This is a genomic window from Motilimonas thetidivivens, assembly GCF_046452435.1.
Taxonomy (GTDB): domain Bacteria; phylum Pseudomonadota; class Gammaproteobacteria; order Enterobacterales; family CBDFNC01; genus Motilimonas.
In genome coordinates, this window is sequence record NZ_JBKFDK010000011.1 from 57672 (window position 1) to 115033 (window position 57362).

Genomic DNA, 57362 nt, shown 5'->3' on the forward strand with positions numbered 1-57362 from the left:
AGCTTCTTGACCTAAACCTGAATTTCCCGATACCTGCATACTGCCTCCTGTATCTGTGCGTACTAAAATGTAAATGCTGTATACATATAATTGTAGCTTAATTTCCCAATCGAGCGCAGAAGTTGGCAATTGGGTAATCAAATGAACAGATGCTCATTCAGCTTGTCGTCACTTGATTATACCCAATCAACCTGAAGATGCTTGATTTCAGCAAGAATTTACAGGCGTTTAGGCAAGGCATTGATTGCGGGTAATGGCTTCCCCTTATCAAAATCAATAACGCTGTATAAACGCCTGTAAAACTTGCCCTCTGGGAGCGCCACCGTGTTCCCACTACGTTGTTACGCTAATTTAGAAGGTGCTTACATTCCTGCATTAGCGTGCCTAGTATCGAAAACACGGTGGCGCTCTGAAACATGCAACTTCAAGTTAATTGGGTATATACTACCGCCATTACTTAACGGCTTATTTTAGATTATGACACACGAACAAATTTTAAACAGTTTAAAAGAAAATATTCAGCTCATTTACCGCCAATCTGTCGATGCGGATCAAGCGATTGCTTCTCTTAAAGAACAAGATAAAGCCAAGTTCTCAGCAATATTTGGCGACAATACGCCATTTCGAACACGCTCACCGCTGTTTCTTGTTCACGTAGAAGAGCTCGCCGCAGACTTGTTAGCATTACAGCAAAGTAACGATGATGACGATTTTAAGCGCACCTTAGCCGAGCTAGTAAAAAAGATAGAAATGATGTTCAAAACTTTGCAAGCCTTTAAACAAGGACTTAAATAACACGTGATCAAGAGTGATAAGCTTTTTTACTGCTCTTGATCTAAACTGATCAGCATCTTTTCAAATATCTGCTCTACATTTTGACTGACGCTGTGATCAAGCTTGATACCAATAGACCAGAGTCCCGATTCTTCTTTTTGATTACAAACCACCCCCAATAATTTGAACAGCTCACTTTTATTGGCATTCTCAACCATAATCGTCATCTGCTGGCCTTTAAAAGCGCTATTTTTCACCGGATCAACCAAACGAACTCGACAGCCATGAGGTGAAATATCAATAACCTGACCCGATAGCATTTGCGTGCCATAACGCACCTTAGCCGCCAATTTAGTGGGTAAGCGTCGCTCCGTACGCAGCGGTTGACGCTGCACTAAGCGAGGATAGCTGATGACTAACATTTTCGTCGGTCTAGAAACCGTTGTGATAACTTGACACTTGAATGCCATCACCGAGCCAAGTTGATCTTCAATGAGCACCCTCACTATGATGTCATAGCCTTCTCGCAACATATCAAACTTATCCCCCCAACGCTTAGGATCAGGGTATTGCAGCAATAAAAAATCCTGCGCTTGATAACCGATCAGCGCTAACTTCATTTTCGACCTTACCCCCGCAGGCGTCACCGCTTCCACGTGTAACATCATCCCTGGGCGTAAAAAGTTAAGTTGATCTGTTGTAGCCATGCCATACATCCATTAGGGCGAATTAAAATTGGTTTAACGCATCACGAGAGTAAGCATTAACATCAAGCTTGGCCCCCTGAGCGGTAGCCTGCTCTTCGAGCGTATTCATCAAGGGTCGCAGCTCGTCGAGGGTGATCGTATTATCATCCAGTTGCCACAATTGGCGCGAGCCTTGATAAGAAAAATGTAGCACCTGCATGGCCATCACATTCCCTTGCTTAGCGGCTTGTTCAATTTGGCGGATCTTGCGATTAATTAGATTAAGCTCATGTTTAAGATCCCACACATACATGACTTCTTCCATATAAGGATGAGTACGATAATGACGCAATAACTGTAGTACCAGTGCACCACCTAATACGACACCCGCTAAGTTGTAAATGAAGTTAGAGCCCGTCTCATCGCCAAAAAAATAGATTAGCGTAGTAGAGATACTGAGGGAAACCACGGTTAATACCGCAATCGCGGCCACTATCACACGGTTAAGGCGCTGGCGATATTGTCGTTTATCTATCTCTCTTAGTTTCATGTGTAATCCTTGACCTTGGTAACCCATTCTCATGATTCAATGCCGGCTACTATACAACAAGCAAAGCAAAAGCCGTAAACTTGTCATCGGTTGACTTTGCGCAATCAAACCGGAAAAGGTATCCTAGCGCCAATTTCAATCTAGGCAAAACACCCCCATGGCAATGCTCGAATATCACCCTCCAACCGATCCTTGGTTAGACATCATTTATCAAGATCGTGACATCATCGTCGTCAATAAACCCAGTGGTTTACTATCCGTACCGGGGCGAGATCCTAAGCATAGCGATAGTACTTGGCGCCGCGTACAAGAGCAGTTTCCCGATGCACAAATTGTCCACCGCCTAGATATGGCGACCTCTGGCGTAATAGTGCTAGCCATGCATAAAGATGCCGAGCGCAACTTGAAAAAGCAATTTATGAATCGCGAAACCGAAAAAGTTTACTACGCCAGAGTGTGGGGACACTTAGCCGAAAAGTCCGGCCTCGTTGATTTGCCATTAATCTGTGATTGGCCTAACCGTCCCAAGCAGATTGTTTGTTATGAAAATGGAAAAGCTTCACAGACTTACTTTGATGTGGAGAGCGAAGATGAGCAAACTAGCTTAGTCAAACTCACTCCCATTACCGGACGCACGCACCAACTAAGGGTGCATATGCAAGCCATTGGGCATCCTATTTTGGGGGACTATTTCTATGCCACTCCCGAGGCGCAGGCGCTGTCTTCACGCTTATTACTGCACGCCACTTGGCTCAAAATAAAGCACCCCAGAACCCATCAAGCCATGGAGTTTTCTTGCCCCCACGGCTTTTAACTACTAGCGGCAGTCAAGCGACTCTCAGTCAGGAAGTTCAGGACTGAGAAACTTGTCTCTGCCGCGTTGCCAATGCAGCTTAAATCTGCCCTTATCCTTGTCATCACAAACCCCAAAATAAGGGCGACCTTGACGGCCTAGTTCATAAGGATCTTGCTCCTTACAATACACATTTACGCCCTGTTGATAAGCCGATAAGTATTGCTCGTAGTCTGCATCAACAACCTGATATTGATTAGCTAAATGAGCTAACTCATCCGCCGTTTTTGCGCTCTTTCCTTGATGACCATCGCGCTCACCCAATGCCCCCCATTGCGCTTGCTCAACCAGATGCTGCTGCGTTGGCATTTGCGAGCAACCCGCAAGCCCTGTCAATAACAGCCCAAATAACATAATCCTCATCATTATCTCCCCTTTGGTGAACCACTTATCAATCTCCAAGCATCCGCTAGCAGCTATACAGCCAGAGTAAGCTATAGCTATATCATAGCCATTGAAGCTCAACCTAAGCTGTACCAAAACATAGCCAAGATATTGTTGTTTCTTGTTTCTGATATGTACGCCTGAGATATTCAGTTATAATTTGCTCTGTTCTGGCCGAGTCCTAAGTTACAGGAGTAAGATGTGTTTTCTCATTGGCGTATTAAAGGTTTATTGCAAATCCACAAGGCAATACTAGCCGGGATGCTGGCTCTGCAGCTCACCCCTGCCATTGCCAACGCCGAACTCGCTTTACTCACCTCCCACGAGCCACCGATGAACTTTGAGCGCCATGGCAAGGTAGAAGGCGTGATCACTGACTATGTCAAACTACTTGCGAGTCATACCCAGCACCAACAAGAAATAGAAATCGCGCCTTGGGCACGCGTGTTAGAGCTAGGGCTACAGCGTCCCAATACCTTGATCTTTAGCGCCGAGCGTAACCCGCAGCGAGAAAGAAGCTTCTATTGGATAGGCCCTGTCATGGCCAAACATTGGTATTTTATTACCCGTGAAGACAGCGATAAAAAATATCACCAATTAGAGCAATACAAACAACTGGAATACATTGGCGTACTCCGTGCTGACAACCGCGAGACATGGCTGAAAGCTCAAGGCTTCACTAATCTCTATCCCCTCAACACATTAGAGCAAGCCTATAAAATGCTGCTGGCAAAACGCATTGATGCCGTGCTGACAGGTGATATTGAGCATGCCTACATGCTGGCTCAGCAGCCGGCATTTCAGCAATTGGTTAAAGTTCATTACGTGAATACCGCCTACAGCTATTTAGCGCTCTCCAAAAGCACTCCCGCCGACATCGCAAAGCAATGGCAAGAGGCTTTTCAACACTACAAAGAAAGCCAAGAGCTGATCGAAATACAACACAAGTGGCAACAAAAACTGACCCGAGATCTCACCTTGCATGAGGGGATGTTTGAGCTGAGTAAAGCTAAACATTAGTCGTTTGATCTCGGCTGGGAAATAAGGCCGCTTTAAGGCTGTTCAACGAAAAAACCGACGGCCTGAGAGGTATAAATTTTAGCCAATAAAAAAGCCAGCTAAAAAACTGGCTTTTTTATTAACTAGAAACCTTGTTCGTCACCTTCTGCATATTTCTTCTGACGCCGCTTATCACGCACAAGGTTGGCTTGAATTTTTTCTTTCTTCTTGCGCTTGTGATCTGCCACGTCATGGTAGTCTGGATCTTCGTAGTCGTCATCATAATCATCGTTGATGAATGTCTTACCCATAGCTTTAAAGCTCCAATGTTGATTACATTGCAATAAATAGCCTTAGCAGAGCACGAAATAAAGTGAAAGTTTTTCACCTTCATGAAAAGTTATTTTGCAGATAATTTAAACAATTGCCGCAATGATACCAAGGGGATATTTATTGTTATCAAAGCAACTATAGCCCCTCAGTATGACAACTTTATTGCACTAAAAACGCGCCCAAATTTCAGTTTGTTGTGGCTAATCTTGGGTCCATTGCTGCACCTTGTTGGCATCAAATTCGTATTCTTTATTGAGCCAACCAAGTACCTCTTGTGCCATGGGATGATCAAACTTGCTATATCGCGCTTGCAATCCTTTTACCTCTTCGGGCGTAAGCAACTTAAAACCGCGATCAGCAAAATCAGCCGTATCTTGCGCTAATTGAACGGCTAAGTCTTTGGGCGCTAATTCAGTGAGCGCTTGCTGCAGAGCGAGTTCAGGATCATATTGCTCACCCTGTTGATACACTAGCGGTAAGGTGTATAGCGATATTTTGGATAACTGAGCTTGATTCATAGGATTAACAAAATGGCCGCGAGTTAAACTTGGCATGCTTGCTAGCCGGTCTTTAAAAGCGCGTAAGAACAAATAGTGCCAATTTTTCATATCATTAACGGGGTAATTATCCCAAATCACAGGCTTGCGCCCCAACTGCTCTGCAACACGGATGAGATGCTCAGGAGGGTAAGCGACCGACCAGACGCTTGGTCCGGTCCAAAAAACGTCGAACTTCTTATCTAACTTTTGTCCTAAGAGCTCTAAGTACCCTTCGGGTTTGGCTCCAAAAATCCGCTCTAACACCGGATCATCCGAATAATAGGTAGGACACATAATTACTTCTTCGGCCTGACTGTGCTGCGCAATAAAGTCACAAATCTCGGCCTGATTCACCGCCAGATCAGGCACGTCACCTCGCATGTCATCAAATAAGATGCACAAAATGTCGGCCCCAATGGCATTTATTTCAGCCATTTTCTTGACCAAGGCATCACGGGTTTGACTATGCCAGTGTTGGTAAACTTCATAAGGGCTCAAGGCAATGCCAAACTTTAAACCTGCCTGTTGATAACAACGGGCTAATTGTTGTAAATGCTCCCGCTCTGCGTCACTCCAAGGTTGTTGCCAATGCTCACGTAGCTTGAGATCAAACTTCGGGCCATAGATATAAGCGCCATATCCTTGCTTCGCTAAAAAGTCGCAATATTCTAGGCGGGTTTGCCATGACCACGGCTTGCCATAAAACCCTTCAATCACACCTAGATTGAAACCTTCATTTTGCTCGAATACCTTAGCTTGCATGCAAATCCCCCACTTAATCATGTATTTCGCCAGCATAAAGAAAATATGGGAAAAAACTAGCGTTAGCCTCACAGCGTGAGTTCACAGTTTAAAAATACATAACGTGTTGAGCCAAAAAGGCGAATAAGTTTGCCTATCATAGTAACAAATAAATCAATAATGGATTTTTATGCGCAAACTGTACCTTAGTCTTATTCTTTTCACTTCCATCGTTGGCTGCCAAAGTGGCACTAGTTCGCTGCAACCCAACCAACAAGCCTCGTTCATTGCTTCAACTGACTGCGATCAAACATTAGTGGAGCACGATTCGGATCTCAGCTTATGCCGTGAAGGCTACCAGCTGGGCTTTAACCTAAGCCATAACACCGCCGATTGGGTCAGCTATCAATTAACCCCCGAACGGGTTATTGGTTATGGTCAAGATTATGATTTTATCCCCGACCCCGATTTACCCAGTTCGGCACAAATCGCCCCATCCACTTATTTGACGACAGGCTATGATCGTGGCCACCTTGCGCCCGCTGCGTCGATGGATTTCACCCCAAGCTCGGCGCAACAATCTTACTTGATGAGCAACATAGTGCCACAGCTGCCAGCGTTTAATCGCCAAGGCTGGGCTGAGCTGGAAGCATGGGAGAGACAATGCACACTTGAAATCGGCCATTTAATGGTAATAACGGGCCCCATTTATTACACCCGAGATCAGCAATGGTTAGCCCAGAAAATCCGCATTCCATCAGCCTATTTTAAAGCCTATGCCAGCCCAATAAACCAGCAAACCACCATGGCCTTTGTCATTCCCCATCAGGGTTTTAGCCTCTCTGACGTGAGCCAATACCAAGTCAGCATGGCACAGCTCGAGGGCTTAACTAAGCTGCGCTTGTTTCCTCAATTTGGTCTAAACAAACATGAACTAGGCGACCTTTGTGGCCTAAATACAAACAGCACCGCCACCAATTCCTCCTTTAGCTGTGAAGATAAGCGTTATTGCAGCCAAATGCAGAATTGCCAAGAAGCGCAATTTTACTTAAATACCTGTGGTGTCAGTCGATTGGATAATGATAACGATGGTATCGCTTGCGAAACCTTATGCTACTAAGTGAAGAATTTTGCAGCAGTTCACAGATGTATTAATTTTGTCATTAAGGCGAGGGATATTGGTTTTAGTTTAGCCATGATGTGCCAAACTAAAAATCAGCTAATTCCTTGAGATATATTAGATATGACAAATTTATCTTCGCCTTTATGGCTAGGCAAACAAGACCGTGAAGACAGCCCATTAGCAATACGCTGGCACAATAAAGTGACTCGTTTAGAGCACGGCGCGCAGCAAGGAACCTGCTTAGTCGGCTTTCCTTGTGATTTGGGTGTACGTAAAAGTAAAGGCCGCCACGGCGCCGCCAAAGGTCCCGAAGCGATTCGGCGCGCCCTCGCTAATCTAGCTTGGCATTTGGATAAGCCGGTATATGATGCTGGTAACCTAGATTGTGAATGGTTTGAACTATCCAAAGCACAAGCAGACTTAGGTAACATGGTGGCAGATATCTTAGAGCAAACTCACTTTCCGATTATCTTAGGCGGGGGGCAAGAGCTAGCATTTGGCTGTTATCAAGGATTAGATAAAAAACTCAGTTCCACAGCCAAAATTGGCGTGATCAATTTCGACACCCATTTTGATATCCGCAGCGATCACGACGGCGGTTCATCGGGCAGCCAATTTTATCAAATAATGAAACATGCCCAAGACAAAGGTCGTGAATTACAATATCTTTGCCTTGGTGTCAGCAAAATTAGTAACAGCCAAGCCTTGTTTCAAAGGGCAAAAGAATTTCAGGTAAAATACAAATTTGATACCGAGCTGCACTGGCACAACATTGACGTTGTAAAAGCGGGTATTAGGTCTTTTATTAACGAAGTCGATGCCATCTATATCAGCATTGACCTCGCTGTACTGCCTGCCTATATCGCGCCCGGAGTAAGCGCCCCAGCCGCTTATGGTATGCCCCTCGAGCTACTTGAGCACCTGATTTTGACGGTCAAAAAACACGGCCAAGATAAGCTAAAGCTTGCTGACATTAGTGAATATAACCCGAACTTTGATCAAGACAACCGCACCGCCAATGTTGCAGCGCGATTAATTAGTCAGTTAGCACTTTGACGGTTGTCAGATTTTTGTCATATATGACTCTTATACTAAGCAGGCTTTTAAGACTTAGCGAATTGGCTTATGTGGATTGGAAAACGCGTGGTATATCCCAGACGTAATCTCGACTTCAGTGAAGGTGTGGTTATCAGCCATCAGCAAGCAACAGGTATCGTCTCGGTAAGAGACTTCTCCGGTGAGCTGTGGCAAGGACATCTCCATCAAATCGCACTTTTGTAGTGATGCGATCCTAACAAGTACCGCCCTTGAATCATCAAGGGCTTTTTTTTGCCTCGAATTTAATCTTGGCACTGCACTTGCTTAATAAAACCTAACTGGCTCAACGCGATGCCCAACTTACATTTTGCATCATGCCTCAATGGAAATACGAAGGGGATTTCACATGAAACAAATTATTACGCAATTCTCGATGAATGTTCAATTTAGCTTACTAATGGCTTGGGTATTATTAAGCGGCATATTTATGCTGATCTTGCCCGGCGGATTAGCCGAAGCGCTCAACATTCAGTCGTTACAAGCTCAACTGAGCCCGTACCTAACGGTTGCTAGTATCATTAGCTGTGCTTACTTTATCGCTAAAGGCTTGCTATACACTCACTTTAGGCTAACCCATAAAACCGAGCAGCAACAGCAATACAAGCGCATGACAGATATGATCAAGCGCCTTGATTTTGAAGAAAAAGCGGTGTTACGTGAATATATTATTCAGCGTAAAAATGTGCTGTCTCTGCCATTAAATGAGCCCGCTGTTGCCAACTTATTGGACGCAGGCGTGCTGGTGCCCGCCTTATCGACTCAGGAAATTAATGGTGAACGCCGGATAGTGAAACTTTCGATAAACCTTGCAGCGCGACCACTACTTACCCACAAGTTACTTGGTTTGCCACAAGGGAAAATGACGGAAGAAGAAGTAGAGTTACTAAAATCGGCGCGTCCTGAATACGCTCGTCAAAATTTTGTTGGCTTGCGCAGTTAAGAGAACACAATCAGTGTCAAAAAGGCGGCGGATCACTCGTATTTTGACACTGATTAATAGAGCCTGAGTTAATTAGCAAACATTAGCACTGCGACACCACGAGATCCGTTTGCGGCACACAACTACAAGCCAAAACCACCCCACTCTCTCGTTCATCGGGAGTTAAAGCCGCATCACTTAGCATACGCACTTCACCCGAGTGTAATTGCACCTTACAGGCTCCGCACATGCCACCACGACAAGAAAAAGGTAAACTCAATCCAGCTTGTTCGGCTTGCTCTAATAATGTCAATTGGTTGTCGCCCTCAACATAAGTATCCCAGCTATCAAATAGAATATTCAGTTGCTTTTTATTGCCACCAAAACCCTCTTTTTGGCCAAAACTCTCATCATAATACTGACTTGATGGCAATCCCGCAGCCAATAACAGTTGTTTCATCTGCGTCATAAAGCCGGTTGGACCGCAGACAAACGCAGTGCGTTTCGTCAGGTCGGGTATCTGCTCCAAAAAGCGCTGGTTGATATGGCCAAAATACATTCCTGTTTTAGGAGCAAACTCATCACCTTGCTCGCGACTGATAAAATAGTGCAAGCTTAAATGAGGTAATAACGACTGCAAGAAGGCTAGCTCTTGCTGACACACCAGATCGGCTTGGGTTTTAGCAGCATGTAAAAACACCACATCACGCCTTTGCGCTAAATCGCTGATGTTTCGAAGCATTGACAGCATGGGGGTAATACCGACCCCAGCAGAAATAAACAATAAGGGAGCCTCACTGGGTGCTTTTTGTAAATGAAAGCTGCCCGCAGGTGCATAAGCAAATAAGTTATCGCCGACTTCTAAATGCTCATGCAACCAAGTAGAGACCTTACCTTGAGCTAACTTTTTCACCGTGATGCTGATGAGATCCGGTCTAGTTGGTGTCGATGACAAGGTATATGTGCGTTTGTATGGCTTGTTATCTATGGTCACTTCAATGTTGATGTACTGCCCCGCAAGGTAACTAAACTTAGTCACGTTGGCGCAACTAAAGCGAAACGTTTTTACATCATGGCTTTCTTCTATGACAGCAACACAAGTTAACGCCTGTGTTTGATGCTTACTCCACTGATTTGCCTGCGCTATCGGCGTGGCGCTGCGCACTTTCGGTGCATGATTGATATAAGCTTCCGGGGTTTGATATTCCAACACCTCAACTTTATCAAATACCGATATTTTACCTTCATTTAACGCGATCAAATTTTGGCCAAAGTAAACCTGACCATCACTGCCTTTACGGTACTTTTGCAGCGTATTCAATGGCTCGTTCAGTTCACTCTTTATCCCTGTCGTAGGATCTATAGTGGTAAAAATGCAGCGCGAACACGGCTTCACGACCGCAAAACGAACTTCACCTATTTGAATGGTTTTCCAACTATCCTCAGCAAACGCGAGACAGTCCTTAACAACTAGGTTGGGACGAAAATGATCCATAGTGACGCTTTCATCGGCGCGCTCATTTAAGTCATCAAGAGATGCTTGCGATATCAGCAACAAGGGGTAGCCATCGGCGAAAGCCACTTGGGTTTGCTGATCTTTAACCCAGCGTTCACTTTGTTCAGCAAAAAAGAGTAATCGACATGGCACTCCCAAGAAATCACTAAACCAGGTGTCATAGTTTTTATGACACCATTGCCCGCTCACCTGAGTTCCCCATATCTCCACATCAAGGTAAAGGTGGCCAAAATCCCTTTTGTCAATTTCTAACGCCGGCATATTTGGCGCACGAACATGCAAACCATACTCACTAAACGCGCTGTGAACTAAGGTTAATTTTGGCTGAGTACGCGCCGTAATGAATTTGCCTTGGTGATCCACTAAGACAAAACGACGATCAAACACTAACCCCAACTCTTCAACAAAAGAGTGGTTAAGGTGAATACCGGCCGTTGATTTTATCGGGAAAACCGTAATCTGGCTTAACTTCGCTTGCTTTATGGCGGGGCTAGGTGCTGACATCTAAGCTTCCTTATAGGCACACTAATCACATTGAGTGTGCAACTGTGATTATTGAGTCCGCTCAGCTAAGTAGCCGGCATAATCGGGAATTTCAATCTCATACTCATTGTTCATAAACTCTGAGTTCATTAAAAAATTGGCGCTGGATTTGTTGGTTGCACACGGAATGTTCCATACCGCGGCTAAGCGTAATAAAGCTTTAACATCCGGATCATGAGGCACTGCATTTAATGGATCCCAAAAAAAGATCATCACATCAATTTCGCCCTCGGCAATCAAGGCCCCCAGTTGCTGATCCCCACCCATAGGACCCGATAACAAACATTTCACCGGCAAGCCCACTTTTTTACTAAGCAAGGTGCCCGTTGTCCCCGTGGCAAAGAGATGATGTAACTTCAGCTGTTCTGCTTTTTCTTGCGCCCAAGCGAGTAAATCGGCTTTTTTATTATCGTGTGCCACCAATGCAATTCGTTTGTTCGCGGCCATTTTTCGTGTGGTATTTTTCACTCAACGCTCCAAGTTATTAGGTTACCGATTAGATAAATAATAGAGAAATAAAACCCAGTTTAACGGGGATCAAATTGCAGACACAGAGTAAGACAGTCACATCTTAACGATTTCATTAAAGTGTTGCATTTGCTTGATGTAAATCAATTTACCCGCGAATAGTTAAAACATCCAGAGCTTGTCACGCTAACTTAACTATTTTTATGATAAAACATATCTCTCCTAGATGAGCGGTATCTCGTGACCTACTATTGACCGCGTTAGAGTATGCAATGATAAAAAGTAATCAGCTATTAGTGCAAACCTTAGAAAAACTTCCCCAACTATTTATTGCGAATCCAGACATTAAATTAATGGGGCTGTGGATAGATAATCGAAATGAGCCCAATTTACTGTACGCCATCTATCTAGAAAAGGATGACGTTTCAGAAGAGCTGCCTTATCGAGCCCAATTAGCCATAGGTGAATGGGATAACACGGATAACAGCGAGGAGTTTTTTATCGAAGCCTTAACGGCTTCACGTTTAGTAGAAAAGCTACGTAGCTTTATCGATCCCGCTCCTTTTGTTTTTTTTGAAGTACCCAAAAGCATCACCATGGACGTGGTCAACATGTATCCCGATCCTATGATGTATAAACTATTTCCTGAATTGGGAGAATTTGATGCCAGCTTAAGCCAAACGGATCTGCTGGACGCACGAAAACAAGCAAACCAAATCCTCAATAATCTACACACAAGAACTGAAGTGACTAGTTAAGCTAAAAATCAGCATAAATAGTCTATATAATTATCAGTCAAATTTGCGCCAGCCCCGCTAAGGCTGGTACATTAAGGACACAAAGGGATAAGCATTGCCGAGCCATCTCGGCCATAATTAATGAGTGAGTAATATGCAGTACCAAACGGACGACCTTCGCATTCGCGAAACCAAAGAACTTTTACCCCCAATTGCTGTACTAGAAAAATACCCAGCCACAGAAAAATCTTCAGCGACTGTGTATCAAGGCCGCACCGCAATTCAAAATATCTTACACGACAAAGACGACCGCCTATTGGTTGTGATTGGCCCATGTTCAATTCATGACACCCAAGCTGCTGTCGAATATGGCCAAAAATTATTGGCGTTACGTGAAGAGTTAAAAGATAACCTAGAAATCGTAATGCGCGTGTACTTTGAAAAGCCACGTACAACCGTAGGCTGGAAAGGTTTAATTAACGACCCATACATGAACGATAGTTTTCAAATTAACGATGGTTTACGTATTGGCCGCAAATTACTATTGGATTTGAACGAACTAGGTATGCCTACCGCCAGTGAATTCCTTGATATGATTTCACCACAATATGTGGGAGATCTCATGTCTTGGGGCGCTATCGGTGCTCGTACAACCGAATCTCAAGTTCATCGCGAATTGTCTTCTGGCCTATCATGTCCAGTTGGTTTCAAAAATGGTACCGATGGCACGATTAAGGTTGCGATTGATGCGATTGGCTCAGCCAGTGCTCCGCACCACTTTTTATCGGTCACCAAGTTTGGCCATTCAGCGATCGTGTCGACCACAGGTAACCCTGATTGCCACATCATTTTACGTGGTGGTAAAGAGCCTAACTACAGCGCAGCTCATGTTGATGCAATTTGTAGTGATCTTGCCAAAGCAGATCTACCACAAAAAGTGATGATCGACTTTAGCCATGCTAACTCTAGCAAGCAATATAAAAAGCAACTTGACGTGTCTACCGATGTAGCCGGACAAATTGCCGCAGGTAACAAGTCAATTTTCGGTGTGATGATCGAAAGTCACTTAGTTGAAGGTCGTCAAGACCTCATCGATGGTAAAGCGGCCACTTACGGCCAAAGTATCACAGATGCTTGTATTGGCTGGCCAGATACAGAAACCGTGTTGCGCCAGCTTGCACAAGCAGTGGCTACAAGACGCCAAGCCTAAGCTTTACACAAACCGACTAGCAATAAAAAACCAGCTATCACAGCTGGTTTTTTTATTGCTTCAATCTGGTTATCAGCCTACCTCTATCGGGGAAATCCCACATAGATGAAACCAGCGCCTCCCTTCATAATGTGCTTACAAAATAGCCAATATGTAGAGGAGACGTCAGAATGCAAAGCTTGAACTTATTTTTTATCTGTCTGCAGCTGGCTTTTATTAGCGCAACGGCAATCAATATTTGGCTACTCTGGCGCTTTTTGAAACGCTTATAAGCCGATTAAGCTTCTTGCTCTAGTACGCTGTTTAATCGGGCAAACCCTTGCTCTAAATCAGCAACTAAATCATCTGGGTCTTCTAGACCAACGTGGACACGAATTAACGGCCCCGGCGCCTGCCATTGCGTCGCACTACGCAGCCCTTGTACGTTATTCACTGCTAAAATTAAGCTTTCATACCCGCCCCATGAGAAACCCATTTTAAAATGATGCATACCATCAAGTAATGCCGTCAATGCAGCCTGACTACCTCGGTTGAGAACAAAAGAGAATAAACCGTTACTGCCGCTAAAGTCGCGTTTGAAAAATTCATGGCCTGGGCAACTACTAAATGCAGGATGGCGAATATGATCCACTTCTTCACGGCTGGCTAGCCAGTTCGCTACTTTAATCGCATTTTCTTGGTGCTGGCGCATACGCACACCTATGGTACGTAAACCTCTCATCGCCATATAGATATCGTCAGGCGAGGTACATTGACCCATAAGATAACTGTTTTCTCTTAATTGAGGCCAGTGAGCTTCATTCGCTGTCGCCGTCCCCAGCATAACGTCGGAATGACCGACAATATATTTGGTCGCAGCTTGAATACTGATATCGACACCATGGGCAAAGGGATCAAAATTGATGGGAGAAGCCCAAGTATTATCTAGCATCACCGTAATGTCATGTTGATGAGCTATCTTTGCCAAGGTCGGAACATCTTGCACTTCCATGGTCAATGAGCCCGGCGATTCTAAAAATAAAATACGGGTGTTAGGTTGAATCAGCTCAGCAATACCGGCCCCGATCATGGGATCGTAATAGGTTGTAGAAATACCCAAATTCGCTAACATCTTGTCACAAAAGTCGCGGGTCGGCTCATAAGCCGTATCAACCATTAAAATATGGTCGCCGGTTTTAACAAACGACAAAATGGCGTTACTAATGGCTGCCGTACCTGACGGATATAAGGCACACCCCGCACCACCTTCAAGCTCAACCATGGCTTCTTGAAAAGCAAATGAAGTATCGGTGCCTCTGCGACCGTAAAACATGACTTTGTTAGTACGATTGCCGGTGGCATGTTTCATCTGCGCAACAGAATCAAACACCACGGTTGAAGCTCTCACTAAAGGTGGATTTACCACCCCTTTAGTCCATTTCTTTGCTCTTCCCGCCGAAACGATTTTAGTATCTTTTTTCATAAATCTGCCAATCCTTAGAACCAGGCGACTATTGTGGCATTTTTTGCTTTAGACCAACATAGCCGAACCAAAAATGAAATAAATCAATTGCAGGATATTAGAGAAGAAATTATAACGCTAGGCCGAGGACCGACCCAGCATAAGGGCAAACAGGTAAAATTACACCGAATAATTATCGCGGCTAGCTAGGTATTGAACACAAAAAGCATCAATAGCCGCTTGGTCAAATTCGCGTAGGCCACTCAGCATCATTTTTTTCGAGCCAGTACCGACCAATTCACCCGCTGATTTAACATCAAAAATGAGATAGGCCACGCCGCGCTTACCGCTTACTTCTAAACGGCTTTCAGCTAACTCTAACTTAGGAGGCTCACTAAAATTCACATGGGATAGATTAAATTCCATGCTGTCATAAATAACCAGTGGGCGCTCTGGGTTAAGCATGACATTGTGCTCAGCCATTAATGGCACCAAAATGTGTGGAAAGTTATGCCCAGAAAACTCAACATAATTGCGCGCCATGGCTTCAATCACAGCTTCGTCGTGACAAACATCACCATCACGCTCCACGCCTAAGTAAACCTTGCCGTTATCATCGGTCACGTCAAAACAGGGCGCATCCGTTACAGGGAAGTTTAGCGCGACATCTTTACCCACCATGCCAGCAAAATTAAATGACATTTTCTGACTTAAGCCATACTTGGCTAAAACCAAAGAGAACAAAAGATCACCAGGCACACAAAAACGTTTATTGCTGGGGTCATGCAAAGGGTTAAAATCCCCAGCAACACCTTTAGCAAAGTGACTTGCTTGCTCGGGCGTGATCAAAATTTGCTGGTTGGTTTGAGTAAAAAATTCGGCTAAAAACATCGAAAGTTCAGGCCCTGTAATGAATGAAAAATAAAAATAATAGTCTTACTATCATGGAGGCGGTTTTATACCAATAAAGCTCTCTGGTGTTAAGTAAAAATACCTAAAACCAAGTATAACTAATGATAAAGCGCAAACTTCAGAGTAAAAAACACCTATCCAACATGACTGGGATTCCGGCATTATCGATTTCTTGCTATTCTCTAAACACGAGCAATAGCGAACGATAACTTAAACTTGGCCCTAAATATTTCAATAGTGAGTGCACGATGAATAACAAAACCAGTACTAATCAGTCACAAGGTTTATTGCTATTTCACTTAACATCGCAGCAAAGCTTTGCTATTGGCACCCTAAAAGTACAAGAAATCGTTCCTTTTACGAAACTCACCAGCATTCCTAATGCCCATCCCTGTGTACTTGGCGCAGCGAATTTTCGCGGCAAAACCATCGCCGTTATAGATATGGCCAAAGCCATAGGTTATCCGCCAATCAAGCCTGAAGAACGCAACAACTGTGTGATTATCATTACCGATTGCAGCCGCCAACTGATGGGCTTTTTGGTTCGCAGCATCGATAAAATTATTGAGTGTGATTGGAAGAAAATTTCAGCCCCGTCACAATCTTTAGGCCGTCATATCTATGTTACTGGCGTGACTAAGGTCGGTGACAAATTAGTGCAATTGATGGACGTTGAATTACTGCTAGATCAGGTTTATCCCGATAAGGATAATAAAGCATTACCCACTCTATCTAGCCATGAAAAAGCCCTGCTTAGGGATCAGAATATTTTACTAGTAGATGATTCCTCTGTAGCCCGTCGTCAATTAGCGGGGGCATTAGATGAAATGGGCGTACACTATTTGCTGCATAAAAATGGCCATGATGCTTTTGAAGCCATGAAACAATGTGCAGAGCAAGGAGAGCCGATTGATATTCTAGTGAGCGACATTGAGATGCCCGGACTGGATGGCTACGAACTTGCGTTTGAAGTGCGCAGTGCGCCAGCCATCGCCAACGCATACATCATTTTGCACACCTCATTATCGAGTGAAATTAGCGTCGATCGCGCCCACCAAATTGGCGCGGATGAAGCCCTAACTAAATTTGATGCCGAAGAATTGATCCACGCGATTTTGCGCGGAGCAGAGAAAAAACAAGCCCTCACATCTTAACTTCAGCACTATAAGCCAATAATATTTGCCGGAGTATCAAGCACTAGCTTGCTGGCTTGGCGCTGCCCTAACCATTGGCTAGCAACTGCAAATGCTGCAGACAGCTTAGGTGTTCGATTGCTCAAGTTATGAGCATCGCTGGCAATGACACTGGCATGGCCTTCCTCAAGTAACGCCTTAGCGCGCGCTAAACTTCGCTCGCCAAAGCCCCCCAATAAGGAGTTCGCCGTCACTTGCATTAAACAACCTTGCTTAATGAAAGGTTGCAATTTGGCTGGCTGCTCCCACACCGCGCGATTGCGCTCAGGGTGAGCTATCATGGGAAGAATGTTATTGCCCAATAACCAAGCCGTTAAATTTTCACTGCCAGGGGGAATATGGGCGTGTGGGAACTCAAGCAACAAAACATTTTTCTGCTGATAACGACCAAGAAATGGCAATACACCTTGCTTAGCCCACAACATAATTTGCGGGTCAAGACGCACCTCCGCCGCCAATGAAAATGAATAACTATCATCTTGCTCTCTTATCGAGTGCGCCGCGGCGGCAATGGTTGTTTCGGTATTATCAAATCGCCCCGGCTCAATATGCGGCGTCATAACACTGTGGGTAATACCATCTTCGCGCGCCATGGCCAGCATTTGCAAACTGGTCGCAACGCAGTCGGCACCGTCGTCAATGGCAGGTAAAATATGACAATGTAAATCAATCATAATTCCACTCTTTCAAGGTAAATTTGCCGCGCTAACTGAAACAAAAGCCAAGCAAAAGTACCACCTAAGGCACTCATCGCAAAGTCCATTAAATCAAACTGGCGCAGCGGTGACCACGCTTGTAAGCACTCATCCACTAAAAATGCCAATAGCACACCAATCCCGAGCCAAAGGTAAGGCAAAAAGCGCAACCTTAACTCATCTCTTAGTAAACTGAACAGGGCAAATAGCATTGCAAACATTAAAGCAAAACCAAAACTAAAATGTACTATCTTGTCCCCGCCAAGCCCTTGCTCTAAAAGCCGAATTTCGTCACTGGCTAACCCTAAGGTTTTTAGTAGCGATAGGGTGGGCGCAATAGCAATGACGAATAGCGAAGGAATTAAGATAGACCACTTGATCATGCTATTTACGACGACACGTTGACGGCAGTAAAGTGCTTGGAAAATGCTCATCCTGCTTTACTTTTTGCCGCGCAAGGGCACAGCCATAGGCTAATCTATTTTGCTGTTTCAGATAACGAATCAACTGATGTTGACTTTGTCTATGCATTAATCCCAGTGCAATGTGTTTGGTGGTGAGTTTGCGTAATGAGGAACTCAACTCAGGCCATGCTAATAAACCAGACTGACTCAAAACCAGATGCACCTCTGCCGTCATAGAGCCAAATTGGTCGGCAGCCACAAAAGCAGAAGCAAACTCATCATCGATTTGATTCAACCAAAGCTTGGTATGTACGACGTCGGCATAAGTATTTGGCCAATGTGGCCTTAACGCGATCGCTTGGTTCAGTAAGGCTAAACTTGCCTGTAATGGCGCAATTTGTTGCGCTGACTCAACCGTATCCGTTTGCTGCGCTGCAATTAAATATTGCCACTGATAGACCTTGGCTTCTAAAACCAAATAATGGGGGTGATTTGGGTGGAATATGTTGGCTTGTTTAGCCGCATTTAATACCGGCGCGAGCTGCGAATTATCAATAATGGCCTGCTTGTCTTGAAGCGCCTGCCATTGCTCTAAGCTGTTCTCAACATAATTTGCATATAAGTTAGCCAGAGCATAACGCCCAGCAAAAAAAATAAGCCCGATGGCCAACAAGGCTATCAGGCTTTTAATTACGATCCGGTAAAACTGCGTCATATTCAGCCGGCAAAAGATGCCGTTAATTAACCTTTATAAAATTTTTCGTAGCAGTAGTTTGTTGCTTCAATGAAGCCTGGCACGCTACCACAGTCAAAACGGCGACCTTTAAATTTGTACGCCAATACACAGCCCGATTGAGCTTGCTTTAATAATGCATCAGTAATTTGGATTTCGCCGCCTTTACCTGGCTCTTGATTCTCAAGAATATCGAAGATGTCAGGTGTTAAAATATAACGGCCAATAATAGCTAAGTTACTTGGCGCCGTACCCGGCTCAGGCTTCTCAACCATGTCATCAACACGGTACAGATCATCTTTGATCATTTCACCAGCGATCACACCGTACTTGTGAATTTCATCGGCTGGTACTTCTTCAACCGCCACTATGCTACAACGAAATTGCTTGTACAGCGCAACCATTTGCGCCAATACACCTTGCTCTTCATTGATACAAAGGTCGTCCGCTAAAACGACAGCAAAAGGCTCATCACCAACCAGCTCTTTACCGGTTAAAATCGCATGACCTAAGCCTTTCATTTCACTTTGACGAATAAAAGTAAACTTGGCGGTATCGATAATATTACGAATATCGACCAGCATATTTTCTTTGCTGGTGCCTTTGATCTGATGCTCTAACTCATAGTTCATATCAAAGTGATCCATCAGTGAGTGCTTACCGCGACCGGTAACAATACACATACCTTCGATACCCGCAGCAATCGCCTCATCCACACCATATTCAATTAATGGTTTGTTTACGATAGGCATCATTTCTTTTGGCATTGACTTAGTTGCTGGTAAAAATCGCGTACCATAACCTGCCGCAGGAAATAGACATTTTTTAATCGTTGCTTTCATTATTTTATCCCTAAATCTCCATCAGATGGAGTTAACAATTATACAGATTCTTTTTCTACTTTAGATACTTGCGCCGCTGCGGGTGCCTTTTCTGCATAGCCATAGTATTCATAATAACTTCCATGACCACTGTATTTCGCTGCTTTTTTGAGATTCAACCGATTTAAAATAACGCCATCGATCTTCACGCCCTGTTGCACTAGCTTGCCTAAGGTATGTTTCACCACCCCGGTGCGAGTATGCTCGGCACGTGTAACAAGAATGCAAGAGTCAACCTTTTGCGATAATAGGTAAGCATCACTGACCGCTTGACAAGGCGCGGTATCGATAACAATACGGCTATAACGCTGCTTTAATTTCTCAAGCAACACACCAAAGCGCTCAGAAGCCAACAGCTCTTGTGGATTAGGCGGCACTAAGCCAGCAGATAAAATATCCAGTCCGGATGTTTCATCTTTAACCAAACATTCCTCGAAGGTATGAGTACCGGCAATCAAGTTAGCTAACCCAGGTTGGGCGGCGGGAAGGTCAAATCTTCTCGCAACAGCAGGACGGCGTAAATCGCAATCAATCAAAATGGTTTTTTCTAACTGCGCCAAACCAAAGGCAAGGTTAATCGCTGATGTGGTCTTACCTTCACCAGGCTCGGAAGAGGTGACCAATACCGAGTGATTATCATGATTCATGTTCGACAGCATATAGCCAGTCCGTATGGTCCGCACCCCTTCCGAGAAGGCTCTCTGCTTTTCGTCATAATATAAATAGGTTGGCAGCTTATCTTTTTTGCCTTTAACTAACGGAAGTATCCCTAACAAACTCACACCCAGTGTCGTTTCAATTTGCTTGGCCGAAGTAAAGGTGTCATTAAGCGCTTCTAAAACAAATGCCACCACGCAACCAAAACCAAATGAAGCAACAAAGGCCATTAGTACAATGAGCTTACGCTTAGGGGCGCTCGGCAACAAAGGCTGGTAAGCCACATCGGTAAAGCGCGCAATCGTTGAACCAAAATCACTCGAAGCCGATGTTTCCTTGTACCGATTTAGGAATAAATCGTACAGTTGCTTGTTTGAATCCACTTCGCGTTGGTATTCAGAATAGCGCGCATTTTTCACCGTTAGCTCTTGGAACTCGGCCTTGCGCCCTTCAATTTCACGGCGGATCGTATTTTCAGCTTGGCGAGCCGCGCTCACTTCCGAGCCTATGCCTTTTACAAGCTGGCGTAACTCACGATCTAGGTTAGTCTGCGCCGATTTAAGTTCAGCTTGCGCCGCCTTCATTTTCGGGTGCTTTGGACCATAACGCTTAGTTAAATCTGAGATTTTACGCTCCGCATCAGACACGGCTAATTTCACATCACGAATAACCGGATGATTAGTAATTTCGGGTACCGATGAAATCTGTGCCACATTGCTGGTACTGCTTTGGGCTAAGTTATACAGAGACTCGGCAGCAACTCGGCGATCTCTGGCTTTATTTAGCTGTGAGGTAAGTTCATTCAACTCTTGTGAGGCCAGACCGCCAACCCCTTCGATATCAACCAAGCCTTCCTCTTTCAAGAAATCTTGTAACCGTGCTTCAGATGCCTGTAGATCGGCTTTTAGCTTAGCGACTCGTTCGTTTAACCAACCAGAAGCCTTGTTCGCAACCTGCATGGTCGAATCCAGGTTGCTTTCAATGTAGACATTACCGACTTCATTCGCGACTTGTGCAGCAAGGGCTGGACTAGTGCTACTAAACGAAATATTCACTAGTTGCGTTTTACGTACCGGAGAGATAGCTAGTTTGCTTTTAAACACCGCCAAAACACGCTGCTCTAGTCGATATGTAGCTTCTTCTTCGGAAAGCTCAGGCGCGGGCTTTTTTAAACCATTTAGAAAGGGCAATAATTCGTAGATATCAAAAGAGATATCAAGCAATTTTTGTTCTTCAATTAAGGCGGGATTAAATTCAGGGTTGTTAGTTAAATCTAACTTTCGAATCACTTCCAGCGCAATGCTGTCAGACTTTAATATTTCAAACTGAGTTAAAAAGTATTCATTGATACGAGTATCAAGGCCATAAACTTCTTCTACCGACACCGCTTTTGCTTGCTTAGATTCAATCATCAAGGTTGCAGTAGCGGTATAGATGGAAGGTTTAGACAAAGCCACTAAGCTGGCAATAGCCGTAACCATGATCGAGAAAAATAGAATTTTCCACTTATACTTCAATAACGTCAGCCATATTTGCTTAACATCAATCAGCTGTTCCATTTGCGGCATGCCCATAGGGGCAGAGACTTTCTGTTCCATTAATGATTAACCTGACGTTTAGAAGAAACTTTGTTCTATGGTGATAATGTCACCAGGCATAATGCTGGTGTCTAATTTAACCGGTTTAGGTTTTTTATCTGGCGCATCACTTGAGGTTACATAAATACTGCTTTTAGATGCGCGATTGGTAAAACCACCGGCGAGGGCAACAGCTTTATTGACCGTTAAACCAGGCTGAAAAGCATAGCCACCGGGCTGCTTTACTTCACCATTAATAAAAAATGGTCGGTACTCAACGATACTAACGTGGACACTTGGGTCAATCAGGTAATCCCCTTTCAACCCCTTTTGTATAGTGTCTTTCAAATCTTCAATGGTAAGGCCTTTAACCATGATCTGGCCAAGAAACGGATAGTTAATCCGACCACTGTCACTGAGCAAGGTTTCCATGGAAAGCTCTTCTTCACCATAAACTAAGATGGAGATCGTATCTCCAGCGCCTAGTTTATAAGTAGAGTCAAAATCATTAGCATGGGTAGACCATGCTAATGTCATCGCGGCAACCGCCAAAAGTACCGAATAAAGCCTTTTCATTGTCTTTACATCACCATGTTTACAGAGATAAAGAACACGTTTTTATCGTAATCTAAACCATCTTGGTTAGAATCTTTATCAGTTACGCGATAGCCAATCCCTAAATTAACCCAGCGACGCAGGTCATAATTCAGTCCAAATGCATACTGATCGGTGTCATCACGTCTTGAGCTGCCCGTGTAATCATCACGCACATAAGTCCAGCTGATATTGCTTGATAAGCGCTCTAACCAGTAATGGTTCCATGCCGCGCGGTAGAACGACTCTTCAATGTAATCACCACCTTGATCTGGATCTTTAGCGCGATGACGAGTGCCCACTTCAAACTTAGAGTATTCTTTAGCTTGCCAAGTTAGGCCCACATCCCAGCTAAAACCGTCAAAGTTTTCACGACTTGAAGCTTTAAAGTCCTTATTCTGATAACCCACCTTTGCAATACCGGTTACCGTCGCAGTGGTATCCCAAGTCGCACCAACATAGGCGTAGTAGTCATCGGAATCACGAGAAGTACCAGACACATCAAGCACATCATAACGCTTGTCATTTTTTAGCAGCTCAAATAACAAACTGGTCTTTGGCGCAACGCGGTAGTAAAACGCCCCAGCATAGCGCATTTCGTCATAATCACGATATTGGGTAAAATTGCGATAATTAGAGTAACGTTGATCAAAGTAACCTAAGTTAAACTTAAAGCGTCCCGTTGCCTCCATACCACCGAAACCATAACTGGCATCAACATAGTTGGTTCGGTAGCGAATGACTTCGTCAATCAAGTTACCCGCACCATCAGAAATGCCGGTACCACGCTCTTCGTGAGTTGCATTAAAATCGTAGCGTAAACCAGCGCGATGACGGTCCGTGAACTGCCAATCGGCTTTCAAGCCAACATAGTTATCTGTGTAATCGTCGTTATGAGAACTAAAATAGTTACCTTGGCTTAGACGATAGAGTAAAACGTATTCGTTACTACCCGGGTTTAGTTTCACCATTACACCTGGTTCAATCACACTGGCCCAAGAGCTTTTCTCGTTGTCACTGGCATTAATCACGTTATCATCGTGCTTTAACTCAGCTTGCACGAAAGGCAGGATTTCAATGCCGTTTTCGGTGACATAAGGATTAGCGGTCACTTCAGCGTAAGCAGATACACTAAAACAAGTGGCCAAGCTTAAACTCAACAGCGATACGCTATTCAATTGCAATGATTTCATTTATTTTCCCTTAATAAGCAGTTTTGCTTACAAATCCCTTAAAAATAGTTAAAAACACAATTTTTATGTCTAACCAAAGTGACCAACGGTGGATATAGTCCAAATCATATTGAACACGTTTTTCCATTTTCTCTAACGTGTCCGTTTCACCACGCCAACCATTAATTTGCGCCCAACCGGTAATGCCGGGCTTGACCTTATGGCGTAGCATGTAACGCTCAACCAACACGCGATACTCTTCGTTATGAGCAACCGCATGCGGGCGCGGCCCAACTATCGACATTGAACCCTGTAGTACATTAATAAACTGAGGTAATTCATCTAAAGAAGTACGACGCAAAAAACTACCTAGCGGAGTCACGCGAGGATCGTTTTTAGTCGCTTGAACCACTTTTGCGCCGTTATCCATGGTCGACATAGACCTAAATTTCCAAACCTTAATCTTGCGACCATCTAAGCCGTAACGAAATTGTTTAAAGATCACAGGGCCTGGCGACGTTAACTTTACCGCCACCGCAATGGCAATAAGTACGGGGGAAATTAAGGCTAATATCATGCTTGATAGCACGATATCTTCTAGGCGTTTGATCCAGCTGCTTAAGCCATTAAAAGGCGTATCAAACACACTTAAGGTGTGAATATCACCGACGGAGTCCCAACGCGAATGAAGCAAGTTGTAAGTAAAAAAGTCGGGAACTAAATAGGTACAAGCCGTGGTATCGGCAAACTCAGAAAGAAGGTGAGCAATACGATCTTTTGCATGCATCGGCAAGGCAATGTAAACCCGTTCAACCGCACCTTTTTTGGCAAGTTTGAGGGCTCGTTCAGCGTTACCACGTAATCGCGCAGGAAGATCTTGATCTAAACGGCTGGTATCGCGGTCATCATAAAAACCCAGCACTTTCACCCCTATTTCAGGATGACGTTGTAAATTTTTAACCAACGAAATGGCTTGCGGCGTTACCCCTATCACCACGGCATTACGCGTATTAAGGCCATTACGGCGCATTTGCGCACGATAGAATCGCAGCACCACGCGCCAACTCAGCAAACCACCCCAAGCAATAACAAACCACCAACCTATAACCAAACGTGAATAGTCAGTACCTAACTTGGTAAAATAGGCAAGCAACATTAAAACCGCACAAACAACAAACCAAGCTAACGTCGTCAACGTTGCTAAGTAACTAAAATTACTGCCTCGCCATGAGCGATACAAATCCACGCTTTCCGCAGCAATAGTGAAGCCAACAGTCGCCAACAAGGCAACCGCGAAGTAGTGGACATTAAAAGCTTGTTCAAAAATAGACAGCGAGATAAGTAGCGATAGAGAAACAAAGGCAATATCGATTAATCGATAAAAAAAGCTCGATGATTTACCAAACGTACGGATATGGCCTTGTGCGCCCATGGATTATATTCCTTTATTGCTAACGCCGCGCTCCCCGTCAGTGGGCAGTGCCTATGTTGTTATATTTTGTTGTGAGAGCTTACAGTAAAAAGTTGTCTTTTTTGTTGCAGTGCTTGTGATGTGCAATTGTTTTATTTATTTATTGCCAGACCAAAACTTGATTTGGGTAGCATTTTTATGCCGCGCTATGTTAATAGACTTGACAGTTATGCTCAAGGTGTTTCTTTGACATTTTAACAAAAAAAATCTAATACAAATTGAATCAAACCTTTAGTCTCATGAGAATAAATAAGGTAGGCTAAATACAATAGCAAATGACTTTTAGATGACTCTTTTCCCAATGACCTCGATGACAATGCTCAAATCTATCCTGTTTGCTTTAAGCCTTGTCGCGCTGGCTATCCCGGCTATCAATATTCAACAATACCTGACTCCCGCTATACTGGAGCAGGTAAAGGAAGAGCATGGCAATCGAGCTCATCACCGCGTCCGTTCATGGCAACAATTAATTGAAGGTAACCAACACCTAGGCGAGTATGACAAACTTAAATTGGTGAACGATTTCTTTAACCAACAGATCGAGTTTGTCGATGATATCTCGCATTGGCGACAAGAGGATTATTGGGCGACACCATTAGAAACCTTGATCACGGCTGGGGGCGATTGCGAAGATTTTTCTATCGCTAAATATTTTACCCTAAGAGCACTGGGAGTTGACGAAGATAAGTTGCGAATGATGTATGTTAAAGCACTAGATTACAACCAAGCTCACATGGTTGTGATTTACCTACCCGAACCTGGGGCATACCCTCTAGTGCTTGATAATATTAATCGTGATATCTTAAGTGCTCAGCAACGCCGCGATTTACGCCCGGTTTATAGCTTCAATGGTCAGGGATTATGGATGGCTAAAGCCCAAGGCTTAGGTAACAAGGTTAAGCAACGCAGAGGGTTTGCCCCCTGGGTTAAACTAATTAAACGGATTGAACAAGGCCAGTAGAGAATAGATATGAGCTTATTTGCCCGCCTAAATGGCATGTTGTTTGGTGTAATTTTAATGTGTTTTCTCACCAACTTAATCACCAATATCCAAGAAAGCCAAAATTATCTTGAAGAGCAACTCAATTCACACAGCCAAGATGCCGCGACATCTTTAGGATTATCCCTGAGCAATATCATCGGCTTAGATGATGTAGCTATGATAGAGACAACGGTCAACAGTATTTTTGACTCGGGATATTACCGCTCTATTAAACTTTACCGTATTGATGGTACGCCCATTGTTGAACGTGAATACCCCACTCAAATTGAAGGCATTCCGAACTGGTTTATTTCTCTTTTCCCGTTAAACCCACCCGTTAATCAAACCGAAATTAACGATGGCTGGCGCATTGTTGCCACCATGAAAATCCAAAGTAATCCGGGCTTGGCTTACTATCAACTTTGGCAAATGGCCAATAACACCTTTATCTCATCGGGTATTATATTTATTTTGGCGCTGTTTACTGGTTGGCTACTACTGCGCTTAATTTTACGCCCCTTAAGCGCTATCGAAGCTAAAGCCAATGCCATTGCCGACAAAGACTTTAGCCCTATCACTATGCAGCCAAAAGCGCGTGAACTTCGCATTGTTGTAGAAGCATTTAACCGCATGGCGGCGGCTTTGAAACGAAATTTTGATGAAATTTCTAGCTACGCCGAAAATATGCGTCAACAAGCCTTTATGGATACCTTAACGGGCTTTGGTAACAAACGTAGCTTCATGTCTAAACTCGCACTGGAATTGGAATCGAAAAAATCCAATAACAGTGGCTTAGTTGGTTTATTTCAACTGCAAGGCCTACAAGAGTTAAATGAAGAATTGGGCTATCAAGAAGCGGATCGCCACTTGAAAACCCTTTCAATGAAGTTAAAGCAAAACTTTAGTGAGCAACCTCAAAGTTCGTTTTTCCGCTTACAGGGTGCCGAGTTCGCCGTGATTATGCCCAATACCGATATCGAAGTATTAGCGCAAATCGAGCCGCTACTGAATCAAACCTTAAATCAAGCAAACAGCAAAGTTGCTGGCGCCTTTGTACGCTACCAAGAAGGCCAGCAGTCTGGTGCAGTGTTAGCGCAACTCGATAACCAAATCAGCCACTCAATCCAAAACGGCTGTAAGATCAGTATTGCCAATCAAGACAACACCGCGACCCAACGCAGTGACTGGCATGGCATCATTAACAATATTATTGAGCAAAACCGCATCAAGTTAGTTTTTCAGCCAATTGTCAATGAGCAAAAGCAAACTCTATATTACGAAACCTTAACACGATTCATCGACAGTGAAGGCAATCCGCTTAATACAGGTGACGTATTTTCTGCAGCTAACCGCATTAACCAAACCAAAGCATTGGATCAAGCCATATTCAAAGAAGTAATGGCCACCCTAAATGAATCAAATCAAGTTTCATTGTCAATCAACCTTGCAGGCAGCTCTTTGGCCGAAGAAGGTTTTCAACAATTTGTTTTAGAACAAATTAAAAAATCTCCTCAGCTCGCATCGAGGCTAATTATTGAAGTTAGCGAAACCAGTGCCAATCATTTTCTTGTTGCATTAAAAGCATTAGTTAGCGAGCTAAAGCAAGCTGGCACACTATTATCGATTGATCGCTTTGGCACTAGCTTTACATCTTTTAGCTATATTCAATCACTTAAACCCGATTTCTTAAAAATTGATGGTAGCTATATAAGGCAGCTTGAGCAGCACAAAGATAATCAGTTTTTCTTAAAGACCTTAGTGCAAATTGCACACGGCATCGATACTAAGGTGATCGCCGAACACATAGAAACGCAGCAAGAGTTAGATACCGCGAAAGAATTGTTAGTCGATGGCTTTCAAGGCTACTTAGTCGCTAAACCGGGCGCCATAAAAAATTAATCTATCTAATACTTATTCTGTCTTGAGTTATTTAGCGGTAGCCCCTAAAATCGGCTTGATTTTTTAATTTAACCCTACAGGGAAGTAGCAATGAAACTGCCAATCAAACATATCCTGTTAAGTGCTGTTTTACTAACGGGCACGGCTCACGCTAACATCAGCGACGATATGTCTGCAGGTATCAGCCTTAGCGATAGCATCAATAATGCCTTAGCCGCTGGAGAAACCAGCGAAAAGCTGTTTGCTCAAATTGCTCAAACTACCCCTGAGCTACTCGCGCAAAGTTTCAGTGTCATTGCCCTGCAGCCAAACCAAGATGTCAACGCACTGTTGGCTCAGGCGCTTGTTGCTAGCCAATCTCTTGATGCACAAATCCAAGATGACATTCTTGTTGCTGCTGTTGAATTGGTCAAAGATGATGAAGCGCTCCTTTTAACCTTGTTAGAAACCGCGATCAATAATTCGGCCGATGAAGCACAACTCGACATTATTGCCACTACGATCGCCAGTATAGGTGCAACAGAAGAAGCCACATTGGCATTACGTTTAAGCATTGCTAAACGCGCCCTCGAGCTGGAAGTTCCAGAAGACACCCTATTAGCTGGTTATGCTGCATCGGGTGCGGATACAGCAGAGCTTGAAGCAACGGCAGCCGGTGGGCCAAATGTTGCGGCAGGCACCACGCCAACCACTACAGGTAATGGCGGCGGCACTGGTGGTGGCGGTTTGACTGCGTCACCAAACTAATCGTATTCACGCATATTGAAAGGGCGTCTAACGCCCTTTTTTCATTTCTGGATCCCTCGCTATGTCTGCTATGCAAAAAGGTTGTTACTGGGCTTTTTTACTGTTCGTTTTCTACCTGCCCTTGCCTCTTGGCGGTAACCGACCTTGGCTTTGGTCTATCAATGAAATTTGGCTGAGCGCCATCATGCTCACTGCGCTATATTGCTTTCCTTCCCGCCAATGGCAAGCAGCCATATCACGAGTAAAGTGGTTATTGGTACCTCTGGTCTTGTTTGCACTTTGGAGTGCTCTGCAATATTTTGCTGTCAATATATCGAGCTTAAACGGACTTGCTAGCACCGATCCGGCGCAGACTTGGATCCAATTACTTAAAACAATAAGTTATATCTGGTTAGTAATACTCGTAGGCTTATTCATCACCCATCATCAACAGATGACTCATTTAGCCTATATCATGATCTTAAGTGGTGTATTACAAGGCTTCTATGGCGCTTTTCTGGTGCTTGCACAAATCGATCCCACTCCGGTCTTTTCTTTACCGCTAAACAATCGTGCTGCTGGCTCATTCGTTTATCATAACCATTTAGCCAATTTCCTCATGCTTACCCTTTGTCTTGGCTTTGGTCTACTGGTGTCCCAATTGCAACATAGCCAGCATCAAAATATAAAACAGGCCATCGCACAGTTTTTTGCCACCTTCTTAACCACCAAGGCACTAATACGCATGGCCTTAGTCATCATGGTGATCGCCTTGGTACTGACTCGTTCACGCATGGGCAACACCGCTTTTTTCAGTGCCCTCACCTTAGGCTCAGTGTTACTGCTGTTATTTTATAAAAACAAACCGAAAAGCTTGTACATCTTGGTCGCCAGCATTTTTATCATCGACACCGTTATTGTGAGTACTTGGTTTGGCTTAGAAAAGGTAAAAGAACGACTGGTGGCGACCAGTCTTGAGGCCGAGACGCGTGATAATGTGGTTGAATTTGCTTTAACCGCAATCGAACAAAGACCTTGGAGCGGTTATGGCGCGGGTAGTTTTTATTCCGAGTTCCAACGCTTTAATGAGCACGGAATATATTCCTTTTACGACCATGCCCATAATGAGTATATTCAATTTCTATTTGAATCGGGATTTATTGGTACGGGGTTATTAGGGCTAGCCATTTTGATTGCCTTTGTGGTTGCTTTGCGCCAGTTTATCAAGCGCGAAGATCCCTTAGTTAAAGGCGTCGCATTAGCTTGTGTGATGGCAATAGTCGGTATGCTCATTCACATTTCGGTGGATTTTCCACTGCAGGCGCCCGCAACCAGTTGCTATTTCTTATTGATCCTATCAATGGCTTTATTGCTTCCATCTATACACCAACGCAAACGGAGAAAACGCTCAATAAATTAACGACTAAGGCATATTGGGTGACAATTTGCGATTAGTCACAAGATCTTGAAAAAATGATGTTGCCATCGTATTTGAGGCAACAACTTACCATTTCAATTCTATACTTAGCAGTGCTGGTATTGATTGTTAATTGAAAACCGACTCAGTTAACGAGTCTCTAAGCTTGTGCTTTATAGATCAAGAAATAATGGTAGTATTTCTCTCTCGCTATTAAATAAACCAATGATATGCCAAATAACGCGATAGACTTACTTCAACGAGCCGAGCAGATTTGCCAACAACGAGCGGTTAGATTTACACCAATACGGCAAAAAGTGTTTAGCATCATGGCCGAACAAAATGGGTCAATTAGTGCTTATTACTTGCTTGATAGATTGCGTGAAACAGAAAAAGGCGCCAAACCGCCCACTATCTATCGCGCCTTAGATTTTTTACTTGAGCAAGGTTTTATCCATAAGATTGAATCGATTAATGCTTATATACTATGCCCACATTTTGGCACACAGCATCCGATGCAATTGTTAATTTGCGACCATTGTGGGGTTGTCATAGAGTTACATGACGAAACCATAGATAAAGCTTTTTCTGTGCAAGCGCAACACCATGGCTTCAGTATTTCAAATACCACCCTTGAAGCTCATGGCATTTGCCAACCATGCCAAGAAAAGCGACAACCTAACTCATAAAAGAACACGTGTATGAATGTAGAATTTGTAAACCCTTTTCTTAGCTCTTTAATGAACGTGTTGCAAACCATGGCACAATTAGAGTTAAAACCAGGAAAGCCAAAATTGAAGCAAGACAATATCGCCCGTGGTGATGTGTCTGGCTTGATAGGCATGGTAAGTTCAGAAGCGAAAGGCTCTTTTTCAATTAGCTTTGAGGAATCCTTAGCCCTAGAAATCATGAAACGTATGCTAGGCGAAGCTCCAGCTACCATAGATAATGAAGTATCAGATATGGTTGGCGAAATAACCAATATGGTTACTGGGGGAGCAAAGCGACTACTCGCAGAAAAAGGCTACGACTTTAATATGGCTACTCCAGTCGTGGTTTCAGGCAAGGCTCACACCATTTCTCACAAATCAGAAGGAAAAAAGGTATTAATGCCTTTTACGACTGAATTTGGTAATGCCACCCTTGAGATCTGCTTTGACTAGCCTCTAGTCAATTATTCAAGCGACTATGATAACCATCTGCTGAAGTAGGTGGTTTAGGTTTGAAAATAAAAAAGCCGCATCTAAGATGCGGCTTTTACTATTTAGATCCAAGATCCTGATTATAGGTCGTCAGTGTGCTCAGAAAGATACTTAGCAACACCTTCTGGAGAAGCTGTCATACCTTCTTTACCTTCTTGCCACTGTGCCGGACAAACTTCACCGTGTTTCTCGTGGAAGTTTAGTGCATCAACCATACGTAGCATTTCGTCGATGTTACGGCCTAGAGGAAGATCGTTAACCACTTGGTGACGAACAACGCCGTTGGTATCGATTAAGAAAGAGCCACGGAAAGCCACGCCAGCTTCTGGGTGCTCAACGTCGTATGCTTTACAGATTTCATGTTTAACATCAGCAACTAGTGGGTATTTAACCGCACCGATACCGCCGTCAGCGATAGCTGTGTTACGCCATGCATTGTGAGAGAATTGTGAATCGATAGAAACACCGATAACTTCAACGCCTTTGTCTTGGAAATCTTGGAAACGCTTGTCGAACGCGATTAGCTCAGACGGACATACAAATGTGAAATCCAGTGGGTAGAAGAAAACAACTGCAGCTTTACCCTTTGTAAACTCTTTGAAGTTAAAGTTATCAACGATTTCACCGTTGCCTAGTACCGCTGCTGCTGTGAAGTCAGGAGCTTCTCTTCCTACTAATACCATCTTTAATTTCCTCTTTGAAAAGTTTGGGTTATCAACTAAATACGGGATAAATAATGGCTCAAGTTGAGGTAATTTGCGAATCGTTTAAAGCAATTAAATCAATCGATAAAAACTATCAATAAAACCAAAAGCAGAGCCACCTACTATTAATACTTAGTTTCATCACGCTGTCAATCATACTCAAGGATGAGAAATAAAACTTAACGGCACCCGCGAAGTTAATTTGGTGACGAGCTCATAGGCAATCGTACCTATCGCTCTCGCAACTTGCTCGACGGGTAATTGCTCCCCCCAAAGGATCACTTCATCACCCACTCTATCCATCGCATCTGGCCCCAAGTCTACGGTCATCATGTCCATAGAAACACGGCCCACCACAGGCACAATTCGACCATTAATATATACGGGCGTGCCAGTGGGGGCATTGCGAGGATAACCATCACCATAACCTATGGCGACTACACCGAGTTTAGTGTCGCGATCTGAGCGCCAAACACCGCCATAACCGACAGGCTCACCAGCACGATGAGTTCGTACCGCTATCAAGCTCGATGTTAAGGTCATCACAGGCACTAACGCATAATCGCTGGCATCACCTTGCTCAAATGGCGACACGCCATACAGCGCGATGCCGGGGCGAATCAGATCACCATGGGCCTTTGGCCACGCCATCACTCCAGCAGAATTGGCCATGGATTTATAACCGATTACACTTTGGGTTAACTGTTCAAATAAGCCAATTTGCGCTGCCGTTTCAGGTCTTTCTGGCTCATCTGCACAACTAAAATGCGTCATCACATTGATCGGCTGCGACACCTGAGCACAAGCTTGCAGGCGAGCCATACTTTGCTCAAACTCTTCTGGATGCACGCCCAAACGATGCATGCCAGTATCAACTTTCAGCCAAACCTTAACTGGACTCTCCAAGCATGCTTGCTCAAGAGCATTAAGCTGTTCAATGTTATGAACCGCTGTTTGAATATTATTAGCCACCAAAATAGGCAAATCACTGGCGTTAAAAAATCCCTCAAGCAGCACAATCGGCTTTACTATCCCGCCCGATCGCAGTGCTAAGGCCTCTTCAATCCTAGCCACGCCAAACGCATCAGCATCAATGGCATGGGCGATGGGCACCAACCCATGACCATAAGCATTCGCTTTAACAACCGCCAACACTTTGGCCTGAGGCGCCATCTGCCTGAGCTGATTTAAATTGTTACGTAATGCATTTAAGTTAATGACTGCGGTAGCCGCTTTCATGCCATATCCCTAGGGCCGTTAGACCTGATATATAAGAAAAAAATGGGGTTAGTACTCATCATCAAATGCAGGGCCAGCATAATTATCAAAACGGGAAAATTGGCCCTGAAACGTTAACCTTACCCTACCAATTGGACCATTACGTTGCTTACCTATAATGATTTCGGCAACGCCTTTTTCCGCGCTGTCTTCGTTATAGACTTCATCACGATAGATAAACATAATTAAGTCGGCGTCTTGCTCGATCGAGCCTGATTCACGTAAATCCGAGTTAATCGGACGTTTATCTGCGCGTTGCTCCAAGCTTCGGTTCAACTGAGATAAAGCAATAACAGGACATTTCAGCTCTTTGGCCAGCGCTTTAAGCGACTTAGATATCTCAGCAATTTCTAAGGTTCGGTTGTCACTTAACGCAGGCACTCTCATTAATTGTAAGTAATCCACCATAATCATCGACACACCGCCATGGTCTTTAGCAATACGGCGGGCACGAGAGCGTAATTCAGTAGGCGTTAACCCAGAGCTATCATCGACAAACATGTTGCACTTTTCTAAAAGCAAACCCATGGTCGAGGACAAGCGCGCCCAGTCATCATCATTTAATTGGCCGGTACGAATACTACCTTGGTTAATCCGCCCCAAAGAGGCCAGCATACGCATCATGATTTGTTCGGACGGCATCTCCAAAGAGAAGATAATCGCCGGCTTATCTTGGGTCATGGCTGCATGTTCAGCTAAGTTCATCGCAAAGGTGGTTTTACCCATCGAAGGGCGCGCCGCAACAATAATCAAATCCGACGGCTGAAAACCTGCCGTCATTTTATCTAAGTCGGCATACCCACTGGAAACACCTGTCACACCATCTTGCGGGTTTTTAAATAGCTCCTCGATCTTATCGACGGTTTTTTCAAGAATACTGTTTATGCCCTGCGGCCCCTCACTTTCATTAGCGCGAGATTCGGCAATTTTAAATACCTTACTCTCGGCAAAATCGAGTAACTCATCACTGCTGCGCCCTTCAGGATCATAACCCGCTTCGGCAATCTCATTGGCGACACCAATGAGTTCACGCACCACCGCGCGCTCACGCACTATATTTGCGTAAGCGGAAATATTGGCAGCACTGGGGGTGTTTTTGGCAATTTCAGCTAAATAAGTAAAGCCCCCCACATCTTCTAATTGCTGATCACGCTCTAGTAATTCAGAAACCGTAATCAAATCGATTGGATCGCCCGCATTAGCCAAGCTTTCCATGGCCTGAAAAATCAAACGATGGGGGCGCGAGTAAAAATCCTTATCGACAACGGCTTCCGCTACCCGATCCCACGCTTGATTGTCTAGCATCACCCCACCTAGCACAGATTGCTCTGCTTCAAACGAATGGGGAGGAACTTTTAGCGAGTTAACTGCATCTTGATCTTTAAAATTCTTAGCAAATTTTTTCTTATCAAATGGAGGACGTGATTGTGACATATTTCGACCGAGCCTAAATTGTGGGGTGCCATTATCTAAAAAAAGCAGTGACATTAAAAGCAATAGCCAATAATCCGTTGCAGCTTGTGGTTTAGCTCAACCCTAGATCATGCACGATTGAGTAAACAAAATTTATTTTAACTACCAAGTGTAATTTACCTTAAATATACCCATTCAGCTTGCGTTCAGTTTCCACCCGCTACAATTCACCTATTCTGGCAAGGACTCGCCACTTTGTCGTGTGACGGAGTACAACTCCCATAGATAGATAAGTGATGAGGCTTGCAATGCAACTACAACTTCGTAATCTAGATTTAAACTTATTAACGCTATTTGTTGCTGTCATGGAGCAACAAAATGTCTCTAAAGCAGCCCGCGTCCTTAACATGTCGCAACCCGCTATGAGCCTAGGGCTTAATCGTTTACGTAAAAAGTTCAACGATGACTTGTTCTATCGTAGTGGCGGTATCATGCAACCGACCGCATTAGCCAAAAGCCTCTACCAACCTATTAATGAAGCGCTGAAAACCATCGGCCAAGCACTGCCTCAAGATGACCTAGCGGCCAGTCAGATCATCCTAAAATTTAACTTGGCAATGCCATCTGCATTAGAGCCTATTTTACTCACCAGTGTGCTTTCGCAACTAAGCCAATCATCGCCAAATGTACGCATCAATAGCCAACAAAAGATGGACATTGATGCTCTAAAATACAACCGGTTAGACTTCATTTTAGATACCCAGCCCTACCAAGGCGAAGATCTATACAGTGAAAAAATCTGCTCTGAGACATTAATTCTGGCATATAGCTGCGTTCACCCTCGGATTAATCATGGGGCAGATTTAGCGACCATCCTCAATGAGAGTTTTGCCGTGGTCGAACCACAGCGTTGTCTAACCAATAAAGACAAGGTTAAAGTCGATTACAAATTGACCTCTTATCAAGCAGCACTATCATTAGCAGCGCAAACTCAAGTGCTAACCCTAGTACCGAAATCAAGCTTAGATAATAGTGATGCCAAACGCCTACTAAACTGGCAACCCAGTCCATTTAGCAAAAAACAATTGGACATTTACCTGACTTGGTTGGCTCAACGTGAACAAGATAAAAGTCATCAATGGCTTAAAGACTGTATCACTGACAGCTTAGCGCCAAACAAATTAAGCGCCATTTCTGCTTAGTGGGGGCTCGGCAATCTTAGTGCAATAATGCTAAGATTGCCGTGGTCATCATCACCAAGCGGACCTATGAAACAAGCACGAACTATCCTCAGCGCAGCCGACTGTTTAATTACACCTCTACAAGTCAGTGATGCCCCTTTAATCCTTGATTATCAAAGGCGCAATAAGGCACACCTTAGCCCTTGGGAGCCGATTCGCAGCCAACAATATTACCAATTGACCACGTGGCAAGCGGTACTCAAAAACAATCAACAGCAATGGCAACAAGGCACCGCCTTTCATTTCGCCGCATTAGATCAGAAAAGCGCTCAGATGATAGCGAGCATTAACTTTACCGGGGTTATTCGGGGCGTGTTTCAAGCTTGCTATTTGGGCTATTCAATCGATCAGCAACACCAAGGCCAAGGCAAAATGCAACTGCTTTGCCAAGCCTGTATTGACTATATATTCCATGAGCAAAACCTACATCGCATCATGGCCGCTCATATGCTAAACAATGACCGAAGTGAGCGCTTATTAACTCGATTGGGATTTGAGTATGAAGGGCTAGCCAAAGATTACTTGAAAATAGCAGGTAGATGGCAAGATCATAAACTGTACGCTTTACGCAATCTTCAGCACAGTTAACAGAACGCTTGCTTGGAGACGGCCGAGATAACGATGGTGATTGTACCGTCATCGGTTTAATGCTAATTTGCCCAAACTTACGTGACACCGGAATCATTCATGTCGAGAAAAAAATCACTTCCAGCGCCTTTACTCATTTTTGCTGGCTTTGTCCTATTACTATTATTTTGCGCCAGTCTACTTGGCGAAAACGCGCGCTCAGAGCAAGTCACCAAAGACTATTTTAATGCCATCGCAGAACTAAAGTTTAACCAAGTTCGCCATTATCTTAGTGAGCAAAGCGAGCAAGACAATCAAGATGTCGCACACCTGTTCGCTCTAGAAGCAGCATTGCAACAGCACTTCAACCTCAACATGGATCAAGCTTACTTAGTCGAAACCCAGCAACAAAGCTATTGGCTGCCTTACCTTACGCCAACCAAAGTCAAGGTTGCGGTCAAATTCAGCCCGATATCCAAAGAACAGACGAAACAGCAAACCGCCTATATCGATGAGTTGGTTGAGCTAGTCCGAGAAGATAACCGCTGGCGCATCAAAACCATCAAGCTACCCGAGCAAATTCAATCCGACTACCTGCGCGCTAAGGCTCAAATCAATCAGCAAACACATATCGAGATCCAAGATCAGCAGATCACGTTAGCAGCGAATATCATAGATACCCAACAGCTAGATCCCTTAACCCAAAAGCTGTGGCTATTCCAACTTAACAACGCCATTACCGCGATAGCCAATGCCACGCCTGTGACAGAAAATGTTAAGCAATAAACCAACTCATAAAAAAACAAGATAAAACTAATAAAATGCAAACAGGCAACCCAATAGTCCTAAGCAAGCAAAGTATTGCAGTATATAGTTTCAAATCAGCGCTATTCGCAGCCAGTTTGAAAGTTAAAAACACTGAAAACAGTGATTATTTATCGTGTTTTAACCGATTTGAAGTTTGCGCCTAGAGACGTCATTTGCTAACTTGAGCTTCATATAACAAGGAACATAATCATGAAACTGGCTATTGCTGCAAACCTAATCAAACAACTACAACACGTCGTCACTGTCGTGGTTGTCGTCGTGGTTAGCTGTTTGCCGTAGCGGGTTTTACCAATTTAAACCCCCTTCGGCGCAAGCCCAAGGGGGTTTTTTTATGCCAAAAGAAATTGATAGCAAGAGAGGCAAGAGATGAAAATTAGCGGTGCACAGCTCGTTATAAAATTACTTGAGCGTCAAGGTATTACGCAAATCGCTGGGCTTCCTGGCGGCGCAGCACTGCCGCTTTACGATGCCTTACCGGGTAGTCAGATACAACATATCTTAACCCGCCACGAACAAGGTGCGGGCTTTATTGCCCAAGGCATGACGCGAGTCACCGGCAAACCCGCCGTGTGTATGAGTAGCTCTGGCCCAGGTGCAACCAACTTAATCACCGCTATCGCTGACGCGCATCTGGATTCGATTCCGATCATTGCCATCACCGCACAAGTGCCTAGTAGCATGCTGGGCACCGATGCGTTTCAAGAAATTGATACTTTTGGCTTGATGGTGCCTATTACTAAACATAACTGGTTGGTACGCTCAGCCGAAGAATTACTCGAAGTGATCCCCGCCGCGTTTCGCATTGCCACTTCGGGTCGCCCAGGTCCCGTTGCTATCGATATTCCTAAAGACGTACAAAACCAAATCATCGAAATTGATGAATTACCTGAGCCAGGCGTTGCCACCCCATTACCACAGCCAACGCTAGCGCAACTGCAACAAATGCAACAAATGATTGCCCAAGCCGAACGTCCTATGTTGATGGTAGGCGCAGGCGTTATCCAATCAGGTAGCAGTGAAGAGTTAGTTGCCTTGGCCGAAAAACTCGGCATTCCTGCGGTTTCCACCTTCCTTGGCTTAAGCGTGTTCCCTCACGGCCATGAACTGCATATGGGCATGCTCGGTATGCACGGTTCAAAAGGCAGTAATATTGCCCTCGAAGAGTGTGATTTATTAATCGGTGCAGGCGTGCGTTTTGACGATCGCGCCACTGGTAAAATCAGCGAATTTTGTCCACAAGCTGCTGTTTTACATATTGAAATTGACCGCAGCGAAATTGGCAAACTAAAAACACCAACGCTGGCGGTGAACGCCGATGTGGGCGCGTGTATTAAGGCCCTGCTGACCAACTGCGAACCACAGCAGCGCATTGAGTGGGTAAGCCGAATCAAATGGTTAAATGAACACCACGGTATTCCACTGCCAACCCAAGACGATCTCAGCAACCCGTATAGCCTGATCAAAACCGTAGCAGAAATTGTCGGTGATAATACCAATGTATCTACAGACGTAGGCCAGCATCAAATGTGGACAGCACAGGTTTATCCGTTTGTGCGCGATCGCCAATGGAGCAGCTCTGGCGGCCTAGGTACTATGGGTTACGGCCTGCCTGCAGCCATTGGTGCAGCCTTAGCCGATCCTGAGCGCTTGTCTCTATGTATCAGCGGTGATGGCAGCATCATGATGAACATACAAGAGTTTGACACCGCCGTTGAGCACAATCTTAACGTTAAAGTTGTGGTTATTAACAATGCCCGCCTTGGCCTAGTACGCCAACAGCAGGAATTGTTTTACAACGAAAACTACTCTGCGGTTAATAACCAGCGCACCGCAGACTTCGCCCTCATGGCCCAAGCCATGGGTGCCAGCGGCTTTGATTTAGGCAAGGCAACCGATGCCAAAGCCATGTTAATTGAAGCATTAAATACCCCGGGTCCAGTACTCATAAACGTGCCAATCTCAGAACAAGAAATGGTATTTCCTATGGTGCCACCGGGCGCAGCCAACAAAGACTTAATTGAGGAGCGTAACGCATGAGTGATTTTAGCCAATGTGCCATCTTAGAGCTTAAAGTAAATAACCACCCCGGCGTAATGTCTCATGTGTGTGGCCTGTTTGCGCGTCGCGCGTTTAACGTGGAAGGTATCTTGTGTATGCCGATGCAAGACAAACAGCACAGTAAAATTTGGTTGTTGGTAGGCAAAGATCAACGCCTTGATCAAATTACCCAACAAACATTGAAACTGGAAGATGTGCTAGAAATCGCCGAACACCCTTCCAGCCATCCAGTGTTTAGTAAGATGATCGCTTGTGTTGAATAACACTCACGCCAAGACAGCAGCGCTGATGCGCTGTTGTCAAAAGTAAATACTGACTAAAACAGAATAATTAACGCTTGTTTTCAGCCAGATATGAAACCAATTGCGCATTTTCAATAATCAACAAACGACGCCCTCGATATGGCGTTTCATAATGTGCGATACCTTGAAGCGCTTGATCGACTTTTTTCTTAACCAAGATGGTATATCCCTTAGTGCTCGTCACATACTGCTCTAGCTCGGCGTCAGAGCGCACCTCAACCAATGGGTAAGTCAGCTTGCCAGCAAAGGCAAAGGTATTATGGTATTTCCCCATATAGGCCACTTGCTCACCTTGCTGTTGTAATTGTGAGATAATTTTCGACTCTCTTGTCACATCATACAGGTTATGAAGGATAGGTGAGACAGAGCCTACGGCCGCTGACAAACTAACCAACACCGCGACCAAGTTTAATGCTAGCCTATGATGAGAGAAACACTGCCTGATACTCACTAAGACTAGCATTATCACAGGGACTATCAGCCAAAGCCAATTCACTTCAAGCACATCCGCACGCTTAAACACACTACCAACCCACCAAGGCGCACTCAACATAGTGGCACAAATCAAGGCAATAAAGCCAACCACAACGGGTTCACGCTCAAACAGATCGATCTCAAGCTTAGCACTTAACCACACAGCCAATACCGGCAGCATGGGCAATAAGTAATGCGGTTGCTTGCCACTAAAGCAGCTAAACACAAACAAAACCAAAGCAATGAAGGATAAGCACAATTTATCGCTACGATCAGTCAGCTGCCAAGGCTTACTGCGCCAAAAACCCGACAAGAAAAACCAAGGAAACAACATGGCAGGTAACAACAGTACATACCAATAAAACGGACGAGCATGAGCAAATGAATCTTTAACACGCCCAACCGATTGCCCCCAAAAAATAGCGCGCGCATATTCATCACCACCACTGATGGCGGCAGGCACAGCCCACGCAGCAATGACCACGAGAGCAATGGCAAACATGGAACTAGCCGCAATAACGACTTCACGTAAACGTAACTGAGATTCACTGCGCCAAAAAATGGAACAAATGGTAAAGGAAACAAAAAAAACCAGAATCACAGGTCCCTTAGTCAATAAGGCTAAACCTAATGCTCCCCCGCCAAACCATACCCAACGCTTTTGTTGAGTACGCAAAAAATACAATTGAGCTAACAATACACCTTGGCAAAAGACAGTCAGAATCAGATCAAACATAATCATGCCGGAGTAGAGAAACCAAATGACGAAGCTAAGTAATATTAACGGTGAGATGGCAGATGCTATTTTGCTTTCTGGGTAAATAGCCTGTGCTAACTTACGCACAAGAATGAGGTTCAACATAACAAAAACGGGAACAACCAAGCGAGAAACCCACTCTCCGGTGCCGAATAAGCTCCAAATTAAGCCATGCAGCCAAAACAGCAGCGGCGGTTTATGAGAATATGTTTCCCCATTAATATGCGGGACTAACCATTCGCCATTTGACCACATCTCCCATGCAACAGAAATGTATCTCGTTTCATCAAGTGGCAAAATAGGACGGGAAATAATTCCCGCTACCACAATGACGATATTAACCACTAAAGCCAATATCAAATAATCACGACTTACTTGCTTCAAACTACTCACTCAATTAGGCAGCTATCTTTAAATTGCTGTTGGTCAAAATCACGCGCATCAATATTCGGCTGGTCCATAGTTAACGCTTTGTTTGTTTATTAAACTAGACCAAAAAACTGATACCCTATGCCACTCCACAACAGCGCCAATAATACTAACCATAGCACTTTAAGCTTAATGATCCGCAGTAAAAACAAACCTATCATTACCCCTACCATATCAATAGGTCCCTGCACAGCGCTAGTAAATACAGGCTGATACAAGGCTGCTAGCAATAGCCCCACCACAGCAGCATTAATGCCCGCACTGGCACTGGCAAACCAAGGTTTAAGAGAGAGTTGCTGCCAGCTTTGTAAAAACGCCAGCACCAACAACAAGCCGGGTAAAAAGATCGCTAAAGTGGCCAGTAACGCGCCCCAAAATGGCGAAAGTTCTAAATACGCACCCAAAAATGCAGCCAAGCTAAACATAGGCCCCGGCACAGCTTGCGCGACGGCATAGCCAAATAAAAAGGTATCTTGGCTCACTTGCCCTTGCAGGCCTTGTTCAAGTAATGGCAACACCACATGACCGCCGCCAAACACTAAACTGCCCGCTTGATAAAAATCGTTAAACAGGGCCCAACTACTGCCAAACTGAGCCAGCCACGGCAGGGCCAAAAATAACACGAGAAACAGCCCTAACGGCCAAACTCTGATCTTCATAGCACCACTGTCGCCCGCATTAGTCAGCGCTGTTTTGTGCCATATTAAACATACTGCCCCCGCCACGATAAATACAGCAAACTGGGTTAAGACACCGGGTAACAGTAACAAAGCTGCGGCACTGAACACCGCCATCGCAGTTAGCAAACGCGTCTGACAAAAGCTGCGATACATATTAAGCACCGCATCCACCACCACCACCACGGCAAGCAGTTTTAAGCCATGAATAACGGCTTGTAGCCAATCAGGCTGTTGCCCTTGGCTATATAGCGCTAAGCCAAATAACAATAGAAAGGAAGGTAAGGTAAAACCCAAAAAAGCGGCTATGCCGCCTGCCAATCCCGCCCGTTTTAGGCCAAGGGCAAAGCCCACTTGACTTGAGCCCGGCCCCGGCAACATCTGACTGAGCGCCACCAGCCCTTGATAATCTTGGTCACTCAACCATTTTTTTTCATCCACAAAGGCCTTTTTAAAATAACCTATGTGCGCAGCGGGGCCGCCGAAAGAGTGCAGCCCAAGTAAGAAAAAGGAAGTAAAGATCTCGATAACAGCTTTCATTTTTACCACAACCTAGAAAAGCCAAATGGCGCATAATAAGACATTTTTATGACAGTTAGATAACAGACCTACCCACTCTTACTTGCCCCAAAACCACCAGACAATCAAAATAATCATCGCTATGCCTAGCAAATTAACCCACATATTCATGCTCCTATTATTGTGCTAATTGTTTTGTATTAGGGGAAAACCAACGTAGTCGATTGGCATTACTTACCACCGTTACCGACGATAAAGACATCGCCGCACCGGCTATGATTGGGCTAAGTAACCAACCGGTAAATGGAAACAACAAGCCCGCCGCAATGGGAATACCCAGCGAGTTGTAAATAAATGCGCCCCACAGGTTTTGCTTAATATTGGTCATGGTGGCGCTACTGATGGCTATTACATCGGAAATGCCATGCAGCGAACTGCGCATTAAGGTGATATCGGCGCTTTCAATAGCCACATCGGTCCCTGCGCCAATGGCAAAGCCCACATCAGCCTGTGCCAGAGCGGGCGCATCGTTAATGCCATCGCCAACCATGCCCACCACCTTACCTTGGGCTTGCAAACGCTTGATCCAATCCAGTTTATCTTGAGGCAACTGATTAGCGTGAAAAGCATCTATGCCCGTTTGCTTGGCTACAACTGCCGCCGTGGCCGCGTTATCACCGGTTAACATCACCACTTCAATGCCTTGTTGATGAAAGCGCTCAATCGCCGATATTGCGTCTTCACGTATCGGATCATTTATGGCAAAAACCGCTGCTACTTGATAACCTAAGGCTAAAAAGACCAAGGTGCTGGCTTGCTGTTGCACTTTAGATAAGGCTTCACCACAATCAATGTCAAATTGCGCCATCAACTGCTCATTGCCCAATAACACCCGCTGGCCTTGATAACTCGCTTGCACGCCAAGACCCGTTAATGAGGTAAAGTCAGTGACGGTGACCGAGTCAGCCTTGGTTTTTGCGTTATCCGCATACTCCAACAAGGCCTGCGCTAAGGGATGATTCGCCCCTTGCTCCACAGCGGTAACAATGTCTAGCAGTGGCTTATCTTGAGAAAAACCATGATACGCCGTGACCTTAGGTTTGCCTTGGGTAATGGTGCCAGTCTTATCCAGTACCATTACATTGATTTCGCTGGCACGCTGCAAGGCGTCACCATGGCGAATTAAGCCGCCAAATTCCGCCGCTTTGCCCACGCCTATCATGGTCGAGATGGGGGTGGCTAAGCCCAATGCGCAAGGGCAAGCGATGATCAGCACCGCCGTTGCCGTCACTAGCATATAAACCAAACTGGGCGCAGGGCCAAAATTGTACCAAGCCAATGCGGTGAGAATGGCAATGATCATCACGCTAGGCACAAAGATCGCTGACACGCGATCGGCCAAATGACTAATGGGCGGCTTAGAATTTTGCGCTTGGCTCACCATATTAATGATTTGCGCCAGCACGGTTTCGCTGCCGACTTGCTTAGCCTCAAGTACAATACTGCCCGAGCCGTTCACCGTGCCCGCGGCAACCTTGTCACCCACTTGCTTAGCAACAGGGATAGGCTCACCGGTCAACATGGCTTCATCTATGCTGGTTTCCCCCTCGATCACAACGCCATCCACGGGGAGTTTTTCGCCAGCGCGTACTCGCACTAAATCACCAATAATGACTTGCTCTACCGGGAGTGAAACTTCTTCACCATTGCGGAGTACCCGAGCGGTTTTTACCCGTAAATCCAATAAGCGTTTAATCGCCTGCGAGGTGCGCCCCCTTGCTTTTAGCTCTAAGGCCTGACCTAGATTAATCAAACCTAAAATCATCGCCGTTGCTTCAAAATACAAGTGACGGCCACTGCTTGGCAGCCACTCCGGCGCTAACACCACCAGCATCGAATACAGCCACGCCGTGCCGGTGCCCAGCGCAATTAAGGTGTCCATGGTGGCGTTTCGCGCAGTAAACGCACGCCATGCGCCGGTAAAAAAGTGTTTGCCGCTGTGCCATAAGATCAAGCCAGTTACCACGCCCACCACCAGCCAGCTAAGCTGTTCGCTGGTGGTATTCACTTGCATCGACCCACCCCATAAACCATATAGCATCAGCGGAATACCTAGCCCTAGTCCTATCCAGCTTTGCTTGATTTTACTGCGATATTCTTTGGCCTCACGGGCTTCTTTTTCTTGCTCGGCCACGTCACTATCTAAGATGACTTTGCCGTCATATCCCGCCCCTTGGATCGCCTTGATCAAGGTATTGGAATCATAAATGGAAGTGATACTGGCCGTGCGGTTGGCAAAGTTAATGCTGACAGAGCCAGAGTTAACCTCAGGTAAGGCATGCAGCGCTTTTTCTATGCTATTCACGCAGCTGGCACAGGTGACGCCGATTAAAGACAAGTTGACGGTTTGCGGATTCACTGAAGGCTCAGACGCGACTTTTACAGGCGCCTCTTCCTTGACGACGGGCTTGGCGGGGCAAACCGCTTTAATTGTCGCCGCTTGTTGCTGTTGCTGCTGATAACCCTGCTCAGCGAGGATCTGCTCCACATAACCATGACTTAAATGACTCTGTAGCGTTAAATGCTGCGCTTGAATATCCAGCTGAACTTGAGCCGATGGATCGTCTTGTAAGATCCGCTTGGTAATTTTGTTGACACAAGACTGGCACGAAACCTTGGCGGTATTAGTTTCATAGTGCTGCGAGGAGGCTAACTGAGCTTGGTAGCCCGCCTCATTGATGATATAGAGAACATCGTCTTGATTTAATCCCGTTCGCACCACGGCAAAGGTTTTCGTTGCATCCACCGTTAGTTCAACATCCACGTCGCGCTCACTGAGTGCACTGCGGATTTTATTCACGCATTTCATGCAATTCACGCCTGCCAACGTAATCGCCATGGGATTATTGGTCATGATTTGGCTCCTGTGTTTTACGCTCATCGCTCTGCTGTGACCAATTGGCAATCAAACAACAAATCGCTTGACCGTTTGGCGCCATGTCAGGTTGAGTGGCCCAATCGGCAAAGGTGGTTTCCATTAAATGAAGATGATGCTGCAGCTGAGCGATTTTGTCCTTGGTGTCGGCGATTTTATCGCTGAGCATTTGCCTGACTTTAGGGCAAGGCGAATCCTCACGTTGCGAGTAATCAATGATCTCTGCGATTTCCTGCAAACTAAATCCAATGCCGCGCGCATGGTTGATAAAAATCAGTCGCTCTAACGCCGCGCTGTCGTAGCGCTTATAACCATTGTTAGGGTCTTTACTGGCACTCAGCAGCCCCTTGCGGGTATAAAAGCGCACGGTTTCAGCCGTGACACACGCCGCACGGGCAATTTCATTGGTAAGCATGATGTATCTCCATCTAGCTAATTCAAGATGATTTAAGCATACAACCTAGGTGTAACACATAGGTCAAGGAGATATTTTAATTAATCTAAGAAAGGTAATTAACCAAGCCATGCTAGGCATGGCTTGGTTGAAGCAAAATAGACAAAAAACTGCTTACTGATCTGCTAACGCCTTTTCGATCAGCGGAACCAAGGGCTCTGGTAGGGTGATATTACCGGCCAGCACAAATTCATGGGCCTGCGGCGACATTTTTTTCCACGTGCGCTGTAAAATGCCGATCCATTTTTGCTCATCATAATCAGGCTTGGTCGCAGCAAACGCCAGCATGTAATGCTCAATAAATACTAAGCTAGCGACGTCTTCCACCAACTGGCTATCGGGGTTTTTCTTGATTTGCTTTTTCGCCACGGCGGCATAAACGCGCTCACGCGCCGCGTCATCATAGCCTACCTGCTGCATCAGCTCGGTTACCGCGTCGGCGTGAAACAGATACAAGGCACTGCGCCATTGATGATAGCCTTGCTTGTTCATCGGAAAATCGCTGCGCGGCGAACACCAGCGCTTAATATGCTGCGCCCGTACCGCAATTTGCATTAACTCATCGGCGTCCGGAGCAAAGCGCAACAGCATCTCAGTCATACGCTGTGAATACAGTAGCTCTTTTGGCCAATTTTTACCGTCACACTCTTCTTGGTTAGGATCTTGGCTATTGGCTTGATCAATTAACTCAATCACTTGGCTAAACATAAGGCATTCCCTTTATCAAATATTCTCGGTATTTTATGCAGCTAGCATGGATTAAGCTAGTTTGCTGTTATGCCTAGGGAGCAACATGACCGTTATTTCAAAACAAAACGCCGAGCATTATCACTGGGGTGAAGAGTGTGATGGTTGGCATCTTGTTAAATCCCAAGCCTTAAGCGTTATCCAAGAGCGGGTGCCACCCGGCGGCTGTGAGATACGCCATCTGCATCAACACGCAGAGCAATTTTTCTATGTGCTGTCGGGTTGTGCAACGTTAGAAGTTAACGGTGAAACGCATCAACTAACCGCCCAGCAAGGGCTTCATGTACCCAGTAATACACCCCATCAGTTAAGCAACCTAGGCCAAGTCGATTTACATTTTATCGTGATTTCTACACCGCCAAGTCATGGTGATAGGGTCGTTATTGATAGCAAATGATTGGATGTGCAGTACTACAAAGTTTTGTAGACTTAGCATACTGACAATTAATAGGTAACACACTGTTTACCTTATATAAAAATAGTGTGAATATTGAGGTAAACCTTTTTGGGGGGCCTTATCACCCCATTATGGTATCTAAGAAGCTGCCAGAGGTATCCAATGTCGAATGTACGCGATGTACTTATTTATATTCAAAACAACCCTAACTGTAACTCTTCTGGAGTTGACTGTTACATCGTTAAAGATCTTTTTGAAAGGGGACTGGTTTATGGAGAGGATATTACTTCATCTTCATCACCGACTGATTTTGAATATCAAAACTTAAGGTTAACAGCTCTTGGGCTTGATTTCATTGAACAGCCAACGGCTTCAAAACAAGGTAGCTTGTTTAGAGTAGAAAAACTATGGATTCCAATTCTACTTGTTGTAATTAGCTTTGGGCTTACGTACTGGATTAAGTGAACTTCTAAAGAGCAACCTCGATGAAAGCTGAGCTTTCATTCATTGACCCAGATACCTGAGTTTATCGCAGCATGACTGCTGCTCCTACGTGTCTTGGTAATTGGTGAGTAACAAGGAGCAAAGGCACTGCATTTTACAAATTAGTTATCCATGATGCTTTCCTACAACAGGTATCTGTTAGGTAATCATAACTACTGTAAAGATAGTTACTGTAAAAAAAGTTACTGTAAAAATATTTACATTAACTACTTTACCCCCTACCCTATTCGATAATGATGAAGTGATACGGTGGCCTAGGATGGATAAATTTTATAACCGCCAAGCAGAGCTTAACGCCTTGCAGGCTGTTTCAAGTAACCTGACAGAAACCAAAGGTCAGCTGAGTGTGATGGTTGGCCGTCGGCGTGTGGGTAAAACACGCTTGCTTAATGAAGCCTTCCAGCGTGGCAAGACGCCATTCCTTTACCTATTTATCAGCAGAAAAAGTGAAGCGTCTTTGGTGGCTGAGTTTGCGGAGATCATCAAAAGTGAGCTAGGCGCGAAGTTTTTCCAGCCACAGTCCCTTAGGGACATTATTGATTATCTGTTGGATTATACCAAGAGCGCGCCTTTAACCGTGGTCATAGACGAGTTTCAAGACATAGAGCTTGTTAATGCCAGTTTGTTCTCAGACATACAAAATTTATGGGATAGCAATAAACGCAGCGCCATGATCCACCTCGTTTGCTGTGGCTCGCTTTACAGCATGATGACCAAGATCTTTAAGGGTAAGGATGAACCCTTATTCAATCGTGACGATCGCTTCTTTAAGATCCAGCCATTACAACCCTCTTATCTTGCCGAGGTCATGCAAGATCATCAGCAATTTTCTGCTGAGAATATGCTGCGCTGGTGGTGTCTATCTGGGGGGATCCCTAAATATTTAGAATGGCTGACGAGATTCTCAGCCCAAAGTGAGGACTTATTTGAGGCCGTGATCTCAGAGTTTTCACCTTTAATCAAGGAAGGCACACATCGATTAGTTGAGGATTTTGGCTCTGAGCATCGCGTTTATTTTGATATTTTAGGCGCCATCTCCAAAGGCCATACTAGCCGAGCAAAAATCGAAAATTTCTTAAATATGAGCGTTGGCGTGCACCTAGAAAAGCTTGATGACGTTTTTGATGTCATCACCAAAAAGCGTCCTATTAGCTCAAAAGAAAACTCTAGGGATATTCGCTACGCTATCTCAGATCCCTTCTTAAACTTCTGGTTTAGGTTTATTCATGCCAACAAAAGCGCCGTGGAAATGGAAAACTACGATTATATCAGACGCTATATATCGCGTGATTTCGACGTCTATTCAGGGCTTGAACTAGAAAATCTGTTCACCGCGATTTTGGTTGAGTCTAAACAATTTGGCAAAATTGGCGGCTTCTGGGATGCCAAAGGCCACAACGAGATAGATATCGTTGCTGTTAATGATTTAGATAAAAAGGTGCTGATTGCCGAAGTAAAAAGGCAGCAAAAGCGCTACAGCGAAGCCAAGTTAATCGAGAAAGCCCATCAGCTATTACAAAAGATGAACCTAAGGGGCTACCAGATCGAATACCGCGGCTTTTCGCTAGATAACCTAGTGGCGGTAATGGAAGAATACAGGACACCAGCCAAATAAGCATTTTGGGCTGCTTGCTAAGACACTCAACTGAACTCATTCACTCAAGGTATGAATGATCTGATTACTGCTGCCGCGCCATTTTAAGCTCGGGTCGGCCAGCTCTTGCTCAAATGGGCCGTCGATCAGCACATCCACCAGCTCGACCACTTTTTGCTGCGCAGGGCTTAAGTTGTTTAAGGTATAACCCGTCCAGCACCAAATATCTTTGCCTTGGGTGCGCGCCTTTACTTGCTGCAGTAAATCCAGCACCGCTTCTAAGTTGTTGGGGTGCAGTGGGTCGCCGCCAGAAAGGGACAAACCACGGCGCTTGATCCTAGGATCGTTAAGATCATTAATAATGGTCTCAACCATGGTTTGATCGAATGGCAAGCCCGCATCACAGCGCCACGTGGCTTGGTTATAGCATCCCTTGCAGGCATGCTCGCAACCCGACACAAACAAGGTACAGCGAGTGCCGGGCCCATTGACGACATCCACGCTGTAATACTTTTGATAATGCATTAGCTTGGCTTACAGGTGCTTAACACGGCGTTGCACTTCTTCTTGCTTGCCGTCGTTAAATGGCCGCGCATCTGGGCTGCCAAGATAACCACACACGCGGCGCGTCACCGATACCGTGGCCGGATTATGGTTGCCACAAGACGGGCAAGTAAAACCTTTGCTGGTACAGTCAAATTCACCGGTAAAACCACATTCGTAACATTCATCTATCGGCGTGTTGGTGCCGTAATAGGGCACACGCTCAAAGGCGTAATCCCACACGTCTTCCAAGGCTTCAAGGTTATGCTGCATGTTGGGGTATTCGCCATAGCAAATAAAGCCGCCGTTGCTGATGTCGGGGTAAGCCATTTCAAAGTCTATCTTGTCGAACGGGTTTACTTTCTTTTCCACGTCCAGATGGAAACTGTTGGTGTAATAGCCCTTATCGGTCACGCCATCAATCACGCCAAAATATTTGGTGTCCAACTTACAAAAACGGCTGCACAAGTTCTCACTTGGGGTGGCGTAGAGGCTAAAGCCATAACCAGATTCTTGCTTCCATTGTTCGGTGGCTGCGCGTAAGGTGCGCACGATATTTAAGGCTTTTTCACGCAATTCATCGTTGTCATAAACATGGGTATCGGTGCCGTATAACGACTGTACGGTTTCATGCAGACCAATATAGCCCAATGAAATAGAGGCTCGGCCGTGTTTGAAGATTTCACTGATATCATCATTTGGCTGTAATCGAACGCCGCAAGCCCCTTCCATATAAAGGATTGGCGCAACGCGGGCTTTCACGCCCTCTAAACGACTGATACGTGAATCTAATGCCGCCTTAGCGATGGCTAAGCGCTTATCCAAAATCTTGTAAAAACGACGCTCGCTGCCTTTGGCTTCGATAGCAATGCGCGGCAAGTTTAAGCTCACCACACCTAGGTTATTGCGTCCTTCGTGGATCAGCTCACCGTCTTGTTCGTACACGCCTAAAAAGCTGCGACAACCCATCGGGGTTTTAAACGAGCCGGTGACTTTCACGATTTGCTCGTAATTTAGTATATCGGGATACATGCGCTTAGAAGCAGACTCCAGCGCCAATTGTTTAATATCGTAGTTAGGATCGCCCGGCTTGTGGTTTAAGCCACCCTTAATGGCAAACACCAATTTCGGGAAGATAGCGGTTTTCTTATTTTTGCCTAAGCCCGCAATGCGATTTTTCAAAATCGAGGTTTGTATTAAACGCGCCGCCCAGCTAGTGCCTAAACCAAAACCAAAGGTCACAAACGGCGTTTGGCCATTGGCGGTGTGTAAGGTGTTTACCTCGTACTCCAATGATTGAAACGCATCGTAGCACTCTTTTTCGGTGCGACTGCGAGCAAATCCCTCGGCATCGGGCACTTGCCATTCGTTGGCCAGCGCCACGTTTTTCTCGTAGCTGGCTTCCACATAAGGGGCGAGTACTTCATCAATACGGTTAATGGTGGTGCCGCCATAAATATGGCTGGCCACTTGGGCGATAATTTGCGCCGTCACAGCGGTGGCGGTGGCGATGGATTTCGGTGTTTCAATTTCGGCGTTACCCATTTTAAAGCCGTGGGTCAGCATGCCTTTTAAATCGATCAGCATACAGTTAAACATGGGGAAAAACGGCGCGTAATCTAAATCATGATAGTGAATTTCACCGCTTTCATGGGCTTTAACTATTTCCTTAGGCAACATATGACGCGTGGCGTAGTGCTTAGCCACAATCCCAGCTAATAAGTCACGCTGTGTGGGGATCACCTTGCTATCTTTGTTGGCATTTTCATTGAGGATAGACGCGTCACTTTGTTCAACCAAACCACGAATTTGCGTGGCCAAACGCCCTTTCTTTTCTCGCACCGAATCACGATCATGGCGATATTCAATGTAATGACGCGCCACTTCTTTGTAGTCGCTGGCCATCAATTGGTTTTCAACCGTATCTTGCAATTCGTGGATATCTACTTCGTAGCGCTGAGCAAGCTCTTGAGCCACATTTTCAGCAATGGTTTGGGCATAGCGCTCATCGGGCTCTAGCACGTTTTCCATGGCACATAATACGGCAGCTTTAATTCGGTTAAGATCAAAAGGCACACGCGCGCCATCGCGCTTTATGACGACAGGTTTCAAAGCAGAAACTCCTAATTATGAAAAGGCCACGCACTAAATGTGGGCTTAGAAAGATTCAAGGAACACTAGATGTTGTGTATTAGGCGAAAAAAAGCCATAGAAAGCGTTGATCTGGATCAACTGTAAAAGAGGATGTCGCGAGCATTTAGCTAATTGAGATTGACGTCAAAATTGATAATTTTTTTTGCTTTTTTACTTGCTTCAATGCCAAGGCTTGGTGCGCTTGGCATCCTAAAAAATCAAGCAAAATTGCTGTGATATATTGCGCTTTTTTGCAGCAAAGTGATTTTACTCTGACTCTTCAGTATCAGCTTGCTTCCATAGAATATGACAAAATTTTTCGTCTTTATCTTTACTGATCAGCAAACGCGCATATACATCACTTAACTCGTCTTGTTCGTCGACTAGGCCAACCATCACTTCCGCATAGTCATCTTCGTCAACTTCAAATCCCACATGCTCATCCCAATCAAAACCTACCGCCACTAAATCAGCAGCGCCCTGCTCTTCAAATTGTGCGGCTAATAAAATCATATCCGCCGGATCTAGGTTATCACCTGCCATATCGATAAAAATATCGTAGGCGGCATCAATTAATTCATCTGGGGTAAGTTGGTTGCTAGCTGTCATCGGGATCTCCTAAATAATTGGCGAAATTAGAGCACGCAATCGGTAACAAAGATACCGGAAAATACAAATCAACCGGTTTAAAAAAAATTAAAAAAAATTTTTTTTTTGCTTGAAATTTTGTCAGCCTAGAGCCGATATGGACGCCGCCGTAGGGGCAAAATCACTTAGCATTCATTTTGAGAACTTATCGCATTTAGCCACTTTTTCTCTCAGTTTTATCTCCTATACTGATTCTTGTATGACACATAGGAGGGGACCATGATAGGTAAAATAGCTGCTTTTTCCGTCGCCGGTAGACCAAGCCAACATGCTGGAATTGTTACTTTTTTTAACCAAAACACAGATGAAGTAACGATTCGAGATTTTGAAGGTAACATCTGGAATGGCTGGGGTTATCAAATTAAATTGCTGCCATCACAAGAGCCAAAGGCAAAAGCGCAACTGCGCAACTAATCCCCTAGAGACTCGGCGCTAGCTTTGTTATGCTGCGCCTTCTTTAAACTAGATTATCTAACCCCATGAACAAAATTATCTATATTGCCGATCCCATGTGTAGCTGGTGTTTTGGCTTTAGTAGCGAGTTTGAAAAACTACGCAACAACCTAGCGCAATATTCGTTTGAATTAGTAATGGGTGGCTTACGTGCAGGCCCAGATGCGCAACCTCTCGATGACAAATTGGCGCAAGAATTAGCGCATCATTGGCAAAAAGTCACCGCCATGACAGGTCAACCAATTGAGAACAAGTTAATTGAACAGGTTGGCCAATTTGTTTATGACACCGAGCCCGCTTGTCGCGCTGTGACCTTGATGGGAGAAGCCGCGCCTAAACATCAGTTTGACTACTTACTGGCCATTCAAAAGGCGTTTTATCTTGATAGCAAAGATATTACCCAGCCCGAGGTATTGGCTGAGCTGGCAGCCCCTTGGCTCGATGCTGATTTTTTCCTTGAGCTGTTTAACAGCGAAGCCATGATTGAAGCCACCGAACAAGACTTCCATTTATCAAGACAGTGGCAGGTATTTAGCTACCCTACTTTGGTTTATTCAACCGAAGACAGAATGGTTTTATTGTCACAAGGTTACGCCAAGGCAGACGCGATAGAGCAAGGCATCAAGCAAATTGAGCAGCAATTAGCTAAGCAAACACAAGCGGATGACGAATAAAATTTAAGGGGCCTAGGCCCCTTGCTAACAGTAACCCAACTTTTACTAAAGCAGGCCTACTTAGATTTGAATTGATTGGTTAAAAAATCGTACTGGTAGCCTATTGTCAATAGCTTATCTTCTAGGCCTTCTCTGGGAATATCAAACTGCCCCACCAAGTCTTCCAGGTCTTCACACTCAATACGCAGTTGTTCATTAACTATGCTTAACAGGATATGACTATCCATACTATGAAAGCGACTTAGATCCATGCTTTTGCCCCCTCTGTAGTATCTACATTTAGTACCTACATTTAGCACCCACATTTCATTTTAGTTCATCAAGATAAAAACGGTTAAAAAAGCAACTTAGTTCAAGTCAAAATCGTAAACCAGTTAACGTTATTAGACTATTGTGATGGATTAGTTTTTGCACTCACCATTGCCATCGCAATCCCACCTAATACCATAGCTGACGCCAACGTTAGCGACCAAGACCAAGCTTCGCTCAACAACACAACGCCTAAGATGGAGGCGATGATAGGGACAGTTAATTGATACAAACCTGCCTGTACCGCCGTCAATTTAGTCAATAAGCTGTACCACAAAGCGTAACCTAGCGCCGACGCCACCACACCCGAAAGACAAGCAAGTAAGATCCCCACACCCGAAACAGGCTGCGACCAATTAAACCAAGGCACGAGTAATAACGAGAGCAAAGCGGCGCGGCCAAAATGCTGACGGCTTAGCCAAACTACATTACCCTGCCCACTTTGCTTACCGAGTAAGGTATATGCTCCCCATGCGATGCCTGCCGCCGTCATTAATGCCGCAGCCGATAATTCAGGCCAAGCACTACCGGGCAAAAATAAAACACTCAACCCCAACAATGCCAACAGCATACCTAGCCATTGTCCGATAGTTGGCTTAACCCCAGTAACAACACTGGCAACAAACAAAGTGATTTGAACCCAAGCAAACAAAATCAGCGCGCCTAGCCCCGCCCCTAAACTTAGATAAGCAAATGAAAAGCCAGCGGCATAAACAAGTAAAAAGATGGCTCCCCACCAGCTAACGCGAACTTGTCCGGCTTGCTGGGGCTGTGCTTTTGCCTGACTAAGCCAAACCAAAATAACGAGGGTAATTGCGCCTGAGCTAAGCCTGATAACCGTAAACTCGCCGGCCGCAATTAAATTTTCAGCCAGCGCTAAACGGCAAAAAATGGAGTTAGCGGCGAAAAGCAGCAAGGTTAGGCCAAGCTTTAGCCAAAAGCTAAGGGAGAAACATGAGGGAGAAACAGGATCTGAAGTCATCGGGCTATCGCAGCAAAATATCTATGATAGCCCTAATGGCAATAGCCAACCAGCCAAACGCCAAACTAAGTTGGTTTGCGATTAAAGTTGGCTGGTGATAATCGCCTTATTTTAGTGAAGCATAATAAGCAGCTAAATCCGCAATATCTTCATCCGATAACGCTGCCGCATTGGCTTGCATTACCGCCGCCAAGCCACCCGTGCGCTCTTTATTTTTATACGCCTTTAATGAAGAAACTAAATACGCCTCATTTTGCCCTGCTAAATTAGGATAAACAGGCACACTAGCGATACCGGCTTCACCATGACAAGCAACACAAGTAGCTGATTTTGCTTTGCCCGCTTCGGCATCCCCCGCTTGCGCTAAGCCAGGTAAACACGCTAACAGAGACAAACCTAATAACACTTTTTTCATTTTTAATTATCCTTCACATTGCAGGTTATCTTGATAAATTGAATTAATTTTAGCAGCTTAAGTAACAATGATAGCCACTCAGATCAACTAATATTCAGCTAACAATCCTTTGGCTAGGTGACCTTACCTTGGTAAATACGTTGATAAACGGGATTTAGTCCATACTGCAAGCAGACATCGCGTGGTGAACGAACATCCCATGCCACCATATTGGCGACCTTACCAACCTCAAGCGACCCCTCTAGCTTCTCCACCCCTAATGCCCTAGCGGCATTGAGTGTGATGCCTTTGAATGCTTCTTCGGCGCTTAAGCCAAAGTGAATACACGCCATGTTGGCAGCTAGCAATAACGACAAGAGCGGCGATGAGCCGGCATTGTAATCACTGGCGATGGCCAGATTAATCTTGTATTCGCGCATTAAATCGATCGGGGGTAAATGCTTTATTTGCAGATAGTAATGGCTTAGGGGTAACAAAATGGCGTTGCAGTCATAAGTTGCAAGGGCTTTGACACCATGCTCATCAAGGTAGTTCAAATGCGCCACCGCTTTAGCATGATGTGATGCGGCCAACGATGCACTATGCAATAAACGAAACTGCTCACTGTGGGCGCGAATGAGCAGTTTATGGAATTTCGCCACCTCAAAAATTGGCTTAGCCATGCTTAAGCTAAATGCGTTTGGATCACAAAAGATGTCTACCGCATCAATTAGATTTTGCTCCGCGAGGGCTGGGATCATTTGCTGGCACAGTAACGCTAAATAGGCATCTTCTTTGCCTTGATACTCAACCGGAAAGACATGGGCTCCCATGAACGTGGTGGACACACTAATAGGTAGGGCTTTTTCGATGGCTTTCGCCACTTTGAGCATTTTAGTTTCGGTTTCTAAATCTAGGCCATAACCCGATTTAATTTCGATGCGAGTGACTCCCTCCTTGATCAACTTTTTTACTTTCGGCAGGGCTATGTCCAATAATTGACGCATACTCGCTTGGCGAGTTTCTCGTACCGTTGAATAAATGCCACCCCCTTGGGCTAACAAATCTAAATAAGGTACACCGCGTTGCATTAATTCGTAATCATCACTGCGATCACCGGCAAACACTAAATGGGTATGGCAATCAATCAAGCCGGGAGATAACCAGCGTCCTTGCAAGTCAATAACCGTTTGCTGGGTCAGCTCACTGGCATCAAATTCGGACATTGGCGCAATGCAGCAAATAAAGCCATCGGCCACACCGACCGCGCAACTTCGTTGGGTGCCAAAGCTAGTCGGCACATTGGGGTCAAAACTGATTAACTCAGCATTAATCCAAATGGTAGAGCATTGAGCAAAAGTGATATTCATTGTTGACCTAGAAGGCATTGATACAGAACACGTCTGTATCAACATCTAGTTCATAACCCCGCGTAGGGCAAATTGGAATAACAAATAAGCGGGTGACTTAACAGCTATGATCAATCTGATAAATATGATCTAATTGCTCTGCTGACGACACTGCCACATTGAGATCTTTAAGCAAACCATCTTTAATTGAATACACAATACCATGCACAGTCAGCTGCTGACCTCGCTGCCACGCGTTTTGCACTATGCTGGTATGGCAAACATTCGCAACCTGCTCCATCACGTTAAGCTCACATAGGTAATCCACTCGCTGCTCTTGGCTCATGGCTTTATCAAACCTTGCTTGGTGCTTTTGATAGGTGTCTTTAATATTGCGTAACCAATAATCAATTAAACCGTGAGAGGTATTTTCCAGCGCGGTTTTAATGCCGCCGCAGCCATAATGGCCAGTAACGATAATATGCTTAACCTTGAGGACATCCACCGCATACTGGATCACCGACATACAATTTAAATCCGTATGCACCACCAAATTAGCAATATTGCGAT

The 57362-nt window shown here is 44.8% G+C and carries 60 protein-coding genes (2 of these 60 cut by a window edge); 26 read left to right on the forward strand and 34 right to left on the reverse strand.

Annotated elements, in window-relative coordinates; all coding sequences use genetic code 11:
* Positions 1-39, reverse strand: partial view of a hypothetical protein gene (locus tag ACK8OT_RS10120; protein ID WP_410196392.1) — the 5' portion only. The gene continues 150 nt to the left of window position 1, outside the view; 39 of the gene's 189 nt are visible here — the first part of the coding sequence; the start codon lies at positions 37-39; its stop codon lies off the left edge, out of view.
* A gap of 438 nt (positions 40-477) precedes the next feature.
* Here ACK8OT_RS10120 and ACK8OT_RS10125 point away from each other — a divergent pair, with 438 nt between their 5' ends.
* Complete coding sequence (locus ACK8OT_RS10125; RefSeq protein ID WP_410196393.1) at positions 478-795, forward strand: hypothetical protein; 318 nt, start codon at positions 478-480, stop codon at positions 793-795.
* Positions 796-821: 26 nt separating this feature from the next.
* Here ACK8OT_RS10125 and ACK8OT_RS10130 read toward each other — a convergent pair whose 3' ends face one another.
* The gene (locus ACK8OT_RS10130) at positions 822-1481 is read right to left on the reverse strand and encodes a flagellar brake domain-containing protein (RefSeq protein WP_410196394.1); all 660 of its coding nucleotides are present in this window, start codon (positions 1479-1481) and stop codon (positions 822-824) included.
* Between the two features lie 22 nt (positions 1482-1503).
* Entirely contained in the window at positions 1504-2010 is a 507-nt protein-coding gene (locus ACK8OT_RS10135; protein ID WP_410196395.1) for a DUF3087 domain-containing protein, read from the reverse strand.
* A 157-nt stretch (positions 2011-2167) separates the two neighbouring features.
* On the opposite strand from ACK8OT_RS10135, the gene rluA reads away from it, so the two are divergent.
* Positions 2168-2824, forward strand: a complete 657-nt coding sequence (gene rluA, locus ACK8OT_RS10140; RefSeq protein WP_410196396.1) for a bifunctional tRNA pseudouridine(32) synthase/23S rRNA pseudouridine(746) synthase RluA — start codon at positions 2168-2170, stop codon at positions 2822-2824.
* 24 nt (positions 2825-2848) lie between these two features.
* Here rluA and ACK8OT_RS10145 read toward each other — a convergent pair whose 3' ends face one another.
* Positions 2849-3229, reverse strand: a complete 381-nt coding sequence (locus ACK8OT_RS10145; protein WP_410196397.1) for a DUF2799 domain-containing protein — start codon at positions 3227-3229, stop codon at positions 2849-2851.
* A 219-nt stretch (positions 3230-3448) separates the two neighbouring features.
* Between ACK8OT_RS10145 and ACK8OT_RS10150 the strand changes: the two genes are divergently transcribed.
* On the forward strand, positions 3449-4267 hold the full coding sequence (locus ACK8OT_RS10150) for a substrate-binding periplasmic protein (RefSeq protein WP_410196398.1): 819 nt from the start codon (positions 3449-3451) through the stop codon (positions 4265-4267).
* A 122-nt stretch (positions 4268-4389) separates the two neighbouring features.
* Here the strand turns inward: ACK8OT_RS10150 and ACK8OT_RS10155 are convergent, their stop codons facing one another.
* The gene (locus ACK8OT_RS10155; RefSeq protein WP_410196399.1) at positions 4390-4557 is read right to left on the reverse strand and encodes a hypothetical protein; all 168 of its coding nucleotides are present in this window, start codon (positions 4555-4557) and stop codon (positions 4390-4392) included.
* 222 nt (positions 4558-4779) lie between these two features.
* Entirely contained in the window at positions 4780-5901 is a 1122-nt protein-coding gene (locus tag ACK8OT_RS10160) for a beta-N-acetylglucosaminidase domain-containing protein (protein WP_410196400.1), read from the reverse strand.
* Positions 5902-6049: 148 nt separating this feature from the next.
* On the opposite strand from ACK8OT_RS10160, the gene ACK8OT_RS10165 reads away from it, so the two are divergent.
* The 4 genes from ACK8OT_RS10165 to ACK8OT_RS10180 all read left to right on the forward strand — a co-directional run bounded on the left by ACK8OT_RS10165 (position 6050) and on the right by ACK8OT_RS10180 (position 9020).
* Entirely contained in the window at positions 6050-6979 is a 930-nt protein-coding gene (locus ACK8OT_RS10165) for a DNA/RNA non-specific endonuclease (RefSeq protein ID WP_410196401.1), read from the forward strand.
* Positions 6980-7102: 123 nt separating this feature from the next.
* A complete protein-coding gene (hutG, locus tag ACK8OT_RS10170; protein ID WP_410196402.1) occupies positions 7103-8038 on the forward strand; it encodes a formimidoylglutamase in 936 nt (311 codons plus the stop codon).
* A 69-nt stretch (positions 8039-8107) separates the two neighbouring features.
* On the forward strand, positions 8108-8263 hold the full coding sequence (locus tag ACK8OT_RS10175; RefSeq protein WP_410196403.1) for a hypothetical protein: 156 nt from the start codon (positions 8108-8110) through the stop codon (positions 8261-8263).
* 163 nt (positions 8264-8426) lie between these two features.
* Positions 8427-9020 carry a superinfection exclusion B family protein gene (locus ACK8OT_RS10180; RefSeq protein WP_410196404.1) on the forward strand — a complete coding sequence of 198 codons (594 nt, stop codon included), beginning with the start codon at positions 8427-8429 and terminating at the stop codon, positions 9018-9020.
* Positions 9021-9102: 82 nt separating this feature from the next.
* On the opposite strand, the gene ACK8OT_RS10185 is transcribed toward ACK8OT_RS10180, so the two are convergent.
* Both ACK8OT_RS10185 and ACK8OT_RS10190 read right to left on the reverse strand, forming a co-directional pair.
* Positions 9103-11019 (reverse strand): MOSC N-terminal beta barrel domain-containing protein, encoded by a 1917-nt coding sequence (locus tag ACK8OT_RS10185; RefSeq protein WP_410196405.1) that lies wholly within the window; start codon positions 11017-11019, stop codon positions 9103-9105.
* A 48-nt stretch (positions 11020-11067) separates the two neighbouring features.
* Complete coding sequence (locus tag ACK8OT_RS10190) at positions 11068-11526, reverse strand: methylglyoxal synthase (RefSeq protein ID WP_410196406.1); 459 nt, start codon at positions 11524-11526, stop codon at positions 11068-11070.
* A 272-nt stretch (positions 11527-11798) separates the two neighbouring features.
* Here ACK8OT_RS10190 and ACK8OT_RS10195 point away from each other — a divergent pair, with 272 nt between their 5' ends.
* Positions 11799-12284 (forward strand): hypothetical protein, encoded by a 486-nt coding sequence (locus ACK8OT_RS10195; RefSeq protein ID WP_410196407.1) that lies wholly within the window; start codon positions 11799-11801, stop codon positions 12282-12284.
* A 133-nt stretch (positions 12285-12417) separates the two neighbouring features.
* Entirely contained in the window at positions 12418-13473 is a 1056-nt protein-coding gene (aroG, locus tag ACK8OT_RS10200; RefSeq protein ID WP_410196408.1) for a 3-deoxy-7-phosphoheptulonate synthase AroG, read from the forward strand.
* A gap of 277 nt (positions 13474-13750) precedes the next feature.
* On the opposite strand, the gene ACK8OT_RS10205 is transcribed toward aroG, so the two are convergent.
* The gene (locus ACK8OT_RS10205; protein WP_410196409.1) at positions 13751-14935 is read right to left on the reverse strand and encodes a cystathionine beta-lyase; all 1185 of its coding nucleotides are present in this window, start codon (positions 14933-14935) and stop codon (positions 13751-13753) included.
* A 159-nt stretch (positions 14936-15094) separates the two neighbouring features.
* Positions 15095-15805: a DUF3581 domain-containing protein gene (locus ACK8OT_RS10210; protein WP_410196410.1), complete on the reverse strand. Its 711-nt coding sequence runs from the start codon at positions 15803-15805 to the stop codon at positions 15095-15097.
* A 269-nt stretch (positions 15806-16074) separates the two neighbouring features.
* Here ACK8OT_RS10210 and ACK8OT_RS10215 point away from each other — a divergent pair, with 269 nt between their 5' ends.
* Complete coding sequence (locus ACK8OT_RS10215; protein ID WP_410196411.1) at positions 16075-16980, forward strand: chemotaxis protein; 906 nt, start codon at positions 16075-16077, stop codon at positions 16978-16980.
* An 8-nt stretch (positions 16981-16988) separates the two neighbouring features.
* Here ACK8OT_RS10215 and ACK8OT_RS10220 read toward each other — a convergent pair whose 3' ends face one another.
* From ACK8OT_RS10220 to ACK8OT_RS10255, 8 genes are read right to left on the reverse strand one after another with little or no spacing between them, the layout of a single operon-like run.
* Positions 16989-17693 (reverse strand): tyrosine-protein phosphatase, encoded by a 705-nt coding sequence (locus tag ACK8OT_RS10220; protein ID WP_410196412.1) that lies wholly within the window; start codon positions 17691-17693, stop codon positions 16989-16991.
* Positions 17690-18097 (reverse strand): VanZ family protein, encoded by a 408-nt coding sequence (locus tag ACK8OT_RS10225; protein ID WP_410196413.1) that lies wholly within the window; start codon positions 18095-18097, stop codon positions 17690-17692. Before ACK8OT_RS10225 ends, ACK8OT_RS10220 begins: the two co-directional genes overlap by 4 nt.
* A gap of 1 nt (position 18098) precedes the next feature.
* Positions 18099-18833, reverse strand: coding sequence for a VpsP family polysaccharide biosynthesis protein (locus ACK8OT_RS10230; RefSeq protein WP_410196414.1), 735 nt, complete (start codon positions 18831-18833; stop codon positions 18099-18101).
* Between the two features lie 26 nt (positions 18834-18859).
* Complete coding sequence (gene galU, locus ACK8OT_RS10235) at positions 18860-19693, reverse strand: UTP--glucose-1-phosphate uridylyltransferase GalU (RefSeq protein WP_410196415.1); 834 nt, start codon at positions 19691-19693, stop codon at positions 18860-18862.
* A 38-nt stretch (positions 19694-19731) separates the two neighbouring features.
* On the reverse strand, positions 19732-21987 hold the full coding sequence (locus ACK8OT_RS10240) for a GumC family protein (protein WP_410196416.1): 2256 nt from the start codon (positions 21985-21987) through the stop codon (positions 19732-19734).
* An 18-nt stretch (positions 21988-22005) separates the two neighbouring features.
* Positions 22006-22542 (reverse strand): polysaccharide biosynthesis/export family protein, encoded by a 537-nt coding sequence (locus ACK8OT_RS10245; protein ID WP_410196417.1) that lies wholly within the window; start codon positions 22540-22542, stop codon positions 22006-22008.
* Between the two features lie 5 nt (positions 22543-22547).
* Positions 22548-23753 carry an outer membrane beta-barrel protein gene (locus tag ACK8OT_RS10250; protein ID WP_410196418.1) on the reverse strand — a complete coding sequence of 402 codons (1206 nt, stop codon included), beginning with the start codon at positions 23751-23753 and terminating at the stop codon, positions 22548-22550.
* 10 nt (positions 23754-23763) lie between these two features.
* Complete coding sequence (locus ACK8OT_RS10255; RefSeq protein WP_410196419.1) at positions 23764-25164, reverse strand: undecaprenyl-phosphate glucose phosphotransferase; 1401 nt, start codon at positions 25162-25164, stop codon at positions 23764-23766.
* 355 nt (positions 25165-25519) lie between these two features.
* On the opposite strand from ACK8OT_RS10255, the gene ACK8OT_RS10260 reads away from it, so the two are divergent.
* The 6 genes from ACK8OT_RS10260 (at position 25520) to ACK8OT_RS10285 (ending at position 31390) form a co-directional block, all read left to right on the forward strand.
* Positions 25520-26164, forward strand: coding sequence for a transglutaminase-like cysteine peptidase (locus tag ACK8OT_RS10260; RefSeq protein ID WP_410196420.1), 645 nt, complete (start codon positions 25520-25522; stop codon positions 26162-26164).
* A gap of 9 nt (positions 26165-26173) precedes the next feature.
* Positions 26174-28084, forward strand: coding sequence for a bifunctional diguanylate cyclase/phosphodiesterase (locus tag ACK8OT_RS10265; RefSeq protein WP_410196421.1), 1911 nt, complete (start codon positions 26174-26176; stop codon positions 28082-28084).
* Between the two features lie 90 nt (positions 28085-28174).
* The gene (locus ACK8OT_RS10270; protein ID WP_410196422.1) at positions 28175-28831 is read left to right on the forward strand and encodes a hypothetical protein; all 657 of its coding nucleotides are present in this window, start codon (positions 28175-28177) and stop codon (positions 28829-28831) included.
* A gap of 61 nt (positions 28832-28892) precedes the next feature.
* Positions 28893-30230, forward strand: coding sequence for an O-antigen ligase family protein (locus ACK8OT_RS10275; protein WP_410196423.1), 1338 nt, complete (start codon positions 28893-28895; stop codon positions 30228-30230).
* Positions 30231-30457: 227 nt separating this feature from the next.
* Positions 30458-30916: a zinc uptake transcriptional repressor Zur gene (gene zur, locus ACK8OT_RS10280; protein WP_410196424.1), complete on the forward strand. Its 459-nt coding sequence runs from the start codon at positions 30458-30460 to the stop codon at positions 30914-30916.
* A 12-nt stretch (positions 30917-30928) separates the two neighbouring features.
* A complete protein-coding gene (locus ACK8OT_RS10285; RefSeq protein WP_410196425.1) occupies positions 30929-31390 on the forward strand; it encodes a chemotaxis protein CheX in 462 nt (153 codons plus the stop codon).
* Positions 31391-31509: 119 nt separating this feature from the next.
* Here ACK8OT_RS10285 and ACK8OT_RS10290 read toward each other — a convergent pair whose 3' ends face one another.
* The 3 genes from ACK8OT_RS10290 to dnaB all read right to left on the reverse strand — a co-directional run bounded on the left by ACK8OT_RS10290 (position 31510) and on the right by dnaB (position 34845).
* Complete coding sequence (locus ACK8OT_RS10290; protein WP_410196426.1) at positions 31510-32112, reverse strand: peroxiredoxin C; 603 nt, start codon at positions 32110-32112, stop codon at positions 31510-31512.
* Between the two features lie 180 nt (positions 32113-32292).
* Positions 32293-33372: an alanine racemase gene (gene alr, locus ACK8OT_RS10295; protein ID WP_410196427.1), complete on the reverse strand. Its 1080-nt coding sequence runs from the start codon at positions 33370-33372 to the stop codon at positions 32293-32295.
* A gap of 48 nt (positions 33373-33420) precedes the next feature.
* Positions 33421-34845, reverse strand: coding sequence for a replicative DNA helicase (gene dnaB, locus ACK8OT_RS10300; RefSeq protein WP_410196471.1), 1425 nt, complete (start codon positions 34843-34845; stop codon positions 33421-33423).
* Positions 34846-35132: 287 nt separating this feature from the next.
* Here dnaB and ACK8OT_RS10305 point away from each other — a divergent pair, with 287 nt between their 5' ends.
* The 5 genes from ACK8OT_RS10305 to ilvN all read left to right on the forward strand — a co-directional run bounded on the left by ACK8OT_RS10305 (position 35133) and on the right by ilvN (position 39781).
* Positions 35133-36026 (forward strand): LysR substrate-binding domain-containing protein, encoded by an 894-nt coding sequence (locus ACK8OT_RS10305; protein ID WP_410196428.1) that lies wholly within the window; start codon positions 35133-35135, stop codon positions 36024-36026.
* A gap of 66 nt (positions 36027-36092) precedes the next feature.
* Positions 36093-36653 carry a GNAT family N-acetyltransferase gene (locus tag ACK8OT_RS10310; protein ID WP_410196429.1) on the forward strand — a complete coding sequence of 187 codons (561 nt, stop codon included), beginning with the start codon at positions 36093-36095 and terminating at the stop codon, positions 36651-36653.
* Positions 36654-36752: 99 nt separating this feature from the next.
* Complete coding sequence (locus tag ACK8OT_RS10315) at positions 36753-37418, forward strand: hypothetical protein (protein WP_410196430.1); 666 nt, start codon at positions 36753-36755, stop codon at positions 37416-37418.
* A gap of 408 nt (positions 37419-37826) precedes the next feature.
* Positions 37827-39497: a biosynthetic-type acetolactate synthase large subunit gene (gene ilvB / locus ACK8OT_RS10320; protein ID WP_410196431.1), complete on the forward strand. Its 1671-nt coding sequence runs from the start codon at positions 37827-37829 to the stop codon at positions 39495-39497.
* Positions 39494-39781 carry an acetolactate synthase small subunit gene (gene ilvN / locus ACK8OT_RS10325; protein WP_410196432.1) on the forward strand — a complete coding sequence of 96 codons (288 nt, stop codon included), beginning with the start codon at positions 39494-39496 and terminating at the stop codon, positions 39779-39781. Before ilvB ends, ilvN begins: the two co-directional genes overlap by 4 nt.
* A 67-nt stretch (positions 39782-39848) precedes the next feature.
* Here ilvN and ACK8OT_RS10330 read toward each other — a convergent pair whose 3' ends face one another.
* The 5 genes from ACK8OT_RS10330 to ACK8OT_RS10350 all read right to left on the reverse strand — a co-directional run bounded on the left by ACK8OT_RS10330 (position 39849) and on the right by ACK8OT_RS10350 (position 46773).
* Complete coding sequence (locus tag ACK8OT_RS10330) at positions 39849-41435, reverse strand: ArnT family glycosyltransferase (RefSeq protein ID WP_410196433.1); 1587 nt, start codon at positions 41433-41435, stop codon at positions 39849-39851.
* A 98-nt stretch (positions 41436-41533) separates the two neighbouring features.
* Entirely contained in the window at positions 41534-42697 is a 1164-nt protein-coding gene (gene chrA, locus ACK8OT_RS10335) for a chromate efflux transporter (RefSeq protein ID WP_410196434.1), read from the reverse strand.
* 157 nt (positions 42698-42854) lie between these two features.
* Positions 42855-45590 carry a heavy metal translocating P-type ATPase gene (locus tag ACK8OT_RS10340; RefSeq protein ID WP_410196435.1) on the reverse strand — a complete coding sequence of 912 codons (2736 nt, stop codon included), beginning with the start codon at positions 45588-45590 and terminating at the stop codon, positions 42855-42857.
* On the reverse strand, positions 45580-46026 hold the full coding sequence (locus tag ACK8OT_RS10345) for a MerR family DNA-binding protein (RefSeq protein ID WP_410196436.1): 447 nt from the start codon (positions 46024-46026) through the stop codon (positions 45580-45582). Before ACK8OT_RS10345 ends, ACK8OT_RS10340 begins: the two co-directional genes overlap by 11 nt.
* 153 nt (positions 46027-46179) lie before the next feature.
* Entirely contained in the window at positions 46180-46773 is a 594-nt protein-coding gene (locus ACK8OT_RS10350; protein ID WP_410196437.1) for a DUF4202 domain-containing protein, read from the reverse strand.
* Positions 46774-46858: 85 nt separating this feature from the next.
* Here ACK8OT_RS10350 and ACK8OT_RS10355 point away from each other — a divergent pair, with 85 nt between their 5' ends.
* The 3 genes from ACK8OT_RS10355 to ACK8OT_RS10365 all read left to right on the forward strand — a co-directional run bounded on the left by ACK8OT_RS10355 (position 46859) and on the right by ACK8OT_RS10365 (position 49328).
* Complete coding sequence (locus tag ACK8OT_RS10355; RefSeq protein WP_410196438.1) at positions 46859-47209, forward strand: cupin domain-containing protein; 351 nt, start codon at positions 46859-46861, stop codon at positions 47207-47209.
* A 162-nt stretch (positions 47210-47371) separates the two neighbouring features.
* Positions 47372-47674, forward strand: coding sequence for a hypothetical protein (locus ACK8OT_RS10360; RefSeq protein ID WP_410196439.1), 303 nt, complete (start codon positions 47372-47374; stop codon positions 47672-47674).
* Between the two features lie 298 nt (positions 47675-47972).
* Positions 47973-49328 (forward strand): ATP-binding protein, encoded by a 1356-nt coding sequence (locus tag ACK8OT_RS10365; RefSeq protein WP_410196440.1) that lies wholly within the window; start codon positions 47973-47975, stop codon positions 49326-49328.
* A 36-nt stretch (positions 49329-49364) separates the two neighbouring features.
* Here ACK8OT_RS10365 and nrdG read toward each other — a convergent pair whose 3' ends face one another.
* From nrdG to ACK8OT_RS10380, 3 genes are all read right to left on the reverse strand, one after another.
* Entirely contained in the window at positions 49365-49832 is a 468-nt protein-coding gene (gene nrdG, locus ACK8OT_RS10370) for an anaerobic ribonucleoside-triphosphate reductase-activating protein (RefSeq protein ID WP_410196441.1), read from the reverse strand.
* A 9-nt stretch (positions 49833-49841) separates the two neighbouring features.
* On the reverse strand, positions 49842-51962 hold the full coding sequence (gene nrdD, locus ACK8OT_RS10375; RefSeq protein WP_410196442.1) for an anaerobic ribonucleoside-triphosphate reductase: 2121 nt from the start codon (positions 51960-51962) through the stop codon (positions 49842-49844).
* 288 nt (positions 51963-52250) lie between these two features.
* Complete coding sequence (locus tag ACK8OT_RS10380; RefSeq protein ID WP_410196443.1) at positions 52251-52592, reverse strand: HI1450 family dsDNA-mimic protein; 342 nt, start codon at positions 52590-52592, stop codon at positions 52251-52253.
* Between the two features lie 258 nt (positions 52593-52850).
* Between ACK8OT_RS10380 and ACK8OT_RS10385 the strand changes: the two genes are divergently transcribed.
* Complete coding sequence (locus tag ACK8OT_RS10385; RefSeq protein WP_410196444.1) at positions 52851-53045, forward strand: hypothetical protein; 195 nt, start codon at positions 52851-52853, stop codon at positions 53043-53045.
* A 65-nt stretch (positions 53046-53110) separates the two neighbouring features.
* The gene (locus ACK8OT_RS10390) at positions 53111-53758 is read left to right on the forward strand and encodes a DsbA family protein (RefSeq protein WP_410196445.1); all 648 of its coding nucleotides are present in this window, start codon (positions 53111-53113) and stop codon (positions 53756-53758) included.
* 56 nt (positions 53759-53814) lie between these two features.
* Here ACK8OT_RS10390 and ACK8OT_RS10395 read toward each other — a convergent pair whose 3' ends face one another.
* The 5 genes from ACK8OT_RS10395 to can form a co-directional block, all read right to left on the reverse strand.
* A complete protein-coding gene (locus tag ACK8OT_RS10395) occupies positions 53815-54009 on the reverse strand; it encodes a DUF4250 domain-containing protein (protein WP_410196446.1) in 195 nt (64 codons plus the stop codon).
* Positions 54010-54146: 137 nt separating this feature from the next.
* Positions 54147-55049 (reverse strand): DMT family transporter, encoded by a 903-nt coding sequence (locus ACK8OT_RS10400; RefSeq protein ID WP_410196447.1) that lies wholly within the window; start codon positions 55047-55049, stop codon positions 54147-54149.
* Positions 55050-55155: 106 nt separating this feature from the next.
* Complete coding sequence (locus tag ACK8OT_RS10405; protein ID WP_410196448.1) at positions 55156-55464, reverse strand: c-type cytochrome; 309 nt, start codon at positions 55462-55464, stop codon at positions 55156-55158.
* Between the two features lie 113 nt (positions 55465-55577).
* A complete protein-coding gene (gene hutI / locus ACK8OT_RS10410) occupies positions 55578-56813 on the reverse strand; it encodes an imidazolonepropionase (protein WP_410196449.1) in 1236 nt (411 codons plus the stop codon).
* 97 nt (positions 56814-56910) lie between these two features.
* Positions 56911-57362 carry the 3' portion of a carbonate dehydratase gene (gene can, locus ACK8OT_RS10415; RefSeq protein WP_410196450.1) on the reverse strand. 187 nt of this gene lie beyond the right edge of the window, so the window shows 452 of its 639 coding nt (coding positions 188-639); its start codon lies off the right edge, out of view — the gene reads right to left on this strand; it ends in the stop codon at positions 56911-56913.

Coding starts and splice junctions, on each gene's coding strand:
- ACK8OT_RS10125 (WP_410196393.1), top strand. CDS start 478: ATGACACACGAACAAATTTTAAACAGTTTAAAAGAAAATATTCAGCTC.
- ACK8OT_RS10130 (WP_410196394.1), bottom strand. CDS start 1,481: ATGGCTACAACAGATCAACTTAACTTTTTACGCCCAGGGATGATGTTA.
- ACK8OT_RS10135 (WP_410196395.1), bottom strand. CDS start 2,010: ATGAAACTAAGAGAGATAGATAAACGACAATATCGCCAGCGCCTTAAC.
- rluA (WP_410196396.1), top strand. CDS start 2,168: ATGGCAATGCTCGAATATCACCCTCCAACCGATCCTTGGTTAGACATC.
- ACK8OT_RS10145 (WP_410196397.1), bottom strand. CDS start 3,229: ATGATGAGGATTATGTTATTTGGGCTGTTATTGACAGGGCTTGCGGGT.
- ACK8OT_RS10155 (WP_410196399.1), bottom strand. CDS start 4,557: ATGGGTAAGACATTCATCAACGATGATTATGATGACGACTACGAAGAT.
- ACK8OT_RS10160 (WP_410196400.1), bottom strand. CDS start 5,901: ATGATTAAGTGGGGGATTTGCATGCAAGCTAAGGTATTCGAGCAAAAT.
- ACK8OT_RS10165 (WP_410196401.1), top strand. CDS start 6,050: ATGCGCAAACTGTACCTTAGTCTTATTCTTTTCACTTCCATCGTTGGC.
- hutG (WP_410196402.1), top strand. CDS start 7,103: ATGACAAATTTATCTTCGCCTTTATGGCTAGGCAAACAAGACCGTGAA.
- ACK8OT_RS10175 (WP_410196403.1), top strand. CDS start 8,108: ATGTGGATTGGAAAACGCGTGGTATATCCCAGACGTAATCTCGACTTC.
- ACK8OT_RS10180 (WP_410196404.1), top strand. CDS start 8,427: ATGAAACAAATTATTACGCAATTCTCGATGAATGTTCAATTTAGCTTA.
- ACK8OT_RS10185 (WP_410196405.1), bottom strand. CDS start 11,019: ATGTCAGCACCTAGCCCCGCCATAAAGCAAGCGAAGTTAAGCCAGATT.
- ACK8OT_RS10195 (WP_410196407.1), top strand. CDS start 11,799: ATGATAAAAAGTAATCAGCTATTAGTGCAAACCTTAGAAAAACTTCCC.
- aroG (WP_410196408.1), top strand. CDS start 12,418: ATGCAGTACCAAACGGACGACCTTCGCATTCGCGAAACCAAAGAACTT.
- ACK8OT_RS10205 (WP_410196409.1), bottom strand. CDS start 14,935: ATGAAAAAAGATACTAAAATCGTTTCGGCGGGAAGAGCAAAGAAATGG.
- ACK8OT_RS10210 (WP_410196410.1), bottom strand. CDS start 15,805: ATGTTTTTAGCCGAATTTTTTACTCAAACCAACCAGCAAATTTTGATC.
- ACK8OT_RS10215 (WP_410196411.1), top strand. CDS start 16,075: ATGAATAACAAAACCAGTACTAATCAGTCACAAGGTTTATTGCTATTT.
- ACK8OT_RS10220 (WP_410196412.1), bottom strand. CDS start 17,693: ATGATTGATTTACATTGTCATATTTTACCTGCCATTGACGACGGTGCC.
- ACK8OT_RS10225 (WP_410196413.1), bottom strand. CDS start 18,097: ATGATCAAGTGGTCTATCTTAATTCCTTCGCTATTCGTCATTGCTATT.
- ACK8OT_RS10230 (WP_410196414.1), bottom strand. CDS start 18,833: ATGACGCAGTTTTACCGGATCGTAATTAAAAGCCTGATAGCCTTGTTG.
- galU (WP_410196415.1), bottom strand. CDS start 19,693: ATGAAAGCAACGATTAAAAAATGTCTATTTCCTGCGGCAGGTTATGGT.
- ACK8OT_RS10240 (WP_410196416.1), bottom strand. CDS start 21,987: ATGGAACAGAAAGTCTCTGCCCCTATGGGCATGCCGCAAATGGAACAG.
- ACK8OT_RS10245 (WP_410196417.1), bottom strand. CDS start 22,542: ATGAAAAGGCTTTATTCGGTACTTTTGGCGGTTGCCGCGATGACATTA.
- ACK8OT_RS10250 (WP_410196418.1), bottom strand. CDS start 23,753: ATGAAATCATTGCAATTGAATAGCGTATCGCTGTTGAGTTTAAGCTTG.
- ACK8OT_RS10255 (WP_410196419.1), bottom strand. CDS start 25,164: ATGGGCGCACAAGGCCATATCCGTACGTTTGGTAAATCATCGAGCTTT.
- ACK8OT_RS10260 (WP_410196420.1), top strand. CDS start 25,520: ATGCTCAAATCTATCCTGTTTGCTTTAAGCCTTGTCGCGCTGGCTATC.
- ACK8OT_RS10265 (WP_410196421.1), top strand. CDS start 26,174: ATGAGCTTATTTGCCCGCCTAAATGGCATGTTGTTTGGTGTAATTTTA.
- ACK8OT_RS10270 (WP_410196422.1), top strand. CDS start 28,175: ATGAAACTGCCAATCAAACATATCCTGTTAAGTGCTGTTTTACTAACG.
- ACK8OT_RS10275 (WP_410196423.1), top strand. CDS start 28,893: ATGTCTGCTATGCAAAAAGGTTGTTACTGGGCTTTTTTACTGTTCGTT.
- zur (WP_410196424.1), top strand. CDS start 30,458: ATGCCAAATAACGCGATAGACTTACTTCAACGAGCCGAGCAGATTTGC.
- ACK8OT_RS10285 (WP_410196425.1), top strand. CDS start 30,929: ATGAATGTAGAATTTGTAAACCCTTTTCTTAGCTCTTTAATGAACGTG.
- ACK8OT_RS10290 (WP_410196426.1), bottom strand. CDS start 32,112: ATGGTATTAGTAGGAAGAGAAGCTCCTGACTTCACAGCAGCAGCGGTA.
- alr (WP_410196427.1), bottom strand. CDS start 33,372: ATGAAAGCGGCTACCGCAGTCATTAACTTAAATGCATTACGTAACAAT.
- dnaB (WP_410196471.1), bottom strand. CDS start 34,845: ATGTCACAATCACGTCCTCCATTTGATAAGAAAAAATTTGCTAAGAAT.
- ACK8OT_RS10305 (WP_410196428.1), top strand. CDS start 35,133: ATGCAACTACAACTTCGTAATCTAGATTTAAACTTATTAACGCTATTT.
- ACK8OT_RS10310 (WP_410196429.1), top strand. CDS start 36,093: ATGAAACAAGCACGAACTATCCTCAGCGCAGCCGACTGTTTAATTACA.
- ACK8OT_RS10315 (WP_410196430.1), top strand. CDS start 36,753: ATGTCGAGAAAAAAATCACTTCCAGCGCCTTTACTCATTTTTGCTGGC.
- ilvB (WP_410196431.1), top strand. CDS start 37,827: ATGAAAATTAGCGGTGCACAGCTCGTTATAAAATTACTTGAGCGTCAA.
- ilvN (WP_410196432.1), top strand. CDS start 39,494: ATGAGTGATTTTAGCCAATGTGCCATCTTAGAGCTTAAAGTAAATAAC.
- chrA (WP_410196434.1), bottom strand. CDS start 42,697: ATGAAAGCTGTTATCGAGATCTTTACTTCCTTTTTCTTACTTGGGCTG.
- ACK8OT_RS10340 (WP_410196435.1), bottom strand. CDS start 45,590: ATGACCAATAATCCCATGGCGATTACGTTGGCAGGCGTGAATTGCATG.
- ACK8OT_RS10345 (WP_410196436.1), bottom strand. CDS start 46,026: ATGCTTACCAATGAAATTGCCCGTGCGGCGTGTGTCACGGCTGAAACC.
- ACK8OT_RS10350 (WP_410196437.1), bottom strand. CDS start 46,773: ATGTTTAGCCAAGTGATTGAGTTAATTGATCAAGCCAATAGCCAAGAT.
- ACK8OT_RS10355 (WP_410196438.1), top strand. CDS start 46,859: ATGACCGTTATTTCAAAACAAAACGCCGAGCATTATCACTGGGGTGAA.
- ACK8OT_RS10360 (WP_410196439.1), top strand. CDS start 47,372: ATGTCGAATGTACGCGATGTACTTATTTATATTCAAAACAACCCTAAC.
- ACK8OT_RS10365 (WP_410196440.1), top strand. CDS start 47,973: ATGGATAAATTTTATAACCGCCAAGCAGAGCTTAACGCCTTGCAGGCT.
- nrdG (WP_410196441.1), bottom strand. CDS start 49,832: ATGCATTATCAAAAGTATTACAGCGTGGATGTCGTCAATGGGCCCGGC.
- ACK8OT_RS10380 (WP_410196443.1), bottom strand. CDS start 52,592: ATGACAGCTAGCAACCAACTTACCCCAGATGAATTAATTGATGCCGCC.
- ACK8OT_RS10385 (WP_410196444.1), top strand. CDS start 52,851: ATGATAGGTAAAATAGCTGCTTTTTCCGTCGCCGGTAGACCAAGCCAA.
- ACK8OT_RS10390 (WP_410196445.1), top strand. CDS start 53,111: ATGAACAAAATTATCTATATTGCCGATCCCATGTGTAGCTGGTGTTTT.
- ACK8OT_RS10395 (WP_410196446.1), bottom strand. CDS start 54,009: ATGGATCTAAGTCGCTTTCATAGTATGGATAGTCATATCCTGTTAAGC.
- ACK8OT_RS10400 (WP_410196447.1), bottom strand. CDS start 55,049: ATGACTTCAGATCCTGTTTCTCCCTCATGTTTCTCCCTTAGCTTTTGG.
- ACK8OT_RS10405 (WP_410196448.1), bottom strand. CDS start 55,464: ATGAAAAAAGTGTTATTAGGTTTGTCTCTGTTAGCGTGTTTACCTGGC.
- hutI (WP_410196449.1), bottom strand. CDS start 56,813: ATGAATATCACTTTTGCTCAATGCTCTACCATTTGGATTAATGCTGAG.